At 66.4% G+C, this 56,565-nt stretch carries 53 protein-coding genes and 2 pseudogenes (1 of these 55 only partly in view); 13 read left to right on the forward strand and 42 right to left on the reverse strand.

Going from position 1 to position 56,565, the window contains the following annotated elements:
* A pseudogene (locus CG51_RS19560) lies at positions 1-197 on the reverse strand (transposase); the annotation flags it as partial.
* Positions 198-260: 63 nt separating this feature from the next.
* On the opposite strand from CG51_RS19560, the pseudogene CG51_RS12015 reads away from it, so the two are divergent.
* Positions 261-1,192: pseudogene (locus CG51_RS12015) on the forward strand (IS5 family transposase).
* A gap of 172 nt (positions 1,193-1,364) precedes the next feature.
* Here CG51_RS12015 and CG51_RS12025 read toward each other — a convergent pair.
* From CG51_RS12025 to mbhE, 8 genes are all read right to left on the reverse strand, one after another.
* Complete coding sequence (locus CG51_RS12025) at positions 1,365-1,808, reverse strand: hypothetical protein (protein WP_035745386.1); 444 nt, start codon at positions 1,806-1,808, stop codon at positions 1,365-1,367.
* A gap of 77 nt (positions 1,809-1,885) precedes the next feature.
* The gene (mnhG, locus tag CG51_RS12030; protein ID WP_035745388.1) at positions 1,886-2,179 is read right to left on the reverse strand and encodes a monovalent cation/H(+) antiporter subunit G; all 294 of its coding nucleotides are present in this window, start codon (positions 2,177-2,179) and stop codon (positions 1,886-1,888) included.
* The gene (locus CG51_RS12035; protein ID WP_233141235.1) at positions 2,172-2,480 is read right to left on the reverse strand and encodes an MrpF/PhaF family protein; all 309 of its coding nucleotides are present in this window, start codon (positions 2,478-2,480) and stop codon (positions 2,172-2,174) included. Before CG51_RS12035 ends, mnhG begins: the two co-directional genes overlap by 8 nt.
* Positions 2,477-2,959 carry a Na+/H+ antiporter subunit E gene (locus CG51_RS12040; RefSeq protein WP_035745389.1) on the reverse strand — a complete coding sequence of 161 codons (483 nt, stop codon included), beginning with the start codon at positions 2,957-2,959 and terminating at the stop codon, positions 2,477-2,479. The genes CG51_RS12035 and CG51_RS12040 overlap by 4 nt, the downstream gene beginning before the upstream one ends.
* The gene (locus CG51_RS12045; RefSeq protein ID WP_035745390.1) at positions 2,956-4,458 is read right to left on the reverse strand and encodes a Na+/H+ antiporter subunit D; all 1,503 of its coding nucleotides are present in this window, start codon (positions 4,456-4,458) and stop codon (positions 2,956-2,958) included. Before CG51_RS12045 ends, CG51_RS12040 begins: the two co-directional genes overlap by 4 nt.
* Positions 4,455-4,808 carry an NADH-quinone oxidoreductase subunit K gene (locus CG51_RS12050; protein ID WP_035745391.1) on the reverse strand — a complete coding sequence of 118 codons (354 nt, stop codon included), beginning with the start codon at positions 4,806-4,808 and terminating at the stop codon, positions 4,455-4,457. Before CG51_RS12050 ends, CG51_RS12045 begins: the two co-directional genes overlap by 4 nt.
* Positions 4,808-5,209, reverse strand: coding sequence for an MnhB domain-containing protein (locus CG51_RS12055; protein ID WP_035745392.1), 402 nt, complete (start codon positions 5,207-5,209; stop codon positions 4,808-4,810). The genes CG51_RS12050 and CG51_RS12055 overlap by 1 nt, the downstream gene beginning before the upstream one ends.
* Positions 5,206-7,446: a hydrogen gas-evolving membrane-bound hydrogenase subunit E gene (mbhE, locus tag CG51_RS12060; protein WP_084695164.1), complete on the reverse strand. Its 2,241-nt coding sequence runs from the start codon at positions 7,444-7,446 to the stop codon at positions 5,206-5,208. Before mbhE ends, CG51_RS12055 begins: the two co-directional genes overlap by 4 nt.
* 109 nt (positions 7,447-7,555) lie before the next feature.
* Here mbhE and CG51_RS12065 point away from each other — a divergent pair, with 109 nt between their 5' ends.
* Positions 7,556-8,470, forward strand: a complete 915-nt coding sequence (locus CG51_RS12065) for a hydrogen peroxide-inducible genes activator (protein ID WP_035745393.1) — start codon at positions 7,556-7,558, stop codon at positions 8,468-8,470.
* 2 nt (positions 8,471-8,472) lie between these two features.
* On the opposite strand, the gene CG51_RS12070 is transcribed toward CG51_RS12065, so the two are convergent.
* The 6 genes from CG51_RS12070 to efeU form a co-directional block, all read right to left on the reverse strand.
* Positions 8,473-9,444: a bile acid:sodium symporter family protein gene (locus CG51_RS12070; RefSeq protein ID WP_035745394.1), complete on the reverse strand. Its 972-nt coding sequence runs from the start codon at positions 9,442-9,444 to the stop codon at positions 8,473-8,475.
* Positions 9,445-9,467: 23 nt separating this feature from the next.
* Positions 9,468-11,054 carry a gamma-glutamyltransferase family protein gene (locus CG51_RS12075; protein ID WP_051930513.1) on the reverse strand — a complete coding sequence of 529 codons (1,587 nt, stop codon included), beginning with the start codon at positions 11,052-11,054 and terminating at the stop codon, positions 9,468-9,470.
* 1,108 nt (positions 11,055-12,162) lie between these two features.
* A complete protein-coding gene (gene efeO, locus CG51_RS12080) occupies positions 12,163-12,966 on the reverse strand; it encodes an iron uptake system protein EfeO (protein ID WP_035745395.1) in 804 nt (267 codons plus the stop codon).
* A gap of 65 nt (positions 12,967-13,031) precedes the next feature.
* Positions 13,032-14,285, reverse strand: coding sequence for an iron uptake transporter deferrochelatase/peroxidase subunit (gene efeB / locus CG51_RS12085; RefSeq protein WP_035745396.1), 1,254 nt, complete (start codon positions 14,283-14,285; stop codon positions 13,032-13,034).
* 4 nt (positions 14,286-14,289) lie between these two features.
* Complete coding sequence (gene efeO, locus CG51_RS12090) at positions 14,290-15,501, reverse strand: iron uptake system protein EfeO (protein WP_084695165.1); 1,212 nt, start codon at positions 15,499-15,501, stop codon at positions 14,290-14,292.
* 1 nt (position 15,502) lies between these two features.
* Positions 15,503-16,339: an iron uptake transporter permease EfeU gene (gene efeU, locus CG51_RS12095; protein ID WP_035745397.1), complete on the reverse strand. Its 837-nt coding sequence runs from the start codon at positions 16,337-16,339 to the stop codon at positions 15,503-15,505.
* Between the two features lie 316 nt (positions 16,340-16,655).
* Between efeU and phoA the strand changes: the two genes are divergently transcribed.
* Positions 16,656-18,113, forward strand: a complete 1,458-nt coding sequence (gene phoA / locus CG51_RS12100) for an alkaline phosphatase (protein ID WP_051930517.1) — start codon at positions 16,656-16,658, stop codon at positions 18,111-18,113.
* Between the two features lie 371 nt (positions 18,114-18,484).
* On the opposite strand, the gene CG51_RS12105 is transcribed toward phoA, so the two are convergent.
* The 4 genes from CG51_RS12105 to CG51_RS12120 are packed head-to-tail and all read right to left on the reverse strand — an operon-like array spanning position 18,485 to position 22,187.
* Entirely contained in the window at positions 18,485-19,222 is a 738-nt protein-coding gene (locus CG51_RS12105; protein WP_035745398.1) for an ATP-binding cassette domain-containing protein, read from the reverse strand.
* Positions 19,223-19,226: 4 nt separating this feature from the next.
* Positions 19,227-20,048 (reverse strand): ABC transporter permease subunit, encoded by an 822-nt coding sequence (locus CG51_RS12110; RefSeq protein WP_035745399.1) that lies wholly within the window; start codon positions 20,046-20,048, stop codon positions 19,227-19,229.
* Positions 20,045-21,223, reverse strand: a complete 1,179-nt coding sequence (gene ssuD / locus CG51_RS12115; protein WP_035745400.1) for an FMNH2-dependent alkanesulfonate monooxygenase — start codon at positions 21,221-21,223, stop codon at positions 20,045-20,047. Before ssuD ends, CG51_RS12110 begins: the two co-directional genes overlap by 4 nt.
* Positions 21,224-21,245: 22 nt before the next feature.
* Entirely contained in the window at positions 21,246-22,187 is a 942-nt protein-coding gene (locus CG51_RS12120) for a sulfonate ABC transporter substrate-binding protein (protein ID WP_035745401.1), read from the reverse strand.
* Between the two features lie 418 nt (positions 22,188-22,605).
* On the opposite strand from CG51_RS12120, the gene CG51_RS12125 reads away from it, so the two are divergent.
* On the forward strand, positions 22,606-23,841 hold the full coding sequence (locus CG51_RS12125; RefSeq protein ID WP_035745402.1) for a flavin-containing monooxygenase: 1,236 nt from the start codon (positions 22,606-22,608) through the stop codon (positions 23,839-23,841).
* 41 nt (positions 23,842-23,882) lie between these two features.
* The gene (locus CG51_RS12130) at positions 23,883-24,818 is read left to right on the forward strand and encodes a LysR family transcriptional regulator (protein WP_035745403.1); all 936 of its coding nucleotides are present in this window, start codon (positions 23,883-23,885) and stop codon (positions 24,816-24,818) included.
* A gap of 126 nt (positions 24,819-24,944) precedes the next feature.
* Here the strand turns inward: CG51_RS12130 and CG51_RS12135 are convergent, their stop codons facing one another.
* From CG51_RS12135 to CG51_RS12145, 3 genes are all read right to left on the reverse strand, one after another.
* The gene (locus CG51_RS12135) at positions 24,945-25,208 is read right to left on the reverse strand and encodes a hypothetical protein (protein WP_035745404.1); all 264 of its coding nucleotides are present in this window, start codon (positions 25,206-25,208) and stop codon (positions 24,945-24,947) included.
* Positions 25,209-25,343: 135 nt separating this feature from the next.
* A complete protein-coding gene (locus tag CG51_RS12140; protein WP_035745454.1) occupies positions 25,344-26,063 on the reverse strand; it encodes an SDR family NAD(P)-dependent oxidoreductase in 720 nt (239 codons plus the stop codon).
* A 30-nt stretch (positions 26,064-26,093) separates the two neighbouring features.
* Positions 26,094-26,819, reverse strand: coding sequence for a GntR family transcriptional regulator (locus tag CG51_RS12145; RefSeq protein ID WP_233141276.1), 726 nt, complete (start codon positions 26,817-26,819; stop codon positions 26,094-26,096).
* Positions 26,820-26,903: 84 nt separating this feature from the next.
* On the opposite strand from CG51_RS12145, the gene parS reads away from it, so the two are divergent.
* Both parS and CG51_RS12155 read left to right on the forward strand, forming a co-directional pair.
* Positions 26,904-27,374, forward strand: a complete 471-nt coding sequence (parS, locus tag CG51_RS12150; RefSeq protein ID WP_035745405.1) for a type II RES/Xre toxin-antitoxin system antitoxin — start codon at positions 26,904-26,906, stop codon at positions 27,372-27,374.
* Positions 27,371-27,868, forward strand: a complete 498-nt coding sequence (locus CG51_RS12155; protein ID WP_035745406.1) for an RES family NAD+ phosphorylase — start codon at positions 27,371-27,373, stop codon at positions 27,866-27,868. The genes parS and CG51_RS12155 overlap by 4 nt, the downstream gene beginning before the upstream one ends.
* On the opposite strand, the gene CG51_RS12160 is transcribed toward CG51_RS12155, so the two are convergent.
* Complete coding sequence (locus CG51_RS12160) at positions 27,859-29,142, reverse strand: solute carrier family 23 protein (RefSeq protein WP_035745407.1); 1,284 nt, start codon at positions 29,140-29,142, stop codon at positions 27,859-27,861. The two genes, CG51_RS12155 and CG51_RS12160, sit on opposite strands and share 10 nt — an antisense overlap.
* A 117-nt stretch (positions 29,143-29,259) precedes the next feature.
* On the opposite strand from CG51_RS12160, the gene CG51_RS12165 reads away from it, so the two are divergent.
* The 3 genes from CG51_RS12165 to CG51_RS12170 all read left to right on the forward strand — a co-directional run bounded on the left by CG51_RS12165 (position 29,260) and on the right by CG51_RS12170 (position 31,133).
* Positions 29,260-30,117, forward strand: coding sequence for an alanyl-tRNA editing protein (locus CG51_RS12165; RefSeq protein ID WP_051930519.1), 858 nt, complete (start codon positions 29,260-29,262; stop codon positions 30,115-30,117).
* Positions 30,118-30,250: 133 nt separating this feature from the next.
* The gene (locus CG51_RS20955; RefSeq protein WP_269845373.1) at positions 30,251-30,379 is read left to right on the forward strand and encodes a hypothetical protein; all 129 of its coding nucleotides are present in this window, start codon (positions 30,251-30,253) and stop codon (positions 30,377-30,379) included.
* Between the two features lie 67 nt (positions 30,380-30,446).
* Entirely contained in the window at positions 30,447-31,133 is a 687-nt protein-coding gene (locus CG51_RS12170; protein ID WP_233141277.1) for a nitroreductase, read from the forward strand.
* A 134-nt stretch (positions 31,134-31,267) separates the two neighbouring features.
* Here the strand turns inward: CG51_RS12170 and CG51_RS12175 are convergent, their stop codons facing one another.
* The 10 genes from CG51_RS12175 to CG51_RS12220 form a co-directional block, all read right to left on the reverse strand.
* Positions 31,268-32,716 (reverse strand): hypothetical protein, encoded by a 1,449-nt coding sequence (locus tag CG51_RS12175; RefSeq protein WP_051930521.1) that lies wholly within the window; start codon positions 32,714-32,716, stop codon positions 31,268-31,270.
* Positions 32,717-32,741: 25 nt separating this feature from the next.
* Complete coding sequence (locus CG51_RS12180; RefSeq protein ID WP_035745409.1) at positions 32,742-33,812, reverse strand: acyl-CoA dehydrogenase family protein; 1,071 nt, start codon at positions 33,810-33,812, stop codon at positions 32,742-32,744.
* Between the two features lie 3 nt (positions 33,813-33,815).
* A complete protein-coding gene (locus CG51_RS12185) occupies positions 33,816-35,003 on the reverse strand; it encodes an acyl-CoA dehydrogenase family protein (protein WP_035745411.1) in 1,188 nt (395 codons plus the stop codon).
* A gap of 12 nt (positions 35,004-35,015) precedes the next feature.
* Complete coding sequence (locus CG51_RS12190; RefSeq protein ID WP_035745412.1) at positions 35,016-36,218, reverse strand: acetyl-CoA C-acyltransferase; 1,203 nt, start codon at positions 36,216-36,218, stop codon at positions 35,016-35,018.
* Positions 36,219-36,247: 29 nt separating this feature from the next.
* Positions 36,248-37,027 carry an SDR family oxidoreductase gene (locus tag CG51_RS12195; protein WP_035745413.1) on the reverse strand — a complete coding sequence of 260 codons (780 nt, stop codon included), beginning with the start codon at positions 37,025-37,027 and terminating at the stop codon, positions 36,248-36,250.
* 2 nt (positions 37,028-37,029) lie between these two features.
* Positions 37,030-37,806, reverse strand: coding sequence for an SDR family NAD(P)-dependent oxidoreductase (locus CG51_RS12200; protein ID WP_035745462.1), 777 nt, complete (start codon positions 37,804-37,806; stop codon positions 37,030-37,032).
* 16 nt (positions 37,807-37,822) lie between these two features.
* Positions 37,823-39,091 carry an acyl-CoA dehydrogenase family protein gene (locus tag CG51_RS12205; protein WP_088239035.1) on the reverse strand — a complete coding sequence of 423 codons (1,269 nt, stop codon included), beginning with the start codon at positions 39,089-39,091 and terminating at the stop codon, positions 37,823-37,825.
* A gap of 65 nt (positions 39,092-39,156) precedes the next feature.
* Positions 39,157-39,933 (reverse strand): enoyl-CoA hydratase-related protein, encoded by a 777-nt coding sequence (locus CG51_RS12210; protein WP_035745414.1) that lies wholly within the window; start codon positions 39,931-39,933, stop codon positions 39,157-39,159.
* The gene (locus CG51_RS12215) at positions 39,933-41,237 is read right to left on the reverse strand and encodes a 3-hydroxyacyl-CoA dehydrogenase (protein ID WP_035745415.1); all 1,305 of its coding nucleotides are present in this window, start codon (positions 41,235-41,237) and stop codon (positions 39,933-39,935) included. Before CG51_RS12215 ends, CG51_RS12210 begins: the two co-directional genes overlap by 1 nt.
* 13 nt (positions 41,238-41,250) lie before the next feature.
* A complete protein-coding gene (locus CG51_RS12220; protein ID WP_158212546.1) occupies positions 41,251-42,936 on the reverse strand; it encodes a class I adenylate-forming enzyme family protein in 1,686 nt (561 codons plus the stop codon).
* A 458-nt stretch (positions 42,937-43,394) separates the two neighbouring features.
* Between CG51_RS12220 and CG51_RS12225 the strand changes: the two genes are divergently transcribed.
* Positions 43,395-44,546, forward strand: a complete 1,152-nt coding sequence (locus CG51_RS12225; RefSeq protein ID WP_233141278.1) for a phosphotransferase family protein — start codon at positions 43,395-43,397, stop codon at positions 44,544-44,546.
* Between the two features lie 39 nt (positions 44,547-44,585).
* Here CG51_RS12225 and CG51_RS12230 read toward each other — a convergent pair whose 3' ends face one another.
* Complete coding sequence (locus tag CG51_RS12230) at positions 44,586-45,302, reverse strand: TetR/AcrR family transcriptional regulator (RefSeq protein ID WP_051930525.1); 717 nt, start codon at positions 45,300-45,302, stop codon at positions 44,586-44,588.
* 171 nt (positions 45,303-45,473) lie between these two features.
* On the opposite strand from CG51_RS12230, the gene CG51_RS12235 reads away from it, so the two are divergent.
* Positions 45,474-46,268 (forward strand): enoyl-CoA hydratase, encoded by a 795-nt coding sequence (locus CG51_RS12235; RefSeq protein ID WP_035745416.1) that lies wholly within the window; start codon positions 45,474-45,476, stop codon positions 46,266-46,268.
* A 348-nt stretch (positions 46,269-46,616) separates the two neighbouring features.
* On the opposite strand, the gene CG51_RS12240 is transcribed toward CG51_RS12235, so the two are convergent.
* The 6 genes from CG51_RS12240 to CG51_RS12265 all read right to left on the reverse strand — a co-directional run bounded on the left by CG51_RS12240 (position 46,617) and on the right by CG51_RS12265 (position 52,616).
* Entirely contained in the window at positions 46,617-48,284 is a 1,668-nt protein-coding gene (locus tag CG51_RS12240) for a long-chain-fatty-acid--CoA ligase (RefSeq protein ID WP_035745417.1), read from the reverse strand.
* A complete protein-coding gene (locus CG51_RS12245; protein WP_051930527.1) occupies positions 48,277-49,845 on the reverse strand; it encodes a class I adenylate-forming enzyme family protein in 1,569 nt (522 codons plus the stop codon). Before CG51_RS12245 ends, CG51_RS12240 begins: the two co-directional genes overlap by 8 nt.
* A 200-nt stretch (positions 49,846-50,045) precedes the next feature.
* Positions 50,046-50,465: a PaaI family thioesterase gene (locus tag CG51_RS12250; RefSeq protein ID WP_035745418.1), complete on the reverse strand. Its 420-nt coding sequence runs from the start codon at positions 50,463-50,465 to the stop codon at positions 50,046-50,048.
* Between the two features lie 12 nt (positions 50,466-50,477).
* Positions 50,478-51,143 (reverse strand): histidine phosphatase family protein, encoded by a 666-nt coding sequence (locus tag CG51_RS12255; RefSeq protein WP_035745420.1) that lies wholly within the window; start codon positions 51,141-51,143, stop codon positions 50,478-50,480.
* 1 nt (position 51,144) lies between these two features.
* A complete protein-coding gene (locus CG51_RS12260) occupies positions 51,145-52,146 on the reverse strand; it encodes an NAD(P)H-dependent flavin oxidoreductase (RefSeq protein ID WP_035745422.1) in 1,002 nt (333 codons plus the stop codon).
* Positions 52,146-52,616: a MaoC family dehydratase gene (locus CG51_RS12265; protein WP_035745423.1), complete on the reverse strand. Its 471-nt coding sequence runs from the start codon at positions 52,614-52,616 to the stop codon at positions 52,146-52,148. The genes CG51_RS12260 and CG51_RS12265 overlap by 1 nt, the downstream gene beginning before the upstream one ends.
* 300 nt (positions 52,617-52,916) lie before the next feature.
* On the opposite strand from CG51_RS12265, the gene CG51_RS12270 reads away from it, so the two are divergent.
* Positions 52,917-54,503, forward strand: a complete 1,587-nt coding sequence (locus CG51_RS12270) for an ABC transporter substrate-binding protein (RefSeq protein WP_198947734.1) — start codon at positions 52,917-52,919, stop codon at positions 54,501-54,503.
* 428 nt (positions 54,504-54,931) lie between these two features.
* On the opposite strand, the gene CG51_RS12275 is transcribed toward CG51_RS12270, so the two are convergent.
* Positions 54,932-55,468, reverse strand: coding sequence for a hypothetical protein (locus tag CG51_RS12275; RefSeq protein WP_051930529.1), 537 nt, complete (start codon positions 55,466-55,468; stop codon positions 54,932-54,934).
* 86 nt (positions 55,469-55,554) lie between these two features.
* A protein-coding gene (gene hisC, locus CG51_RS12280) for a histidinol-phosphate transaminase (RefSeq protein WP_035745425.1) crosses the window boundary here: on the reverse strand, positions 55,555-56,565 show its 3' portion. Its footprint extends 51 nt past the window's final position; only the last 1,011 of its 1,062 coding nucleotides appear in the window; its start codon lies beyond the right edge, outside the window; the stop codon is at positions 55,555-55,557.

Raw genomic sequence — 56,565 nt, forward strand, 5'->3', positions numbered from 1 at the left:
AGTGCCATCGACCGAGACGTGATCGTCGGGCAGCCGTGGTGCCACCTCCCGATGCGCCAGGATGGCAGCCATGATCTTGCGGGACATGTCCGGGGTCAGCAGCCGGTCGCGGTTCTTCGTGAACACGTAGGCACCCAAACCGCGTCATCCATTCCGAGGCCCACGAACCACCGGAACAGCAGGTTGTCGTCCATCTGGGCTGTGTTGCGCAAATTCCGTGAGGGATTCATCTCGTGAATCCAGCATGGTAGCTCGGGTGCATGAGTAGACCCACATCCCCGACCTACAGGACAGGAACTGGCCAGCCTACAATGAAGCGCTCAAGCGCCGGGGATCGCTGACCATCTGGTTCGATCCCACGATGAGCTGGGATGCCGCGCCGACAGGCAGGCGTGGCCGCCAGCAGCCCTACAGCGATGCTGCCATTCAGACCTGCCTGACGATGAAGGTGCTGTTTGGGATTGCGCTCCGGCAGACGACCGGCTCCGTCGAGAGCCTGCTGCGGTTCGCTGGTCTGAACTGGCAGGTCCCAGACTTCAGCACGCTGTCGCGCCGCCAGAAGACGCTGGCCGTGAACATCCCATATCGCGGTTCCGACGGGCCACTGCACCTGCTGATCGATGGCACGGGCATCAAGGCCGAGGGCGAAGGCGAATGGCATGCCCGCAAGCACGGTGACCCCAAACGGCGGGTCTGGCGCAAGATCCATCTCGGGATTGATGAGGAAACACTGGAGATCCGCGCGGTCGAGATCACCGGGAGCCATATCGGTGACGCACCGGTGCTGCCCGACCTGCTCGGCCAGATCCAGGCGAACGAGCAGATCGGGAGCGTCACCGCAGACGGTGCCTACGACACCCGCAAATGCCACGATGCCATCGCTAACCGTGGCGCCCACGCTGTCATTCCGCCCCGCAAGAACGCCAAGCCGTGGAAGGCTGTCACCGTTGGCGCGGTCGCACGAAACGAAGCACTGCGGACATCGAAATACCTCGGCCGCGCGATCTGGCGACGATAAAGCGGATATCACCGCCGAAGCCGTGTCGAAACGAAGATGCATTGCGTGAAACTGCTGGGCCAGCGGCTCACGGCTCGGGACTTCGACCGTCAGGTCGCCGAGCTCCAGGTCCGCATCGCCGTCCTGAACGGCTACACCGCGCTCGTCATCCCTTTCACGGAAGCGGTGGCATAAGTCTGTCCGGGGAAAGGGGAACCTCCGCCATCAGGCGATTTGCGCAACAGAGCCAATATGCTGACCCCTTGGCAGGGAGTGCCAGAAAGACGCTCCCCGGTAAGTGAGGACTGCACGCGGAGTTTTCCCGTATGGAAGCGGGGAGAGGTGCGGACCCCCTCCCCGGACCGGATCAACGGTTCTCTATCTTGCGCAGCTCGCCGGTGGGCAGGAACTCCGCCTCGAAGCGGCGTCCATCATGGTGCGTGCCTTCCAGTTCGATCTCCCGGTCGTCGAACTCCACCTTGTGGAATGTGCCGTTACCAGGGTAGCTCGGGTTGGCGCGCACGGCCTCGGGGATCAGGCTCTCCACCCCGCTGGCGGGAAAGCCCTGCCGATCTAACGCCTCGATCTCCTCCACCCTGTCGTTGCGATCCAGCTCGATCTCTATCCGGGCACCGCCGGGAAGCGTGCCGAGGATATCCCGGCCCCTGTCACCATGCTTGGGCCGGATTTCCACATCGGTGAGGCCGAGCGGTTTGAGGATTGCGGGAAGATCCTGCGCCGCGGTCTGGGCCACGGCGGGTGACGAGACAAGGACAGCACCAAGAAGTCCGGCGACAAGAAGGCGTTTCATAATGTCTTTCCGTGACAGATACATCGCCAGCAGAACCATTCCGGGTGGCTCTGGTTCCCTTCAGTCGGACCGACGGATCAGCGCCTGGCATCCTGACCGGACCGCCAAGCCGCGGCGCGGCCCAGCAGATGTGCCCCGATCGGAGCCGTCAGGAAAAGGAAGAGGATGGCGATGACGGCCCGTGTCAGCGCACTGACACTGCCGATATCGACCGCCGCGCAGATTAGCGCCAGCGAGCCTGCGAAGGCGCCGACCTTCGACGAGGCATGCATCCGCGTCAGCGCATCCGGAAAGCGCACGACGCCGACGGCCGCCACCAGCGCAAAGCCGCCGGCCAGCAGCGCGAGGATGCCGGTGATGACCTCAATCATCGCGATCCTCCCGCCGAGCCTGACGTGCGGCATAACGGGCCAGCGCCACGACGGAGACAAAGCTCACAAGCGCCAGCGCCACCGCGATATCCAGATAGGCCTCTGCCCCCGCCTTCACCGCGAAAAGCCCGCAGAAGACGATGATCGCGGCGGTCATCATGTCCAATGCCACCACCCGGTCAGCCAGCGAAGGACCTCGCCGGAGTCGGATGAACCCGACCAGCACCGCCAGAATGACGAGGCCGAGACCGATGGTCACGCAGGCGTTCATGAAGCCCGTCGCGCTGAATGCTGCGGTCATTTGCGAAAGACCTCCCTCACGAGGTGTTCCATGCCGGACTTCAGCTCCGCGACCAGCGCGTCCGGGTCTTCGGCATAGATGGAATGGATGACGAGGAAGCTGCGATCCTCCGCCACGTCGAGCGTGAGCGTGCCGGGGGTGAGCGAGATCAGGTTGGCGACAAGGAAAATCTCGATGTCGCTCGTCACGTCGAGCGGCATACGCACGATGGCGGGATGCAGCCGCGGCTTGGGCGAGATGCAGTCCCGGGCCACGTTGACGCAGGATTTCACCAGTTCCTTCACGAAATACACTGCAAGGATCACGCTCTGGGGCAGCGCGCGGAAGTAGTGCTTCTCCCCGCGCCCGATCAGGTCGCGTGCAAACCACAGCCCGGCATAGCCCAGCAGAAAACCGGCGAGCAGATTTATCGGAGACAGGCTGCCCCAAAGCGCCCCCCATGCGATGGCGAGCAGCACGTTCATGGCAAGGAGCGTCATGGCCGTGCCTCCCCGAGAACCGCCGCGACATAGGGCGTGGCATCCAGAAGCTGCTCCGCGCTGATGGTGGCGAACTGCAGGAATGGTTCGGGGAACAGCCCGATGAAGACGGTCATCGCCGCCAGCCCCGCGATCGGGGTGAGCATGATCCAGCGTTCGCGGGCCGGGATGGCGGACAGGCGCGGCTCGCGGCCGTCCGGGGCGGCTTTCCAGAACGCCTCTGCCCAGATTTTCGTCATGGAGAAGATGGTGAGCAGTCCGACCAGCAGCGCCACCCCCGCGACAATGGCGTCCTGCACCTCCAGCGCGGCGCGGACCAGCACGAACTTGGCCCAGAAGCCGGAGAGCGGCGGAAAGCCTGCGAGCGAGAAGGCCGGGATCAGGAACAGCACGGCGAGAAGCGGCGCAGCTCGGTAAAGCCCCCCGATGGCATAAAGATCCGACGACCCGGTAAGCCTGCGGGAAACCCCGGCGACAAGGAACAGGTTCGCCTTCACGATGATATGGTGCACCAGATAGAACACGGCCCCCATCAGCGCCAGCGGCGTCATCAGCGCCAGCCCCAGCACCATGTAGCCGATCTGGCTCACGATATGGAACGACAGGATACGGCGGAAATCGCTCTGCGCTGCCGCGCCCAGAACGCCTGTCAGCATGGTCAGGCAGGCGATCCACAGCAGGATCCCATGGGTATAGGACTGGTCCCCGGTGAAGATCAGCGTGAACACCCGGATCAACGCATAGACCCCCACCTTCGTCAGCAATCCCGCGAACACGGCAGAAACGGCGTAATGCGGCGTGTGGTAGGAGGCGGGCAGCCAGTAGAACAGTGGAAAGACCGCCGCCTTCAGCCCGAACGCCACCATGAACATCATCGCGATGACGGTCATCAGCCGCTGATCGGGATGGGCGGCCACGGCGGCATGCAGATCGGCCATGTTGAGCGTGCCCGTCGCCCCGTACAGCAGACCCGCCGCGCCAAGGAACAGCACCGTTGAGATGAGGTTCAGCGTGACGTACTTGATCGCGCCGTCGATCGCCTCCTTCCGCCCGCCGATGACGAGCAATCCGAACGAGGAGATCAGCAGCACCTCGAACCAGACATAGAGGTTGAACAGGTCCCCCGTCAGGAACGCGCCGGTCACGCCGCCGATCAGCGTCTGGAACAGGCCGTGCCAACCCAGGCGCCGCGATGTCTGCCCCACCTCGGCCAGCGACCACAGCCCGACGGCGAGCGAGATGATCGCGGTGATGAGCACCATCGCAGCCGCAAGGTAATCGGCGGCCAGCGTGATGCCGAAGGGGGCCGCCCAGCCGCTCATCTGCCCGGCGATCACGCCGTGGTCCAGCACAAGCATCACCAGATGGATCGCCAGCGCCAGCGACACGACGGACCCGGCAACGGAAATCCAGCCGCTGCCCCGCCGGTTGCGGGCAAGGAAAGCCGCCGCCGCCGTGGCAAAGGGCACGAGAATGGGAAGAGTAAGGCTCCAGATCATTCTTCAGGCTCCGCCAGGCGCATCCGGTCCACCTCGAGATGGCCGAAGCTGCGGTAGGCGCGGATGGCAAGGGCAAGGGCAAAGGCGAACAGGCCGAAACCGATGACGATGGCAGTGAGCAGCAGCGCCTGCGGCAGCGCGTTGGCCATGGCCTGCTCCGGCACGCCGCCGCCATTGGTCAGCAGTGGCGCGGCGGCCTCCGTCAGTCGTCCGGCCGCAAAGATCGCCACGTTGACCCCGTTGGACAACAGCAGCAGCCCGAACAGGAAGCGAAGAAGGTTGCCCGACAGCATGAGCCAGACCGCCGACGACACCAGAACGCCCGCAACGAGCGCGAGAACGGTTTCCATCAGTGCGTCTCCTCAAGCGCGAAGATCAGCGTGAGGATGCCGCCCACCACTGCGAGATAGACGCCGATGTCGAACAGCAGCACGCTCGAGATCGCGAAGCCGCCCACTTCCGCCCAGATGCCAGTGAAAGGCGCAAGGCCGAAGGGTGCGGCCATGACACCGGCGACCAGCGCGGATACCAGCCCCGCAAGTCCGATGGTCCGGGGATCGACGCGGAGCGCGCGCCGCGCCTCCTCCACCCCCGCCGCAAAGGCCAGCAGCGCAAAGCCCGAAGCCGCGATCAGGCCGCCGATGAACCCACCCCCCGGTGCGTTATGGCCGCGCAGCAGGATATAGAGCGAGAACACGAGGAACAGCGCCGTCAGCAGCCGCGCGCCGGTTGTCAGGATCAGGGAATTCACTTGGACATCCTCCGCTTCAGCAGCGCATAGGCGCCGATGGAGGCGAGCAGGATCACCGTCAGTTCACCGAACGTATCGAAGGCACGGAAATCGACGAGGATCACGTTGACGATATTGAGGCCATGCGCCAGCGCGTAGGAAGAGGCCTCGAAATAACTGGTGATGCGGCGGTCGAGCGGATGGCTGGTCACAGCCAGAATGATGAGCGTCACCGTCAGCCCCGCCGCACCCGCGATGACGCCGTGTACCACCTTGCGGGCGCGCGGGCGACGCTCCACCATGCCGGGCAGCCGCAGCATCGCGATGCCGAAGAGCACGGCGGAGAGGGTTTCCACCATGAGCTGCGTCGTCGCGACATCCGGCGCGCCGAAGCTGATGAAGATCAGCGCCACACCGATCCCGACCGTGCCCACAGCCGAGATCGCGGTGATGCGCGACATGGCGACGGAGGCAAGCGCCGCCCCCGCCACGACGATCCCGGCGATCAGCCACAGCAGCAGCGGTGCGGAAAGGTCCGGCGCGATCACCGGGCCCTTGAGGATCAGCGTCCCGCCAAGCGCCAGCACCGCCACCGCGAAAGTCGCAGAGAGATAGCCCGAGAGCCGCCCCGGCTGGATGACCCGCGTCTGCCATGCCGCGAAGGCACGGAAGCCGTCAAGGAAGGCATCCCACCCGCGGTCGAACACCGGAAGCCGGGCGAGCAGCGCGGCGAACGCGGTCCGATACCGCTCCCGCCCTGCGTAGAGCAGGAAGCCGAGGGCGAATGTCGCGAGGCTCAGAAGGAAGGGCAGGTTCACCCCGGCCCAGAGATGCAGCTCCGCGGTGCGGGGAAGCTGGAGGCTTCCTTCCACCGCCCGGTCGATCAGCGGCTGCAGCAGCCCCGCGCCCAGCCCGAGCACCAGCCCCAGACAGCCCAGCAGCAGCGGACCGATCAGCATCTGCCAGCCGGCCTCATGCGGGGTATGGGGTGGATCGCCGGGCGCGCCCCAGAAGGGACGGAGCGCGACCACGCCCGCCACCGCCACCATCAGCGCATTCGCGACGAGCGCTCCCGCCACCGCCAGCCCCCAGGGTGCGATGGACGGCGTGCCGGCATAGATCAGTTCCTTGCCGATCCAGCCAAGGAGCGGCGGGAACCCGGCCATGGATGCCGCCGCGAGCGCCGCCGCCGCCGCCGTCATCGGCATGACGCGGGCAAGGCCGCCGAGACGCCCCGCTTCCCGCGTGCCGGTGCCGTGGTCTATGGCCCCGACGACCATGAACAGAGCGGCCTTGTAAAGCGAATGGACGACAAGGAAGGTCACCGCCGCCGTCAGTGCATAGGGGGATCCGCCCGCCAGCAGCACGGTGATCGTGCCGAGCGCCATCAGCGTCGTATAGGCCAGCGCCTGTTTCAGATCGGTCTGCCTGAGCGCGAGGAGCGAGGCCATGACCGCCGTGACCAGCCCCGCCGTGGTGAGCGTCGCGACCCATGCCGTCGTGCCGCCCAGTGCCGGATGCAGGCGGGCCAGAAGGTAGATCCCCGCCTTCACCATCGTGGCGGAGTGCAGATAGGCGGAGACGGGCGTGGGCGCAGCCATGGCGTTCGGCAGCCAGAAATGGAAGGGGAACTGCGCCGATTTGGTAAAGGCGCCGAGCAGCACGAGGATCAGGATCGGAGTATAAAGCGGATGGGACTGCAGCCCTTCCCCCGCAAGCAGCGCGCCGATGTCATAGCTGCCGCTCGCCATGCCGATCAGGATGAACCCCGCCAGTAGCGCCAGCCCGCCCGCCCCTGTCACCAGCATCGCCTGAAGTGCATTCCGGCGAGCCACGCTGTCCTCATGGTTGAAGCCGATGAGGAGATAGGAGGTGACGCTCGTCAGCTCCCAGAACACGAAAAGCGTGATGAGGTCGGAGGCCAGCACCAGTCCCAGCATCGACAGCATGAAGGAGAACAGGTAAAGCACGAACCGCCCGAACTGCGGGTGATCGCCCATGTAGCCGGTCGCGTAGAGCAGGATCAGCGCCCCGATGCCGCTGATGAGCAGGGCGAAGATCAGCGACAGCCCATCCAGCATGAACGCCAGTGATACCCCGAGGCTCGGCGCCCAGCTCCAGCCGGCGCGCAGCGTCTCTCCCGCCAGAACGGCGGGCATGCAGAGTGCGAAACAGATGGCGAAGACCAAAGCCGCCGCCGCGCCCAGATATCCCCAGAGCCTTCCGCCGGAGGCGGCGCCCCGCTGTATTCCTGCCATCAAGTCGTTCCGTTCCGCCCTGTCTCCGTCCTACGTAACCGCAGAGGCGACATGAGGGAAATTGAAAATTCACTGGCTTCTTATAGAGGCTGACTATAAGAAGCCCTTCATGCCGACCCTTCAGCAACTTCGCTATCTCGTCGCCATTGCCGACACCCTGAGTTTCAGCCGGGCGGCGGAGATGTGTCGGGTCACCCAGCCCACGCTCAGCATGCAGTTGCGGGAACTGGAGGCGCGGCTTGGGACGCGGCTGGTGGAGCGGACACGCGCGCGCGTGCTCATGACCCCGGTGGGAGAGGCGGTGGCCCGCCGCGCCCGCGCCGTGATGGCCGAGATCGACGACATGCGGGAGATCGCGCGCCGCGACGACCCGGAAGCGCCGCAGGCCGCGCTGCGCCTCGGTGTCGTGCAGACGGTCGGAGCCTATGTGCTCTCCGTCGCGATGCCCGCGCTTCGCCGGTCCTTTCCCAGATTGCGACTACAAGTGCGGGAGGAGCGGTTCGACATGCTCCTCCGACAACTTCTGGACGGGGCGCATGACGCGATCCTCCTGCCCGAAGCGGTGGAGCGCCCGGATCTGGAAAGCCGGTTGCTGGCGGTGGAGCCGTTGCAGGTGGTGCTGCCCGCGGATCACCGGCTGTCGGCGCGCGCCCTGCTACGGCCCGCGGACCTGGCGGGGGAGACACTGCTCACCATGGAAGGCAGCCCGGACCTTCAGGCGCAGGTGACGCGCTTCTGCATGCTGGCGGGCGCGGCGCAAGCCCGGGATTACGAGGGCACGACGCTCGACACGCTGCGCCAGATGGTGGCCGCCGGGATGGGCCTGTCGCTTCTCCCCACGCTCTACATCCGATCGGAGGTGATGCGGGAGCAGCTCGTCGTGGCGCGCCCTCTTGCCAGCGACGCGCCCACGCGGGCGCTCACCATGGCCTGGCGGCGCGATACGCCGCGCGCCCGGACCCATGCTGCCCTGGCCGCGCTGCTCAGCGAGAACCTCGCCCCCATCCCCGGCATAGGTGGCTGACCTCAGGCCGTGGCCGCCTGCTCCCTTGCGAGCCTCTGCGAGACGATGGCGCAGACAAGAAGCTGCGAGATGTGGAAGAGCATGACGGGGAGCACGATGGCACCGACGCTTGCAGGCGGAAAGATGGCCGTAGCGATGGGGAGGCCGCTCGCGAGGCTCTTGGTGGAGCCGCAGAAGAAGAGCGCCGTCCGGTCCGGCCCGTCGAGCGAGAAGACGCGCCCCGCAAAGACCATCGCCGCCATGACAAGGGCAAGGAACACCCCGATGGTCACGAAAAGAGCGGCGAAGGTCGGCAGCGGGATGGCCGACCAGATACCCGCCACCGTCCCGGCGCTGAACGCCGAATAGACAATGAGCAGGATGGAGCCGCGATCGACCACCATGCTCAACAGTTTCTGCCGCCGGATGAAGGCGCCGATCCAGGGCCGCAGGCACTGACCCAGCACGAAGGGGATCAGGATCTGGACCGCGATCTTGATCACGGCATCGCCGCTGATCCCGCCGCTCTGGTGCAGGATCACCGCCATCAGCCCAGGTGTCAGCACCACGGCCACGAGGTTGGAGAGGGAAGCCGAACAGATCGCCCCCGCCACATTGCCCCCCGCCATCGCCGTGAAGGCGACGGACGACTGCACCGTGGAAGGCAGAACGGAGAGGAACAGCAGCCCCAGCGTGAGTTCGGGCCCGAGCGATCCCCCCGCCGTCCAGGCCAGCGTGACGCCGATCAGCGGGAACAGTACATAGGTCGCCGCGAAGGACAGTCCCTGCAGCTTGAGGTTCAGAAGGCCCGCCCGCACCGAGGCCATGTCCAGCTTCGCGCCGTAGAGGAAGAACAGCAGCGCCACGGCCCAGAAGGTCACCTGCCCCAGCAGAAACGCCGCCTCGCCCCGCGCAGGCAGGATCGCGCCCGCCGCCACCATGACAACCAGCAGCAGCATGTAGGTGTCGATGCCGATACGTCTCAGGAACTGCATGTCTTGTCCTCTCTCCGGCGTACTCAGTAACCGAGCGCCATTCCGTCCTTGCGGCTGTCCGAACCGCCTTCGAGCAGACCTCCGTCGATCCGTATGGCCTGAGCGCCGCCGATCGGGCTGCTCACCACCTTCAGCACATGCCCGCGCGCCGCCAGCGCATCACGCGTCGCGGCGGGGATCGTCGGCTCCACTTCCAGAACGCCGTTGAAGGCGAAACTCCGTGGCGCATCAATGGCCGCCTGCACCGTCAGCCCGCGGTCGATCACGCCGGACAGGAAGGCCGCATGGCCCGCCGCCTGATAATGGCCGCCCATCACGCCGAAGGGCATGACCACGCGCCCCGCCTGCGTCACCATGCCGGGGATGATCGTGTGCATCGGCCGCTTCCGCGGAGCGATGGCGTTGGGATGGTCCGCCGCCAGCCGGAAGGAGGCGCCGCGGCTGTGGAACAGTACCCCCGTCGCCGGATCGAGGCGCCCGGAACCGAAACCGTGGAAGATCGAGTTGATGAAGGAGATGGCATTGCCCGCCTCGTCCACCACGCAGAGATAGATCGTGTCCTTGTGCTCCGGCTCGTCCCAGAGCACGGGCGGCCGGGCGCGGCTCATGTCGATCCGCGCGCGCAAGGTCGCCACCACCTCCTCCGACAGCAGCCGCTCCGCCACATCCGGGCAGGAGGCCGGATCGGCGATCAGCGCGTCGCGGTGGTGATAGGCGAGCTTCGTCGCCTCCGCCTGCAGATGGATGCGGTCCACTTCGTCCAGCGCGGCCACGTCGAAACCTTCAAGGATCCTGAGGATCAGAAGCGCCGCCAGACCCTGCCCGTTGGGCGGGCATTCATGCACCTCATAGCCGCGGTAGGTGGCGCTGATCGGCGTCACCCACTCCGCTCCGTCCATGCCTTCGGCGAAATCCTCCAGCGTATGCAGCCCGCCGAGCGACCGCAGATATCCGACCATGCTCTCCGCCGTGGCTCCCCGGTAGAAGGCCTGCGGTCCGCTCTCCGCGATTTCCCGGTAGCGGGCGGCAAGCAGGGGCTGTGCGCGGCGCTCGCCCGCCACGGGCGCCCTGCCCTCCGGCAGAAACAGCGCCGCCGCGCCCGCATCGCCTGCGACCGTGGCCTGAGCCGCCGCCCAGTCCATCGCCACGCGCGGCGTCACGCGGAAACCCTCCTCCGCATAGCGGATGGCCCGGGCGAACAGCCGGGAAAGCGGGAGCGTGCCGTGATCCGCATGCAATCTGCACCAGGCTGAAATCGCGCCCGGAACCGTCACTGCATGAGGCGAGGTCTGGGGGATTTCCGTCTGTCCTGCGGAAATGCCCGCGGTACCCGCGGCGGCATTGACCCCGGTCGGAAGCGCGCTCGCCAGCGCCGCCGTTACCGCCTCCACCGTCGCCGCCGCAGGCGACCGTCCCGAACCGTTCAGCGCCCTGACTGCGCCGCCCGCCGGTGCATAAAGCGCAAAGCAATCGCCCCCGATGCCCGTCATCAGCGGATCGACCACCGCGTGAACCGCTACCGCGGCAATCGCCGCATCCACAGCGGTTCCGCCTGCGGACAGAACCTCAAGCCCCGCCGCCGTCGCCAGCGGATGCGCTGTTGCAACCATGGCGCCCCCCGTCAATGTCGATGGACGGCACCCGGAAAAGAAATCAAACGTCAAGATTGGAGGCTCCGCGTTCGGTTTTCGGGAAGCGCCTGTTCGCAAGGGCGGCGCATGCTTCGATGCCCTAGCACCGCTGCCGCGCGGCGGCAATCCGCCGCATGCCGGGGCGGGAATCGCGATCTGCGCAGGATCTGGGCAGGCAGGCGAGCACGCCTGAAGGCGGCAGGCTTGCCCGCATGGACGGCACGGCGTTCCCTCACCGCACCGATCTCCGGCAGCTCACGGCGGCGCCCGCAGGCGGCTGAAAAGCATCCCGGATTTACAGTGAGGCAAAGCTCTTTGCGCATATTGTTGAGATCGCCCGGAACCGCGAGTTTTGGCTTGGGACCGGACCGATTTTCCGGTTTAAACGCAAGCCCGGGTAGATGCGCGACTTCTTCCAGCTGCTAAGGTATCCTGCCTGATACTGACATGCTGGCGGTCAGCCTCGGAATGTCTCGAAATGGATTTCCGGGCGTATTTTGGCGGAGTGCAAGCGATCTCCGCGCCCACGCGGGCCGGAAAGCCGTTTTGGCCGCCATGGGAGAAGGCACCGCTTTTACACGGCGCCGTCAGGCAATCCGGTTCGGGACCACTCCCGCCCACACCCGCAGGAGTGGGATCCGCGAGGGAATTGGCGGGCAAAACCACGCGGCAGCACCTGGCGTCCGGGCGGATTGGATTGGTCGATGTGCAGGAACTGGGGAACTGCTGCCGTCAGGGTGCATGCTCCGGCACCTCCACCAGACCGGCAGGCAGCGCAGCCCGCCTGGTTGGAGGATGCCGGGCAAAGGGCGCCCGACCCCACAACCGGTCGATAGGCAAACCGCGGGCGACGGGAATGCTTAACAGGAAACGGCTTTTCGGCCCGCGTAGGCGCGGAAATCGTTCGCAATCTGACCAAATCCAGCCGAAATCTATATATTTCGGGGCATTTCCGGGCCGATTTTCCGATTTCCCGCACATAGGCATCACAGTTCAGGACTTTTCAGCGGCCTGTTATGGGCGCTTATTCAGAGGGGCCAACCCGCAGACCCGCAGACCCGCAGACCCGCAAGCACCCTTTGCGGTCTCAGTCCAGCCCGAGTTTCGCGCGCAGGGTGGAAAGGTCTTCCGCCAGCACGTTCACGGCGGCTGCCATCGTCACGCGGTCGGCTTCCGTGAGCTTGTCGTAGCTGACATAGCCGTCGCCCTGCCGGTATTTCTCCAGCGTCGTGTCGATGGTGGCGAAATTGGCGTCCACCTTCGCCATGAACTCCTTGTCGGTGACCAGTGGACGCACCAGATCGACGATCTTCTTCGCACCGTCAAAGTTGCCGCGGAAATCCCACAGGTCGGTGTGGGAATAACGGTCCTCCTCGCCGGAGATCTTGGTGGCGGCGACCTCCTCCATCAGCGCGGCGGCACCCCCTACGACCACTTCCGGCGGGAAGGTCAGCCCGTCGATCCGGGTGCGCAATTCCTTCACATCCGCGAGCAGCTTGTCAGCCACGGGCGCCAGCCCCTCGGTGGAGTTCTTTTCCCACAGGCCGTATTCGATGCGGTGAAAGCCCGGAAAGTCAGGGTCGGCCTCAGCCTTTTCATAATCGTCCGCGCGGCTGTCGATGGAGCCGTCGAGGTCCGAGAACAATTCCGCGATCGGTTCGATCGCCTCATAATTCATGCGTGTCGGCGCATAGAGGGCCTTGGCCTTCTCCACGTCGCCCGCCTTCACGGCATCCACGAAGGTCTGTGTGTTCTTGAGAAGGATATCCGTCTGCTCGGAGACGTAGATCTTGTAGTCGCTGATCGGGCCGACAAGGTCGAGCGGCGCCGCGGCATGGGCCACCTGCCCAGCCATGAGCGCGCCAACGAAGGCGAGGGTGACAAGACGCATGGAACTTCCTTTCTTGATGCCCCTTCAGGGCAGGACAGTCCGACTGGCTGCTGGCGTGTCGGGTTTCAAATGGCGTCGATCAGCGAACGGCCGAGATAATCGCCCTCGCCGAAGCCCGGAAGCGCGAAGAAATAGCCGCCCCCCACGGGTTTGATATATTCTTCGAGCGGCTCCCCATCGAGCCGGCGCTGCACGGCAACGAAGGCCCGTTCGAGATCCGCCTGCCATGCGATGAACAGAAGCCCCTGATCGAGCTGCCCGTTCTTCAGCACACCGTTGACGTAGTTGAACGGACGGCGGAGCATGAGCTGGTCCGCCGAGGCCGCGTCGCGCGGATTGGCAAGGCGGATATGGCTGTTCAGCGCGGTTCTGGCTCCTTCCGCATCCGCCGCGTAATCGGGCAGGTCCGTTTCCGTTCCCTCCGGGCGGTCGAGCGGCGCCCCGGTCATCTTGGCACGACCGATGATCCGCTCCTGCTCGCCAAGGGGGGTCCTGTCCCAGCGTTCCACAAGGGTCCGCACGATGCGGACGGCCTGGTAGCTGCCGCCGCGCGCCCAGCCGGGCTCCCCCTCATCCGCCCAGACGACCCGCCGCATCAGCCCGCTGTCGCCACTGTCGGGATTGGCGGATCCGTCGCGAAAGCCCAGGAGGTTCCGCGCGCTTTCGGCGGTGCCCCCCGGCTTCGGCGGGATCACGGGCACGCTGCCAGCCTGCGCCCATTTCAGCACGAGCTGATCGGGGATGGATTTCACGATGTCGCGGAGCGCGTGAATCACGGTGTCCTGCGCATTGGCGCAGATCTGGAGCGTGATATCCCCGTGGCAGAGGTCCGGCTGAAGCGCGTCGTTGCGGAACTGCACCATCCTGCTCAACACGCGGGGCTTGTGGGAAGCGAGCCACTCCCGATCGTCGAAGAGCGACGCGCCCAGCGATACCGTGATCGTCGTGGCGTCCGGGCGGACCACCGGGCCGAGCAGGCCACTGTCGGCGGGGGGGAGCTTCGGATCCAGCTCCGGCACGGGACCGCCGTGGGTGAGAAAGACGATCCGCTCCGTGAGCCGCCGGAAAAGCCGCTCCAAATCGCCCGGCGTCGCGGCGATCACATGGAAGGCGGCGACCATGCCATTCGCGGGCCGGGGCGTCACGATGCCCGCCTGATGCACGCCATAGGGAGAGACGCGATCCGCCTCCGCGGCCACGCCCGCGACCGGTGCGGTCGCCACGTTCGAGGTTTCCGCGCGAAGGGCGAGCGGCAGCCCCGCCGCGAGCGCCGCCGCGCCGGTCAGAAGCCCCCGCCTGCTAGCACAGAACTCTGCCATATTGCTACTCCAACCCGATCGCCGGGTTCAGCGCCCCGGCCGCGTCGGCGATACGGCGAAGGGCCGCCGCCACCCTCTCCCGGCCTGCGGGATCGGGGGTATAGCTGCCGATGGACGCCCCCGCGCCATCGAGTGCGGCGTGAAGGGTGGCGGAAGCCTCCGGCTGCGCGACAGCGACCAGCGGATCGACGAGCAGTGCGGATTTGCGGATCCCGTCCAGAGCCGCCGCGAACTCCGCCCCTTCGTCTCCCGCATAGGGGGTCTGCGACCCCGCCTGATCCGCAAGGCGGCTTGCGAAGGCTGCCGCATTCGCGGCCAGATCGGCCGGAGCCACGTCGAGGTTGCGGAGCCGATCCTTCAGGGTCAGGGCATCTGCGGCAAGCCGATCCGCAACTGGGGCAAGCCCCTCCGTGGTGTTCTGCGACCACAGGCCGTATTCGATGCGGTGGAAGCCGGTGAACGCCGCGTCCTGCTCCCGCTCCGCCAGATATTCGGCCAACGGATCCATGCTGTTGGCCAGATCGGCGATCCGGGCGGAGACTGGGCCCATCTGCCGCCACGGCTCACGCGCCGCACGCCAGGCGCTCCGCGCGCCCTCCAGATCGCCCGCGGCGATCCTGTCCCGCAGCGCCTCGGTCGCCTCCACCAGCAGAGAGGCGCGGCGGCTCAGATAGACACGGTATTCGGAAAGCGGTCCGATGAAGGCACGTGTCTCCGGCTGCACCCGCGCGGCTTCGGACGCCTCCGTGGGCACGACCGTCAACGTTCCCCGCGGATTGGAGAGCAGCCCGCAGGTGATGGCATAGGTGCCCGGGACGAGCCGTTCGGTCAGCGTTGCATTGAGGCCGGGCGCTATGTTCTCCCGCTCCGCCACGACCATCACGCCGTCGAGGATCTCCCACTCCAGCGCCCGATCAGAGGCGTTGTGGATACGGAAGGTCCGCCGGCCCGCAGGAACGGTGATGTCGGCCGGATCGCAGGTGCCGTCCGTCACCGTCACGGTGATTTCGTCGGCTGCACCCTCGGGCACCGCACTCCGCGCCGCGAGCCAGAAGGCGCCGACGCCCAGCAGCACGAGCACCCCCGCCCCGGCCATCGCCAGCTTCAGCCCCCGACCGGAGGGCGGCGTGGCGCCGGGTTGCAGGGCCGCGGGGCTTGCTCCCACCGGCTGCCGAGGATCCGACTTCCCACCCTTCCGCTGTATCTTCTGCGCCATCTCAGGCCCCCCGCCGCACGGCGTGGCCCGGCGTTTCTGCGTGCGGGCGCAGGAAGAACCACAGACCCCCCGCAAGAACCATCGCCCAGGCGATGCCTTCCCCCAGGACCGGCGCATCGTGATAGCCGAAAAGCCCGCTCAACACCGTGCCCAGCACCGACTGCACCGGCAGGGTGCGCGTCATGTCCCAGATCGGCTGCTGCAGGTGGTTCCAAAGCCCCGCCTCGTGCAGATTGCGCAGCACCGAAGCCGCCAGTCCCGCCGCGACGAGGATGATGAACACCCCTGTCCAGCGGAAAAACCGCCCGAGGTTGATCCTGACCCCGCCGCGATAGATGCCGTAGCCGATCATCACCGCCACCGCGACGCCCAGAAGCGCGCCAAGCGGCGCGGCAGTGCCCGGGCTTTGCTGAAACAGCGCCAGCAGGAAAAACACCGACTCCAGCCCCTCCCGCGCCACGGCGAAGAAGGTCATGCCGATCAGCGCCCATGTCGCGCCACGCCCATGCGAAAGCGCGATGTCGATGTCATGCTCCATGGTGCGGCTGAGGGACTTTGCCGCCTTGCGCATCCACAACACCATGGAGAGCAGCACGACGACGGCGAGCAGCCCCACCAGCGCCTCGAACAGCTCCTGTGTCTTCTGCGGAAACTGAGCGCCAAGCGCGAGCACCCCCGCGCCGACGAAAAGCGACAGCGCCACCGCGAGCAGTACCCCCACCCAGACGGCCGGAAGCCATTCCGCACGGCCAGTCCGGCCGAGGTAGCCCGCGATGATGCCAACGATGAGCGCGGCTTCCAGCCCCTCCCGCAGCATGATCAGAAATGTTGGCAGCATGGTGCACTCCTGCCGAAGCAAAATGGGCTTCCGACGAATCCTGTCGGAATTAGCGCTACACCCGCCGACCGGCTTAAGACAAGCGGTAAGGTTGCCTTGCCGCCCTGAAGAATATCCAATCAAACAAGGGAATCCGTGTGGGCGTCGCTCACATCTTCGGGAAGTGACCGTGGTTGGAATGCGGCATATCGTCTCCGGGGGTAAAAGTCGCAGAAGTCGCCCGCCTGTCATGCTTCCGTCACGTCCCCACCCTAGAAGCAGCGCTACCCGTCGCGCCACACGGCGGGGAAGGACGCCATAGCCACGGGAATACCTCATGACCCCTCACCACCCGCTCCTGCTTTCCACCGCACTCGTGCTTGCCACCGGGCTGTTGGCGGGGCCTCTTGCCGCCCAGCAGACCCCTCCGGCCACCGCGAACGCAGCATCCGCTGACCTCTTCGACCGCGGCCACCGGGGGGATGTCAGCCAGCACGGCGGCGCACGGCGGCTGAACGGTGATATGACCGAACCGCTGGCCTCCGTGATGAAGCCGGGGCCGGCACGGAACGTGATCCTGCTGATCGGCGATGGCATGGGAGATTCCGAGATCACCATCGCGCGGAACGTGGCGCGGGGTGCGGGCGGCTTCTTTGCAGGGATCGACGCGCTGCCCGTCACGGGGCAGTACACGCACTATTCTCTGGGCAAAGACGGCAAGCCGACCTACGTGACGGATTCCGCCGCCTCCGGCTCCGCCTGGGCGACGGGAACCAAGACCTATAACGGCGCGATCTCCGTCGATATTCACGGCAAGCCGCAGGCCACGCTCCTTGAGATGGCGAAGGCCGCGGGGCTGGCCACCGGCAACGTCTCCACCGCCGAGCTGCAGGACGCGACCCCCGCCGTGCAGATTGCGCATGTCACCGGCCGGAAGTGCTACACACCCGATTCCACCGCCGAGAAATGCGCCTCCGACGCGCTGGAGAATGGCGGCCTCGGCTCCATCACCGAACAGCTCATCAACGCGCGGGCCGATGTGACGCTGGGCGGCGGGCGCAAATACTTCGACGAGACCGCCCATGCCGGCGAGTGGAAGGACAAGACCCTTCTGGACCAGGCCAAGACCCGCGGCTACCGGATCGTCGAGACGCTGGCCGACATGAACGGCGTCAACACGGCCGATGACAGCGCGCCGCTGCTGGGCCTTTTCGCTCCGGGCAACATGCCCGTCCGCTGGCAGGGACCGAAGGCCACACGTCACGGCAATACCGAACAGCCGCCCGTGACCTGCGAGACCAATGCGGCGCGCGGTGCGGAAGTGCCGACCCTTGCCCAGATGACGGAGAAGGCCATCCAACTGCTCGACGCCCGGAACACCGGTTTCTTCCTTCAGGTGGAGGGCGCCTCCATCGACAAGCAGGATCACGCGGCCAACCCCTGCGGCCAGATCGGCGAGACGGTGGACCTGGACGAGGCGGTTCAGGTCGCGCTCGACTTCGCGCGCAAGCAGGGCGATACGCTCGTCATCGTGACCGCCGATCATGCCCATGCGAGCCAGATCATCGGCAATGACGTCACGGCGCCCGGACTGTCGCAGGCGGTGACAACGGCGGACGGCGCGGTGATGTCCGTCACCTATGGCAACTCCGAGGATGAGAACGATCAGGAACACACCGGCGCCCAGGTCAGAATCGCGGCCTTCGGTCCGGGATCGGCGAATGTCTCGGGCCTGACCGACCAGACGGACCTTTTCTTCACCATCGGCAGCGCCCTCGGCCTGCTCACGCACTGAGGCCGGGCGGCGTCGGCCGCGCAGGTCAGACGGCAGATGCCGCAATGGGCCGGAGAGCCGGCGCGATGGATGCCGGACAACGGACGCTATGGATCAGGCGGCACAGGCCGCGCGGTGAACCATACGACGGCTGCCGCGCAATCGGCCACGCGGCACATGCCGTAATCGGCGGGACGGCGCGCGCCGTAATGGGCCGAACGGCAGATGCCGCACGATGGGCCGCGCCACAAGCCGCGCGATGAACCGGAGGGCGGATCCCGCGCAAAGACATACGGCCCCGCCTGGTTGGCGGGGCCGTTCTCGTTGCATAGACTGCGACTATACTTGTTCTGAATGAATGAATTACGCAGTGATGCTGACAGACGACATCATCAGGCGGCCTCAACTGAACCAAGCAGGCGGGACAGGACACGGCGCTCCACCTCCGCCACCTCGGCCGCGCCGTGGCGGCGGGGGCGCGGCAGCGTGACGGGGAGGTCGAGCGTGATCCGCCCCTCCTCCAGCACCACGATCCGGTCGGCAAGCAGAACGGCCTCCGCCACGTCATGGGTGACGAGGACGGCGGTGAACCCCTGCCGCCGCCATATCCGCTCCAGCAGCCGCTGCATGTCGATCCGGGTCAGCGCATCCAGCGCGCCCAGCGGTTCGTCCAGCGCGAGGATCCGCGGCTGTCCGATCAGCGCGCGGGCCAGAGCCACCCGCTGCCGCTGCCCGCCGGAGAGAACGGAGGGCCAGTCCGCGCCCCGGTCGGCAAGACCCACCTCCTCCAGCAGCTGCGCACTTCTGACACGGGTCGTCACCCCGCCGGCGATGCCGGTCAGGCCGACGGCCACGTTCTCCTCCACCCGCGCCCAGGGGAGCAGGCGCGGCTCCTGAAACATGATGCGGGTGTCGGTCTGCCCCTCGCCCACGGCCCCATGTTCGATCCGGCCCGCGTCGGGCGTCTCCAGCCCCGCCAGCAGCCGCAGCAGGGTTGACTTCCCACAACCGGACTTGCCGACGATGGCCACGAACTGCCCTTCGGGCACGTCGAGGTCCAGCCCGTCCAGTACGCGCTTTGCACCGAACCGCTTGCTCACGCCGCGAAAGCGGACTGCCATTCCGGTCATCGGATCATCCTTTCGTCTGGAAGGCGGGGTGCCATTGCAGCGTCAGCCGCTCCAGCCCCCGGGCCAGCGTATCGGCCAGCTTGCCCAGCACCGCGTAGATCAGGATGGACAGTACCACCACGTCGATCTGCAGGAACTCCCGCGCCTGCATCGCCATGTAGCCGATGCCGGAGGAGGCGGCGATCGTCTCCGCCACGATCAGCGTCAGCCACATGATGCCGAGCGCATAGCGCAGCCCGGCAAAGATGGAGGGCAGCGCGCCGGGCAGGATGACCTTGCGGAACAGCTCGCTCCGATCCATCCCGTAGGTGCGCCCCATTTCCACCAGTTGCGGATCCACGCCCTGAATTCCCAGCAGGGTATTGACATAGATCGGGAAGAACACGCCAAGCGCGACGAGGAACAACTTGGCCTCCTCCCCGATGCCGAACCACAGGATGACAAGGGGAATGAGCGCGAGATGCGGGATATTGCGCACCATCTGGAGCGTCGTATCCGTCACGTCCCGCGACAGGCGTGACAGCCCGTTCGCCAGCCCGAAGGCAAAGCCGATGGAACCGCCGATGACAAAGCCCGCCAGCGCGCGGTAGGTGCTGGCCCAGATGTTCTGCAGAAGCTCCCCGGAAAGCAGCAGCTTCCAGAAGGCTGTGATCACGTCGGAAGGCGCGGGCAGCACCGTTCCGTCGATCAGGCCAAGACGCGCAGACCCCTCCCACACCAGCAGGATCGCGAGCGGCAGCAGCCAGCCCACCCAGGCGCGGAGTATCCGCAGCGGGGGGGCGGGGCGGCGCGCCTCCTCCGCCGGGAGATCGGCGACCGCGCTCATGACACGGCCCCGGCAAGGCGGCGCCCATGATCGCCCACGGAGAATTCGTTGGCGATGGCGCGGGAGACGCGGGAGCCGCCACGGTCGATGCCCAGTTCCGGGAACAGCAGTTCGGCCACGCGGTAGGCTTCCTCAAGATGCGGATAGCCCGAGCCGATCACCGTATCGACACCGACCGCCTGATATTCCCGCAGCCGTTCGGCCACCTGCGCGGGCGTGCCAACCAGCGCTGTGCCGGCACCGCCCCGGACAAGCCCCACCCCCGCCCAGAGGTTCGGCGCGACGACGAGTCTGTCCCGCCGTCCGCCATGCAGCTCCGACATGCGGCGCTGGCCCACACTGTCCATTTCCTTCAGAAAGCGGGCCTGTGCCTTTTCGATCTGCTCATCCGTCACGCGGCTGATGAGCTTGTCGGCAGCAGCCCACGCCTCCTCCTCCGTCTCCCGCACGATGAAGTGCAGACGGATCCCGAAGCGGAGCCTGCGGCCATGACGGGCGGCCTTCGCACGGGCGGCGGCGACCTTTTCTGCCACCTGCGCGGGCGGCTCGCCCCAGGTGAGATAGGTCTCCACCAGTTCCCCGGCGAGGTCCTGCCCCGCCTCCGAAGATCCGCCGAACCACAGCGGCGGAGCCTTGCCCTCCACCGTCGGCAGGTCCAGACGCCCTGCCTCCATCCGGTAGTATTTGCCGTCGAAATCAACCGTTCGTCCGTCCAGCAGGTCGCGCCAGATGGTCAGGAATTCCCGCGCCTGATCGTAGCGCTCGTCATGGGCAAGGAACACGCCATCGCCCGCCAGCTCCACCGGGTTGCCGCCCACCACGACGTTGAGCAGCAGCCGCCCGCCCGAAAGCCGGTCCAGCGCCGCCGTCTGCCGCGCGGCAAAGCTCGGCAGCGTGACACCGGGGCGCAGCGCCACGAGGAACTTCAACCGCTCCGTCGCCGTCGCAAGCCCGGCCGCGGTAATCCAGCTGTCCTCGCAGTTCTGGCCCGTGGGCAGCAGCACACCCTGATAGCCCAGCCGGTCGGCGGCCTGCGCCACCTGCCGGAAATAGCCGGGATCCTGCGGCCTCTGCTGGCTTTCGGAGCCGAGATAGCTGCCATCGCCATGCGTCGGGATGAACCAGAAGAAATTCAGCGGGTCCGCGCTGTCGCGGAGGGGGGCGATGAGGGTCATGGCTGCCGTCCTTGAATGGGGTTCAGCTTCTCGGGGCGGTCCAGACCGCCTCGGAAACCGTGATCTTGTTGGGGATGAGACCGAGCGTGTAGAAGCGGTCCGCCGTTTCCTGCTGATGAGCAATGATCTCGGGTGTGATCGGGAACACCCCGAAAACGGCCCGGTTGGCGGCAAGCGTCTGTGCCTCCATCGGCACGCCCGTCACTTCGTGAAGTGCCTCCGCCACCTTGTCGCGGTTCTGGTCCGCCCATGCGGCCGCCTTTTCCAGCGCGCCGATCACTCCGGAGATCTCCGAACCATGCGTGGCCGCAAAATCCCGGTTGGCGAGGAAGTAGGTATTGACGCTCAGCACATCGCTCGATTTCGCCAGCACAACCGGCTTCTGCCGCGTCTCTGCAATGGCAAGGAAGGGATCCCAGATCGACCATGCATCGACCTTGCCGGAGGCAAACGCGGCGGCTGCATCCGCGGGGCTGAGATAGACCGGATCGATATCGGCAAGGGAGAGGCCCGCCTTCTCCAGCGCGACGACGAGCAGGTTGTGCGCGCTGGTTCCCTTGCCCACCGCCACGCGCTTGCCCTTCAGATCGGCGAGCGTCGCGATACCGGAATCGGCCCGCGCGATGATCGCCTCACCCTTGCCGTTGGAGGGAAGCGCGGCGACGTAAACGATGGCCGCGCCTGCCGACTGCCCGAAGATCGGCGGCGCATCGCCCGTCCAGCCCACCTGAATAGCACCGGTATTGAGCGCCTCCACCAGTGGCGGCCCCGCGGAAAACTCCACCCACTGCACATCGACGCCCGCTGGCTTCAACGCATCCTCGATCAGATGCTGCTGCCGGGCGATGACCGGAAGGCCCGCCTTCTGATAGCCGATCTTCAGCACGTCCGCCTGCGCCGCCATGGCCAGCGTGGCGCCGAGCAGCGCCGTGCCAAGGCCGAGGGTCCGTTTCATGATCTTCATTTCCTGCTCCTGCCCGGTCTGCGGGTTTGGGATATGAGGAGAAGAAACGACAGTAAAAATCCTCTACGTCAATAGACGGAGCAGGCATGTGTCGGGCCGAGGCACCCTGCACAAATTCACGCTAACTTGTCACCATAATACATTGTTTATTAATGTATATCATACATAGTTTAAAACGGTTCCACGCGTCGACGGCGAGAAATGCTTCGCTTTTCATCCTGCCCGCGAGAGAAGGATTCTCTCCCGACGTGGGAAAGAAAGCGACGCGCGTTTCTGCCTGTTTTTACCGCGAAGCTGCCCGAAGCGACGCTGATTAGTCCCGCCCTAAGCAGAGGTGAGCGAAACGATCATATCCGGCCCCGAGGCGCTGCGGTAGATCTGGACTCACAGTCATCTCCCCCGTGAAAGGAATGCCGCTATGGCCATCGAGAAAGTCGATACGCTCGTGATCGGGGCCGGGCAGGCCGGGGTCGCGATGAGCGAACACCTTGGCCGGCAAGGCATCCCGCATCTCGTGCTCGAAAGAAGCCGCATTGCGGAAAGCTGGCGCACGGCACGCTGGGATTCGCTCGTCGCCAACGGTCCCGCCTGGCATGACCGGTTTCCGGGACTGGAGTTTGCAGGTAGCCCCGATGCCTTCGCCGCGAAGGAGACGGTCGCCGATTACTTCGTGAGCTACGCCGACCGGATCAACGCACCGATCCGTACCGGGGTGGCGGTGACCGATCTTGCGGCCGCGCCGGGCGGTGGTTTTCGGGCCACGACTTCGGAAGGCGTGGTTGAGGCGCGCAACGTGGTCGTGGCAACAGGTGCTTTCCAGCGGCCGGTGATCCCGGCCCTTGTTCCTGAAAGCGCGGGTCTGCACCAGCTCCACTCCCACAGTTACCGCAACCCGGCGCAACTGCCGGAGGGGGCGGTGCTGGTCGTCGGCGCGGGATCCTCGGGCACGCAGATTGCCGAGGAGCTTCTGGCCTCCGGGCGGCAGGTCTATCTTTCCGTCGGACCACATGACCGGCCGTTCCGCAGTTACCGCGGGAAGGATTTCGTTTGGTGGCTCGGAGTGCTCGGCATATGGGACAAGAAGGTGCCCGCCCCCGGAACGGAACATGTGACCATCGCCGTCAGCGGCGCAAACGGCGGGCGCACGGTGGATTTCCGCCGCCTTGCTGCCGAGGGGATGACCCTGGTCGGCCGCGCGGAGGCGTTCGAGGGCGGCGTGCTGCGTTTCGCCCCCGATCTGGCGGACAACATCGCGCTTGGCGATGCCAACCACTTCTCGCTCATGGATCAGGCGGATGCGCATGTGGCAAGGGAGGGGCTCGACCTTCCCGAAGAGCCGGAGGCCCGCCGCCTGCTGCCGGACCCGGAGTGCGTAACCCATCCGCTCACCCAGCTTGATCTGGCGCAAGCGGGTGTGACGACAATCCTGTGGGCCACGGGCTATGTGCCCGATTACGGGTGGGTCGGCTTCGACATCTTCGATGACAAGGGCCGTCCCCGGCATGACCGGGGCGTGTCCGAAGTGCCGGGGCTCTACTTCCTCGGTCTGCCGTGGCTCTCCCGCCGCGCATCCTCCTTCATCTGGGGGGTGTGGCACGACGCGTCCTATCTGGCCGATCATATCGCGGAAGAACGGGCGGAAAGCGCGGCCTGACCCGCTTTTCGCCCTCCGCCCGGGGCAGCGGGCAGGGAGGGATGCCGGTGCTCAGGTTCACGCTCCGCCAGCTCGAATACCTCGTCGCCGTCGGCGAGCTCGGCTCCGTCACGGAGGCGGCGGAGCGGGTGAATGTATCCGCTCCGTCCGTCTCCACCGCCATTTCCCAGCTCGAGCGGGAGTTCGGGCTGACGCTTTTTGTGCGCCGTCATGCACAGGGGCTGGCGATGACGGAGGCCGGGCGGCGCTTCGTGGAACAGGCGCGGCACATTCTGGCAGAGGCTGGCAAGCTCAACGCCTTGTCCAACGCGCTCACCGGGCAGGTCAGGGGGCCGCTCAACGTCGGCTGTCTCGTCACTTTCGCGCAGATCGTGATCCCGGCCCTCCGCCGCGCCTTCTGCGACGCCTATCCGGAGGTGGAGTTCGCCCAGTTCGAGCGGGACCATGCCGAACTTCTGGAAGGGCTGCGCTCCGGCCGGTTCGACGTGGCGCTCAGCTACGACATGGACATCCCGCCCGACGTGGCCTTTCAGTCGCTCGCCACGCTCCCGCCGCATGCCGTCCTGCCGGAGGCGCATCCACTTGCCTCCCGTGCGGGGATCAGCGTGGCGGAGCTTGCGGGCGAACCGATGATCCTGCTCGACCTGCCGCACAGCACGGGCTACTTCCTCTCGCTCTTTCGGGAGCGCGGCCTTGCCCCCCGGATCGCGGAGCGGACGCGGGACATGTCTGTCATGCGGGCGATGGTGGCCAATGGATTTGGCTACTCCATCGCGAATATCCGGCCCGATTCCAACCTGGCGCTGGATGGCGGGCGGCTGGCCTTCGTGCCCATCACCGATGAGAGCCGCCCCATCCGTATCGGCATCCTGACGATGCGGGGCCTGAACCCGCCGCTGGTGATCGAGCGGTTTGCCGCGTTCTGCGACGACCTCACTCAACGGGGCGGGGTGGCGGGGCTGCGGCCACCTGGCTGACGGTCAGGATGGCGGGCGGCCAGATGCACGGGCAGTCAGATGCACGGGCAGCCAGGCATGGAGGCAGATGCACGGATGGTTAGACGGTCTCCGCAACCTCCCCCACTCAGCGGTGGAGCGCGGGTGTCACCGCTGCCGGCATCTGACGGGAAGACAGGTCAGCAGGACCGCCACGGCCTGTCCTCCTATTTCCGCCACCACCTCTTTCCCCCGAAGTGTGGGGATCAGGCGGCGTGTGGGCAGCCCCTCGGCCGCAAGATGGCGGAGAGTGCGGGTGCTCGCCTCGTCCGCCGGGTTGTGGAATTTCCGCGCCGCTCCACCCAGACGGAAGTTCCGGTCCCGTTCACCGTTGACCGCCTGTGCCTCCGCCGTCACGTCTCCGTTGACCATCCGCTGCAGTCCGGCCTTCCCGCGCGGCCATCCCACGCGGTGGGGTCATAGTGCCGGGGCGCAAAAGCTCCCGCCTCCGCTTGCGATGAGCTGAGGGGCGGGACCAGCAGCGGCCGGGCCGCCTCCTGCAGCCGCTCAGACATGCTGGCCGCCGTTGATATGGATTTCCGCGCCGTTGATATAGGAGGAGGCGTCCGAGCACAGGAAGTAGATGGTGGACGCGACCTCCGCCGGGTTGCCCAGCCGCCCCATCGGCACCTCTGCCGCGACGAGGGCATCGGTTCCGGGCGAGAGGATGGATGTCTCGATCTCACCCGGCGCGATGGCGTTCGCGCGCACGCCGCGCCCGCCGAATTCATGCGCCATCTCGCGCGTCAACGCCGCCAGCCCGGCCTTGGATGCCGCATAGGCCACCCCGGCAAAGGGATGCACCCGTGATCCGGCGATGGAGGTGACGTTGACAATGGAGCCGTTGGCCCGTTCCATCTCCGGTAGGAGCGCGCGCGCCAGAAGCGCGGTGGAGACGAGGTTGACGTTGAGCACCTGCGTCCAGGCATGAGCATCCGTGCCGATCACGCCGAGCCGAGTCCGCTCCGGGCCCTTGGGCGATATACCGGCGTTGTTGACCAGCGCATGGAGCTTGCCATCCGGCAGACGCGCGCGGACCTCCTCCGCCAGCCGTTCGATACCGTCCAGATCGGCGAGGTCGGCCTGAATATGGCTCTCCCGCGCCTCAGGCCAGGCGCATTCCGCCGAAAAAGCCTGCCGCGAGACGGTGAGGATGCGCCATCCCCGCTGCTGGAAAAGCTTGACGGTTGCATGGCCGATCCCCCGGCTCGCACCGGTCAGCAGCATGATGGGGCGTTCAGCGGTCACGGTGGCACCTCAGGTATTTTGATGCATCATATTGGTGGCACTCGGCGGGAGCAATGATTCCGTCGCCTGCCCCACACGCGCGGCGATGGCTGCGCCGCCAAGAGTGATGTCGCTCATGATAGCGACCGCCGCCCCCGCCGGATCCCGCCGCCGGATCGCATCGACGACGGGATAGTGGTGGTCGATCATCGCGCGCCCGCCCGCGTCATAGCTATCGGCGATCAGCGGTCCCATCTGGAGCCAGAGGCGGCGCAGCACGCCCTGCAGAACCGGCATTCCCGCGATCTGCGGCAACAGGAAATGGAAGGACTGGTTGAGCGTGGTGGCCGCTCTTCTATCATGGGACAGGAGCGCGCTTTCATTGTCCCGCAAGTTTTTTTCGAGATGACGGATGTCGTCCGGCGTCGCCGCCAGCGCTGCGGCTTCCGCTGCCAATGCCTCCAGCCGCAGCCGCATGTCACGGATTTCCCGGTAGCGGGCCGCGGTGATGGCCGGGATGCGGATGTCACGGGGCGAACGGAACACCACTGCATCGTCATGCGCAAGCCGAAGGATCGCGTCCCGCACCGGGGTGACGGAGGTGCCAAGCTGCTCCGCCAGCTCCCGGATGCGAAGACGATCACCTGGCTGGAACTGGCCCTTCATCAGCCCGTCGCAGAGCATTGCGTATACCGCGCCGCCAAGGCTCTCGTGATCGGGAATGGGAAGGGGTGCCATCGGATCATGATGCATCATAATGCCACCCCTGTCGAGAGACTTGAAACAAGGTCCGTCAACTGTCATATTATTTGCGACACATGTCGTCCCGGGGAGACTCACATGAATGAACTGGCCCCCATCGAACACGACATCGAGCGGACCTATGCCCTGCTCGGCGGGCAGCGCACCATACGCCGACCGGTCCGTACGAGCCTTGAGGCCCATGACCTGCTGATGCGGGGACTGCCCTCCTCCGCCCTCGTCCACCTGACACGGGAGGTCAGTTTCCTCGGCTCCGATGCAGCGCTGGAGAAGGCCATCGGCATCAGCACGCGCACGCTCCAGCGCCGCAAGCGGGAGGAAGGCGAACGCGTCCTGAACACGGAGCAAAGCAGCCGGACGTGGAAATTCGCCGAAATCCTCGGCCGTGCAGGGGAGATCTTCGGCTCCCGTGAAGCGGCGGAGGAATGGATAAGCGCCCCCGCTCTTGGGCTGGACAACCGCCGCCCCATAGACCTGCTGGCCACGTCCGTGGGCGTGGAGGCGGTCGAGGACTACCTGACCCGCATTGACTACGGGGTCTATACGTGACGCCACTGCCCCCGCCGCTCGGGACGGGGGAAATACGGCTCTGGCGGCTGGACCGTGCCATCCATGCGCCCGGCTGGGCGACGGGGGAGGGTAGTTTCCGCGTGGGCGGACGATGGAACTCTCCCGGCGTAAGGGCGGTCTATGCCTCGCTCGACCCGGCCACTGCGGTGCTGGAAGTGGCAGTTCACAAGGGGTTCCGCGTCCTCGACACGGAACCGCACATGCTCACCTCCGCCCGGATCGACCCGACCGCGGTTCATGTGGTCCTGCCGCAGGATGTGCCGAACCCCAACTGGCTTTCTCCCGTCACGCCGAACCGCAATCAGCAGACCTTTGGTGACGCCCTGCTGGCCGCGCATCGCCTCATCCTGATCCCGAGCGCGGTCTCCCGCCACAGCTGGAACGTGATCTTCACCGCCGGAGCGGTGACGGCGGACATGATGACGGACATCACGCAGGAACGCTTTGCGCTGGATCCGCGGCTTCAGTCCTGATCGCGCCTGCCGATGCCCAGAAGCTGATACATGATGAGCGCCGCCAGGGTCGCGGTGCCGATCCCACCGACCGTGAAGGAGCCAATGGAGAAGGAGAAATCCCCCGCTCCGAAGATCAGTGTGATCCCCACCGTGAACAGGTTGCGCGGGTCCGAGAAATCGACACGGTTGTCCACCCAGAGCCGGATCATCGCGGCCGCGATCAGCCCGAACACCGCGACACCCAGCCCCGCCAGCACCGGCGCGGGAATGGTCCGCAGAAGCGCTCCGAACTTCGGTGAGAAGCCGAGCGCGATGGCCACCACCGCCGCCACGACGAAGATCAGCGTGGAGAACACCTTGGTCACCGCCATGACGCCCATGTTCTCCACATAGGTGGTGACACCCGTTCCGCCGCCGGAGCCGGAAACCATCGTGGCGATCCCGTCGCCCAGAAAGCCGCGCCCGATGTAGCGGTCCATGTTCTGCCCCGTCATCGCCGCGATCGCCTTGATATGGCCGAGGTTCTCCGCGACGAGGATCAGCGCGACCGGCGCGATGAGGCTCATGGCGGAGAGGCTGAACGTCGGGCTGTGGAAGGTCGGGATGCCCACCCAGGGCGCGGCGGCCAGCTCGGAAAAATCGACCGGCGGCAGCCAGCCGAAGCCGTTCCCCATGATGAGCACCGCGAGATAACCCACCGCGATTCCAAGCAGGATGGAGACCCGGCGCGTCACGATGGACCCATAGGTTGAGAACAGCGCCACGGAGACCAGCGTCAGCAGCGCTGCGATCATGTGAGGCCCGCTGCCCTGAAGGCTGCTCACCCCCACGGGTGCGAGGTTCAGGCCGATGGCGGCGCCGATGGCCCCCGTCACCGCGGGCGGCATCAACCGCTCGATCCAGCCGGTGCCCACCGCCATGACGATCAGCCCGATCAGCGCATAGAGCGCGCCTGCCGCGATGATCCCGCCCAGGGCCGGGCCGACATTCGGGTTCGGCCCCGTCCCGGCATAGCCCGTCACCGCGATCACCACCGCGATGAAGGCGAAGGAGGAGCCAAGATAGCTCGGCAGCCGGCCCGCCGTCAGCACGAAGAAGATCAGCGTGCCGATGCCCGAGAACAGCACCGCGAGGTTCGGGTCGAACCCCATCAGCAGGGGCGCGAGGATGGTGGAGCCGGACATCGCTAGCAGATGCTGGACCCCCATGGGCACCGTCGCACCCCAGGACAGACGCTCGTCCGGCAGGACGACGGTATTGCGGGTCAGGGGCCATTTCGGGAAGTAGCTCATCGCGGACTCCGTTCGGGCGAGGGTCGCGCGGCGGCCCCGGCGATTCTGATCACATCGGCGCGATGCAGATAAAGAGCCTGGTGTCGGGTGCAAAGAGGGGTGGGGGGCTGACGCCTCATGACGCTGCGCTATATCGGCGGCATGGACACACATGTCACCTTTCCCGCAGGCAGGCTGGAGGAGACCGCGACCGTCCTCCGCATCCTGCCGCTGGCCGATGGCCGGAGCGCGGTCGTCACCGACCGCACCCCCTTCCACCCCGTCGATCCGTGGTGGTCCGATCAGCCGTCGGACCGCGGCATGATGCTTGCGGGAGGCGTGACGCTGGAGGTGCCCGAGGCGATCGTGCTGGCCGACGGCGCTGTCGTCGATCCCGCCTCCACACCGCGCGGAGCGGAAGGTGTGGCGCTTGAGGTCGGCCATGTCGTCGGCGACGCATCGGCGTTGGTGGAGGGGATGGAAGTCACTCTCCGTGTCGATCCGGCAAGCCGCGACGCGCTGGCCACCGGCCATACTGCGGCGCACATAGCCGCCCTAGCCCTCAACCGGGTGCTCGCCCCCTATTGGAAAAAGACGATTGCGGAGGATGGGCAGGGTCACCCCAACACCGACCAGAAGCTCATCGCCGCTTCACGCATCTCGCCATACGGCAGTCGGGAGACCTACCGGATCGGCAAGAGCGCGCGGAAGGCCGGGTTTGACGCCGAGCGTTTCCGGGAGGACAGCGCCGGCCTCGCAAATGCCATTGCGACGGAGGCCAATGCCATGCTGGGCAGGATTCGGCGGCTCGAGGTGCTTCCGGGTGAGGACGCGCTCTCCGGCCGGCGGACGTGGCGGGCGACTCTCGATGACGGTACGATCGATATCCCCTGCGGCGGTGTCCACACGCTTGATCCGCGGGCGATCGGACCGATCTCCATCGACCTGACCCCGTCTGACGACGGCTTCATCATGGATGTGAAGGTCGGGCCCTAGGCGGCTTTTTCAGACGCAGGGCTTCCGGTTTGGCCGCCGCCCCGGACCACAGGAAACCGTTATCGCTAGCATTAAATGTTTGCGCTAACGGAAAAATGGGCGTAGGGTTGTGGTGAGCAATGGAGGAATCGCCATGACAGTTGTCTTGAAGAAGTCCCTCAAAGGTAAGCCTGTTACCCCGAAACTCGTAAAATCCCACCGCAAGGTCGTCCCGGATGAGCCGGAAATGGCCTGCATCGGCGATCTGGATTATGAAATCTGAAGCGATTGCCTGACGGGCTTGCGATGAGTTAGCCTTCCCTCGATTGGGTGGGCAACGGATGCACGAAGTGAATGACACCGTTCTTGAGGCAGTCGAAGGCAGGCGTTCGATTCGCGCCTTCTGCCCGACGGAAATTACCGATGAGACGATCGAGCGCATCCTGACCGCTGCCGCCCGCGCGCCATCGGGTTCGAATATTCAACCTTGGCAGGTAATCGTGCTGAAGGGCGAAGCGCTCCAGACGTTCGGTGCGACGCTTGAGGCGCATGAGCTTTCGGGCGGCGCTGGTGATCCCGAGTACCACTACTATCCCCGCACATGGAGAGAACCCTATCTGGCGCGGCGGCGCGAGGTAGGGTGGGCACTCTACACTTCGCTGGGCATAGAGCGAGGCGAGAAGCTGGCAATGGCGCGACAGAACGCCCGCAACCTACGCTTCTTCGGCGCTCCCGTCGGGCTTATCTTTACGCTTGATCGCGACATGGAGATCGGGAGTTGGCTCGATCTTGGGATGTTCCTGCAAAACATCATGATCGCGGCAAGGGCCTTTGGACTTGATACCTGCCCTCAGGCAGCATTCGCGCGCTATCCGGGCCTCATCTCGGACCTGTTGTCGATCCCGGCGGAGCGGCAGGTGATCTGCGGCATGGCGCTCGGCGTCGCCGATGCCGCCGCACCGGAAAACCGTTTTCCGGTGTCCCGTGTGCCTGCCTCGTCCTTCACCCGCTTCGTCAATTCCTTGGCAGAACGCTGAGAAAGTCCTGAAGCATCCTGTCTCCGGAAATCGGCTGGGAACGACCGGCAATGCAGATTTCCGGTCGAATTTGGTCCAGATACGAAGAAATTTCCGCTCAGGCGGCCTGAAAGGCTTTTTCAGAAGTCCTCAGATCAGCCAAGAAAAACCGTCAGCCCCGCCAGCCAGACCGCCATCAGCAGGAGTGCCCGCCTCACGTAGCGCCCATTCCAATCCCGCGTCACCTCCCGCGCGGTGCGGTCCACCATATCAGCGATGATCATGGCGGAGGCGGTGAGTGGTGAGGCATTCACCCCGAGCGCCCAGCCCGCCATCAGCGCGAGCGCCAGCACGGCGGCGGGAATCCCCGCATCCGGCACGCCCTGAAAGGCGGAGGCGAAGATCGTCACGCTCACGATCGGGTTCACCCCGATCAGGGACAGCCCCACGACCAGCACGGTGAGCAGTCCCGGCAGGAACATCAGCGGCACCGGCAGGTGCAGAAGAAGCACCGCAAGCCGCCCCTGCGGGATGAGGAGAGAGAACAGCGTCCCGATGAAGCCGGCAGAAGAGAGCACCGCGATTTCAGTGCGGTAACGGGGAAAAAGCCGCGCTCCTTCGCGCACCAGCCGGCGAGAAACAAGCCGCACCCCCCGCACCGGGCCGAAACGGCGATGCTGCCAGCCGAGCCAGATCAGCCCCGCGAGCGGCACGGCAACCAGCACGGCACGGGCCAGCGGGATGTCGGCGGCGAATTCGATACCCACCGCCAGCACGAAGACGCCCAGTACGATGCCGACGATGCCCAGCAGCGCCATCGGATCCCGCGCGCCGCTGGTGACGACGACCGGCACGGTCTGGCGCGGAGCCTCCAGCCGATCCTGCACGCAACCGAGCGTGAGGAGCAGCGCCGCCGTCATTAGCCCGAGCGGAAAGACCGTGGTCCACGACAGCCCTGGCATGACGGAAAGCACCACGGCCATTACCATGGAAATGGGGGAGCCGAGCGGCGCCACGGCAAAGCCGCGCAGCACGGCCAGCACCATCCGCCGCTCCCTCACCGCGCGGATCGCAGCACTTCCGCCCGCCGCCGAAAGCCAGCGGCGGATCATCAGTCCCAGCAGGCTTAGCACCCCGATGTTCAGGATGATGCCGAACAGGAACCCGCCCAGCGTCAGAAGGCCGTAGCGCCGCGCGGGCGGCTGGTCGATGAAGAAGGAAGCGGAGCGGCGGACGAGCGGCGAGGTGCGCGCCGGCTCCCGCAGGAAGAACTGGTTGGCAAAGAAGGTCGCGAAGAAGGCCGCCTGGTCCAGCGCCCGCCCGATGGCCGCTCCGGGATCGGCGGTGAGCACGCCCCCCGCGACGGTAAGCGCCCCGGCGACGGCGATCATCGCCCGTCCGGTGCGCTGAATGCCCCGCCATTCGAGCGCGAGATAGGCAATCAGCAGCACCCGCGCGGCCTGCCGCAGCAAGTCTGATCGGAACACCGCCTCTCCCAGCACGGCAAAGATCAGCGCGATGAGGACAATCGCGCTGATCCTGCCGGGGTCGAGCGATATCGGCCTGCTGGCCGGGCCCGCAAAGAGCCTGCTTGCGACCGCCATCTCTCTCCCCCGACAGGAACCGCCCTCAGGCGGCGTAGGACTGCATCACGATCTCAAGGCAGTGATCGGTATCGCCAAGCTGATGGTCCAGCATGACGAGCCGCTTGGCGTAATGGGAGGCGGCATATTCCCAGGTCATGGCGATGCCGCCGTGCATCTGCACGGTCTCCTCCGCCACCAGCCTTGCCGCGCGCCCGATCAGGTTCTTGGCCATGGCGGATTTCAGCCGCGCCTCCGCGCCGTCCAGCGCCGCGGCTGCAGCGATGGTGATGGAGCGCGCCTGTTCGATCTCCGCCAGCAGGTCCACGGTGCGGTGTTGAAGCACCTGGAAGCTGCCGATGGTGGTGCCGAACTGGCGGCGGGTCTTGAGATAGTCGAGCAGCAGGTCATAGGCGGCGGTCATCGCGCCCACCGCCTCCGCGCAAAGCGCGACCTGCCCCGCGGCCACAGCCGATGTCAGCGCGGCCCCGGCATCCGCGAGCAGAAGCGTGGCCGGGGTATCGTCGAGCAGCAGTTCCGCCGCACCGCCGCCATCCATCATCCCGTAAGAGATGACGTTCACGTCCGCCGCCGCGGCGCTGAACACCGCAGGCTTTCCATCAAGCAGGGCGACGATCAGGAACACGTCCGCCACCTGCCCGCCGTAGACGGCGGACTTGCGGCCCGAAAGGCGATACCCCTCCCCCTGCTTCCGCGCCGTGGCGGCGGTCCCGGCAAGGCCATAGGGCGCGTCGATCTCGGACAGGCCCACGGCGTAGCGGATGGAACCGTCCACCAGCCCGGACTGATCCGCTCCGGCAGCCGAGAGCAGGAGGCTCGCCAGCAGCGTGCCGAGGAGCGGCTCGGGGCAGAGGTGGCGGCCGAGCGCCTCGAACACCACGGTGATGTCGAAGCCCGCGCCGCCGAAGCCGCCGTCCTTCTCCGTCGCGAGCGCGCCGGGGATGCCCAGCTCTGCCATCTCTCCCCAGCGTTCGGGGTCACTGAACGGCGCCTCATGGGCGATGCGGTTGCGGTCCTTCAGGCTGTAGCGGTCAGCCAGATAGCGGTTCAGGCTTTCCGACAGCATCTGCCTGTCTTCGGTCAGATCGAAATTCATCGCTCAAACCCCCAGCATGGTCTTGGTCAGGATGTTCCGCTGGATCTCGTTCGATCCACCGAAGATGGAAGTCTTGCGGTTGTTGAAGTAGATTGCCGCATTGTGTTCCGTGTCCGCCGGGCCGAAGAGCAGGTTCGTCTCCGTCATCTGGCCCGGGAAGGGCGCTGCCACCGGACCGAGCGCACGGCGCGCAAGGTCGCGCAGCTCCTGGTTCACCTGCGTCCCCTTGATCTTGAGGATGGAGGTCTCCGGCCCCGGATGGCCCTGCTTCTGGGCTTGGAAGAGCATGCGGAGGTTGGTGATCTTCATCGCCTCCAGATCGACCTCCACCCGCGCGATACGGGCGGCGAACAGCGGATCCTCGATCAGGGGGCGCCCGTTGCGCTTCATCTGCCGGGCAAGATCCTTCACTTCCGCCAGCGCCTGCATGGAGGTGCCGACGCCCGCGATATTGGTCCGCTCATGGGTCAGCAGGAACTTGGCGATGGTCCAGCCCTTGTTCTCCTCGCCGACGAGGTTTTCCACAGGCACGCGGACGTTTTCGAAGAACACCTCGTTGACCTCATGGCCCCCTTCGATCAGCCGGATCGGGCGCACCTCGATGCCGGGGGTGTCGATGTCCATGAGCAGGAAGCTGATCCCCTGCTGGGGCTTGCCCTCCGTAGAGGTGCGCACGAGGCAGAAGATCCTGTCGGCATGCTGGCCGAGCGTGGTCCAGGTCTTCTGGCCGTTGACGACGTAATGGTCCCCGTCCCTGACCGCGCGGGTCTTGAGGCTGGCAAGGTCCGACCCGGCACCGGGTTCGGAATATCCCTGCGCCCACCAGACCTCGCCCGAGGCGATGGGGGGCAGGATCTCCGCCTTCTGCCGGTCGTTGCCGAATTCCTGGATCACCGGGCCGAGCATGTGCGGGCCGAAGGCGACGATCCGCGGCGTATGGGCGCGGCTGCATTCCACGTCGAACAGGTAGCGCTCGACAGGCGTCCAGCCGGGGCCGCCGTATTCCTTGGGCCAGCTCGTGCAGAGCCAGCCCTTGCGGCCGAGAATCTCGTGCCACTCCTGATAGATCTCGCGCGGCAGTTCCACGCCCGAGCGGACGGCGGCGGAGATATGCTCCGGCAGATGGGAGGCAAGGAAATCGCGCACTTCCTGCTGGAAGGCGAGCTCCTCGGGGCTGAAAGACAGGTCCATGCGATCGCTCCCCTAGAGCACTTCAAAGAGGCCGGCCGCGCCCATGCCGCCCCCGACGCACATGGTGCAGACGACGTATTTCGCGCCGCGCCGCTTGCCCTCGATCAGCGCATGGCCGACCATCCGCGCGCCCGACATGCCATAGGGATGGCCGATGGAGATCGCGCCGCCGTTGACGTTGAGCAGGTCCTCCGGGATGCCGAGCTTCCGGGCGGAGTAGAGCACCTGGCAGGCAAAGGCCTCGTTCAGCTCCCAAAGGCCGATATCGTCCATGGTCAGGCCATGCGCTTCCAGCAGCCGCGGCACGGCATAGACCGGGCCGATGCCCATCTCGTCGGGGTCCAGCCCGGCGGCCATCACGCCGACATAGCGGCCCAGCGGTTGCGCGCCGCGTTTCTCGGCTTCCTTGCCCTCCATGATGACGACGGCGGAGGCCCCGTCCGAGAGCTGCGAGGCGTTGCCCGCGGTGATGTTGTGGCCTTCCTTGACCTTCAGCCCGTCCTTGAACACCGGTTTAAGCGAGGTGAGGTCGTCCAGCGTTGTGGAGGGGCGGTTGCCTTCGTCCCGCTCCAGCGTCACCTCGCGGTAGGAAACTTCCTTCGTCTCCTTGTCCACCACGGCCATGGTGGAGGTCAGGGGCACGATCTCGTCGTCGAACAGGCCGGCCTGCTGCGCCGCCGCCGTGCGCTGCTGGGAGCGGAGCGCGTAGGCGTCCTGATCGTCGCGGCTGATGCCGTAACGGTCGGCGACGATCTCCGCCGTCTCCAGCATGGACATGTAGAGGTCCGGCACATGTTCCACGATCCACGGATCGGTGCGCCGGTCCTGCCGCATGTTCTGGTTCTGCACGAGGCTGATGGATTCGACGCCCCCGCCGATGACGATCTCCATCCCGTCATGGACGACCTGCTTGGCGGCGGTGGCAATAGCCATCATGCCGCTCGCGCATTGCCGGTCCATCGACATCCCCGCGACGGAGGTCGGAAGTCCGGCACGGATCACCGCCTGACGGCCTATGTTGCCGCCGGTGGAGCCCTGCTGGATGGCACAGCCGATCACGCTGTCCTGAATCTCGCCGCCTTCCAGCCCGGCACGGGAGACCGCGTTCTTGACCGCATGGCCGATCAGCTCCTGCGCCTGAGTGTTGTTGAACGCGCCCCGGAAGGCCTTGCCGATCGGCGTGCGTGCCGTGGAAACGATGAGCGCCTCGCGCATTGTCTTCTCCCCTGTATCCTGTGATGCCGTCAGGCGCTTTTCGCGCGCGGACTGAACTGACGGTTGAGTTTGCGCATACCGCCGATCCAGCGGTCGTAATCTTCGGTCTTGCGGCGCATGTAGCCCAGCACCTCCGGGTGCGGCAGGGCAAGGAAATGCCCCTCCGCCACAGCCTTGAGCGCGACTGCAGCAGCCTCCGCAGGCTCCAGCATGCCGTCGATGCTGGCCACGCCCATTTCCCGCCCAGCCGTCATCGCCGTGCGAACGGCCTGCGGGCACAGGATGGTGACGCCGATCCCATCGTCGCCATAGGTGAGCGCCAGCCATTCGGCGAGGCCGACCGCCGCGTGTTTCGTCACCCCGTAGGGCATCGAACCCACCTGGTTGAGCAGCCCCGCAGCGGAAGCGGTGATGAGGAAATGCCCCGCCCCCCGCTCCCGCATCAGCGGTAGAAGAACGCGGGCGGTGCGGACATGGGCCATGACATTCACGTCCCACATGCGCTGCCAGACCTCGTCGGGCAGTTCCTCGCCGCCGCGCGCCATGATGCCTGCGTTGCCGCAGAACAGCGCGATGGGGCCGAGGTCGCGCTCCGTCTCCGTGACGAGGCGGCGGATATCGGCATCGCTGGCCATGTCCACCGCCATCGCGGTTCCGCCGATGGCCTGCGCCGTCTGGCGAGCGCCCTCCGCGTCGATATCGGCGCAGACGACATGGGCCGCCCCGGCCTCGGCGAGTGCGAGGGCCAGCGCCCGGCCGATCCCCCCCGCCGCGCCGGTGACGACGACGACCTTACCCTGAACGTCCATGCTCAACTCCACATGTTGGTGCCGCCGCAGAGCGTCAGCGCCTGCCCGGTCATGTAGCTGCTGGCGTCGGAGGCGAGGAACACCGCCACACCCGCGAAGTCCTCCGGCTGGCCGAAGCGGCGGAGCGGCACCTGTGTCCGCGCGCGCTCCTCCCCCGCCTCGCTGTCCCAGAGGGCGCGGGCGAACTCCGTCTTGACCACGCCGGGGCAGATCGCGTTCGCGCGGATGCCCTGCGGCCCGTATTCGAGCGCGAGGTTCCGCACCAGACCGATCAGCGCAAGCTTGGACATCCCGTAGGTGCCAAGCGTGGGCGACGGCTTCAACGCTCCCACACTCGCCGTGAAGATCATGGAGCCAGACCCCTTGGCGGCCATATCGGGCGCCACGAGCCGTGCCAGCCACAGGTTCGACTGGACGTTGGTCTGCATGATCTTGTTGTAGGTCTCATCGGGGATTTCCCCGATCGGGCCGTAATGCGGGTTCACCCCGGCATTGCCGATCACGATGTCGATCGGCCCGGCGAGCCGGTGGGTTTCTTCCACCAGCCGCTCCAGATCCTCCTTGCGCCCGGCATTGGCGGCGACGGCGTAAACCCGCGTCTCGCCGATGGCGGCGTTGATCTCCGCCGCCGCCGCATCCAGTTGCTCCTGCTTGCGGGCGGAGATGACAACCGTCGCCCCCTGCCGCGCCAGCGCTTCCGCCATCTGCCGCCCCATCCCGCGCGAGGCGCCGGTCAGCAGCGCCACCTTGCCGGTCAGGTCGAACAAGCCCCGTTCCATCTGCTGGTCCTTCATCTCACGGCCCTTCGAACATGCCGCCGGCGCGGCGGCTGGCTGCGGCGGCGCGGCGCGCATTGGACTCCTCGAACGCCTTGCGCTCGGCGCGGGCGACGACGGCGTGGTGCACCTCGTCCGGCCCATCCGCGAGGCGGAGCGTGCGCTGCTTCATGTACATCTCCGGCAGGTCGGTCCACTGGCTCACGCCGGTCGCGCCATGAACCTGCATCGCATCGTCGATGATCTTGCAGCAGCGCTCCGGCACCATCGCCTTGGCCATGGAGACCCAGATGCGCGCCTCCTTGTTGCCCAGCACATCCATCGCGCGCGCCGCCTTCAGCACCATGAGCCGCATGGCCTCGATCTCGATGCGGGAGCGGCTGATCGTCTCCATGTTCTTGCCGAGGTCGATGATCCGCTTGCCGAACGCCTCGCGCGAGAGGCCGCGCGCGATCATCAGGTCGAGCGCCTTCTCGGCGGCACCGATGGAGCGCATGCAGTGGTGGATACGGCCCGGCCCGAGGCGGAGCTGGCTGATCTCGAAGCCGCGCCCCTCACCCCAGAGGATGTTCTCCTCCGGCACCCGCACATCGGTGAAGCGCAGATGCATGTGCCCATGCGGCGCGTCATCGTGACCAAAGACATTCATCGGCCCGAGGATTTCCACGCCGGGCGTGTCCATGGGAACGAGGATCTGGCTCTGCTGGCGGAAGGTTTCGGCGTCGGGAGAGGTCTTGACCATGACGATCATGATCTTGCACCGCGGATCGCCGGCGCCGGAGATATAGTACTTCTCGCCGTTCATCACCCATTCGCCGTTTTCCAGCACGGCGCGCATGGACACGTTGCGGGCGTCCGATGAGGCGACATCGGGCTCGGTCATGGCAAAGGCGGAGCGGATCTCGCCGGCCAGAAGCGGCTTCAGCCAGCGTTCCTTCTGCGCGGGCGTGCCGACGCGCTCCAGCACCTCCATGTTGCCGGTATCGGGCGCCGAGCAGTTCAGCGACTGGGAGGCGAGCGGGTTCTTGCCCAGTTCGAAGGCAATATAGGCGTAGTCGAGGTTCGACAGACCTTCTCCCGTCTCGGCATCCGGCAGGAAGAAGTTCCACAGGCCCGCGGCCTTGGCCTTCGCCTTCAGATCGGCGAGGATCTCGAGCTGCCCCGGCGCGTAGGAGAACCGCTCCGCGCGGGTCCGGCCCAGACGCTCGTATTCCTCATAGGCCGGATCGCAGTGGGTGCGGATATGCTCCACCACGCGAGCCAGCAGGGGGCGCGCGCCTTCCGACATGCCGAGGTTGTTCAGCATGTCTTCCGATGCGGCACTGTCAGCCTTTTTTTTCGTGTCGATCGCGTTCATCTGTTCACCCAGTTCGGTTTGCGTTTCTCGACGAAGGCGGTGACGCCTTCACGGAAGTCTTCGGTCTCGCGCAGGTCGGACATCACCTGACGACTGTAACGGAGGCTTGTCTGAAGGTTGTCCATGTCGTCCATCGCCCGGAGCACGCGGAGCGAGGCCCGGATGGACGAGGGGGAAACGGCGGCGATCTCTCCCGCCACTTCCATCGCCCGCTCCATCAGGCTTTCGTGGGCCACGACTTCGTTGACGAAACCCATGCGCGCACCTTCGTCGGCGCCGACCTGACGGCCGGTCAGGAACATCTCCACCGCTTGCTTGCGCGGGATCTCACGGCTCAACCGCTGGATGCCGCCCGCTGCGGCGAAGAAGCCCACCTTCACCTCCGGCAGCGCGAAACGGGCCTTCTCGGACGCGATGATCACATCGCAGGCCAGCGCCGTTTCGAACCCGCCGCCCATGGCAAAGCCGTTCACCGCCGCGACGATGGGTTTCAGCCGATCGATGCGGGAGGAGAGGCCCGAGAAACCAGTGTCCGGCCCCTTCATGTTGCCGCCCTGCGCCGTGTATTTCAGGTCATTGCCCGCGCAGAAGGCCTTGTCGCCCGCCCCTGTCAGCACGGCGACCCAGAGCTCCGGGTCCGCCTCGAACGCATCCCAGATGCGCGACATTTCATGGTGCATCGGCGCATGGACGGCATTGTACACGTCGGGTCGGTTCATCGTGACGACGAGGATATTCCCTTCCCGCCGCGTTGTCGTGAATTCGAGGTCCATCAACCCCTCCCCCCCGTTTTGAGACCGCCGAGGTCGAGGTCCAGAAAACGACCGCCCTCCGCCGCCAGCTGCCGCAGCGATTCGGCCGGGGCAAAGACCGGATCCTCGGCGCCCAGTGCCTCCATCCGGGCAAGGATGCGCGCCGCACCCACCTGATCGGCCCAGTACATCGGCCCGCCCTTCGACGCCGGGAAGCCATAGCCGTTCAGCCAGACCACATCGACGTCGGACGAGCGTTGCGCCTTGTTTTCCTCAAGGATCTTCACCGCCTCGTTGACCATAGGGGCCATGAGCATCTCCACGATCTCCTCCGCGGCAAGCGTGGCCGGCGCGGCGCCGGTGATCTCGTGGATGATGGCCGCGGCCTCCTCCGACGGGCTGCGGTTGCGCGCGGCGTCATAATCGTAGAAGCCGCCCCCCGTCTTCTGCCCGCGCCGCCCCTTTTCGCACAGCGCGTCGCGGATGGGGTTCGCAGTCTTGGCACCCTTGGACCAGCCGATGTCCAACCCGGCAAGGTCCGACATCTGATAGGGCCCCATCTTGAAGCCGAAGCCTGTGATGGCCGCGTCGATGTCCCAGGGCATCAGGCCCCGGTAGAGCAGCTTGTTGGCCTGCTCCCGCCGCGCCGCCAGCATCCGGTTCCCGACGAAGCCGTAGCACACGCCGACAAGCACCGGCACCTTCCCGATCCGGCCCGCCAGATCCATGGAGGTCGCGACCACATCGTCCGCCGTCTGATCCGCCCGGACGATCTCCAGAAGCTTCATGACGTTGGCCGGGGAGAAGAAGTGCAGTCCGATCACATCCCGGGGCCGGGAGGTGGCGGAGGCGATCTCATCGACATCCAGCGCGGAGGTATTGGTGGCGAGAATCGCGCCCGGTCTGGCGATGGCATCCAGACGGGCGAAGATCTGCTTCTTCAGGTCCATGTTCTCGAACACCGCCTCAATGATGAGGTCGCAGTCGGCCAGCTCCTCAAGGGCGAGCGCCGGGGTGATGCGCGCCATGCGCGCCTCGACCTCCGCTTGCGGGAAGCGGCCCTTGTCGGCGCTGTTCTGATAGTTCTTGCGGACCAGCGCGATGCCGCGGTCAAGCGCCTCCTGCGCCGTTTCCACGATGGTGACGGGGATACCGGCGGTGGCGAAGTTCATCGCGATGCCGCCGCCCATCGTTCCTGCCCCGATGATGCCCACGCGGCGGATCGGGCGGAGAGGGGTTGCCGGGTCCAGCCCTTCGACCACCGCTGCCTCGCGGGTGGCACGGGCCACGTAGCTTTCGACATCCGTCAGGGAGGGTCTGTCCATTGTCCTGCCTTTCTCAGCGAGCGCCGTCGGCCTGCAACGACAGGCAGTGGCGCTGGATTACCTTGCGATCGATCTTTTCCGTGGCTCCGCGCGGCAGGGGCGCATCCAGCACCCAGAGCCGCTCGGGCTGTTTGAAACGCGCGACGAGGGGGGCGAGAAACCCCGCCAGCTCCTCCACCGTCAGCGAGGTGCCAGGCAGCAGATGCACCGCTGCGCCCACCGTCTCTCCCAGCCGGGGATGGGGGACGGCAAAGACGCAGGCATCCTCCACCGCGGGGTGTTCATAGATCGCGTTTTCCACCTCGGCGCAGGCGATATTCTCGCCGCCCCGCACGATCATGCTCTTCTTGCGGCCGCAGAACTGGATGAACCCCTCCGGCCCCATGCGCGCGAGGTCGCCGGTCAGCAGCCATCCGTCGCGGAGCACGGCTGCAGTGGCAGCGGCATCGTTCAGATAACCGGGGGTCACGGCGGGGCTGCGGATCAGTAGCTCCCCCATCTCGCCCGGCGCCACGTCCCGGCCGGCGTCATCGACGATCCGCATCTCCTGAACGGGAGGAGCCAGCCGCCCTGCCGCATCCGGGTGTTCAAGATATTCCGGGCCGGAAAGGTTGATCCCCAGCGCACAGGTTTCCGTCATGCCCCAGCCGATGGCGATGGTCGTTGCCGGAAAGACGCGGTGCAGATCCTCCACCTGTGCGGCGGGCCGCTTGTCGCCGCCACCGGTGATGTTTTCCAGCGACGGCAGCGTCAGCCCGCGCCGCTCCACCGTCTCGACCAAATCGGCGGATTGCGTCGGAACGCCGCTGATGCGGGTGACGCCCTCGGCGCGGATCAGATCCACGGCCTCATCGGCATTCCAGCGAGGCATGAGCACGATCTTCGCCCCCGTCTGCAACCCCTGGAAGAAATTTGCGTAAAGCGCGGTGACATGGAACAGCGGCGAGATGATGAGCCAGGCAGGCATCGCCGGGGCACGGACGGGAACAGCAAGCTCCGGCGCCATGACCCGAAGCAGATACCAGCTCCAGATTGCCGAGATGACATTGCGATGCGTCTGTATGACGCCCTTCGGCACACCCGAGGAGCCGGAGGAATACATCACCGCGAACTCCGCCTCCGGCGCGATATCCACCTCTGGCCAGACCGGCGCGCAGGCGCGCATGCTCTCATAGCGGGAGGTGTCGGGCGCATCATGGATGCCGATGAGCGTCAGCCCCTCCGGCAGCACCGGGGCGAGCCGCGCGAAACGTTCGGCATCCGCAAAGACAAGCCGCGCTCCGCAATCGTTGAGGGCGCGGAGCAGTTCCGCCCCGCTTCCCCAGGCATTCAGCGGAACGACGCTGGCCCCCGTCGCGGTGATCGCAAGGACCAGCAGAATCATCTCTGCATGGTTGCGCGAACCTATGGCAACCCGGTCGCCCGGCCCTATCCCGTGGTGGCTGATGAGAGCATGGGCGAGAGCTGCCACCTCCCGGCGGACTTCTCCATAAGTCCAGCGGTGGTCGCCCGCGACCAGCATCTCGCGCCCCGCATAGGCCTCCTCCGCCTGTTCGAACAGCGCGCGGACATTCGGGGGGGCGTTGGCAAAGACCGTGTAATCCGTGCCGTTGATCTGTTTCCGCTCCACCGCGAAACGGCTGTCCTCGCGGATCAGACGCGCGGCGACAGAGGCATGGCTCGGCAAGGCTTCGGTCATCTCATCCTCCCAGGCAGTGGGCTCAGGAACCCGACCCGGCATCCGCTCCCTCCCCAGAGCGCAGGGATGCGGGCGACGTTCCTGACACATGTCAGGGTTACGACAGCCACCCCGTACCGGACAAGAGAAAACTTTGCCTCACCGTAATTTCGGCAAAAAGGCCTTGTTGCGAGAAGCGGATTGACGGCTGTCAACCGGTCCCCTAAAGTGATTCCTGACATTTGTCAGTCGCGGCATGAGCCGCCGGAACAGGCGCGTGGCCGCCGCATACACTGCGCGGCGAAGAGGAGGGAGCAACATGTCACCGACAGCACGCAAGGCTGCCGCGCGGGCCTCGACCCCGGCCACATCCCGGCAAAGGTCATGACGACCGGCTCATTCACACACACACCGCTCTCAGGGCGATCCGACTCCCACTCACAGGTCCGACAGCGGGCCTGCCATCAGAGGCACAGGACATGACGGCGCAGGACAGCACAGCACGCGCGACGCCATTGCGCGACACCACGGACCGGCTCGCGGCCCAGGCACCGCAGCCTTCGGGCATCATGCTCATCGAGCCGCTCGCGAAGCATCGTTTTGACGAAGCGGCACTTTCCGCATGGATCGCGCAGACGCTGAACGAACCGGAGAGACCCATCCGCCTGCTGCAGTTCCAGGGCGGCATGTCCAACCCGACCTTCCTAGTCCGGCTGGCGGACGGGCGGCGATTCGTGCTGCGCAAGAAGCCGCCTGGAGAACTGCTGCCGAAGGCGCACGCGGTGGACCGGGAATACCGGATCATGAAAGCACTCGGCCCGACAGCCGTGCCCACGCCTCGCATGATCGCCTATTGCGACGACCCCGCCGTGATCGGAGTGGAGTTCTTTCTGATGGAATTCGTCGAGGGGCGGATCATCCCCGATCCGGCCATGGCGCCGATCGTGCGGGAGGACAGGCGGGAGGTCGCATTTTCACTGGTCGATACGCTGGCGGAATTGCACAAGCTCGACTGGCGGGCCTGCGGGCTGCAGGATTACGGCCGCCCGGAGGGCTATCTCGCGCGGCAGACCGCCCGGTGGTCGGGGCAGTATGAGGCCTCCAAATCGGCGCTGCCCGCGGATTTCGACTATCAGGGCATGGACTGGCTGCGGGACTGGCTGCTCGCCCACTCCTCCGTGCAGGAGGAAAGCGCCATCACCCATGGCGACTTCCGCGTCGGCAACACCGTTCTCCACCCGGAGAAACCGCAGGTGGTTGCCATTCTGGACTGGGAGCTTTCCACCATCGGCCATCCGCTTTCCGATCTGGCCTATCTCTGCCTGCCCTACCGGTTGACGGGCGCGCTGGCGGGGGCGCCCGATCTGCCCGCGGCGGGCTTGCCGCAGGAGGCGGAGATGCTCGCCCGCTATGTCGAGCGGACGGGGCGGAAGGACATTCCCGACTGGCCGGTGTTCCTTGCCTTCAACTGCTTCCGCTATGCGGCCATCGTGCAGGGTGTCGCGGCGCGGGCAGCGCAGGGCACGGCCAGCAGCGCCAGTGCCGATCCGGTCAGGGATGGCGAGCGTGCCCGCCTGGTGGCCGAGCGCGGCGCGGAAATCGCGCGGGCTTATGAGGCAGGCAAGGCCTGACCGTAGCGCGGGCGCCGGCTGTCGCCCGCGCCCCCCAGCTCAACCGGCGGGATCCTCGGTGACCTCCGGCTCATCCAGGATCATCTCCGGCCCTTCCAGAATGGCCGTTACCATCACCGCCGAGCCACGCGCCACCGCGGCGACGAGAGGATCTCCCCGGGTGGCGCGTGGTTGCAGCCAGTCCCGCATCGGTGCGAAAGCGGACAGGAACACCAGCAGGTTCGCCGCCGTGATCCCGCGCGGATCATCGGGCGACAGCCCGGCCCGGCGCGACAGCAGCGCCCCCCCTTCGGCCATCAGCTTCTCCTCCCGCTCCCGCATGGCGGCCCGGTCCTCGGGCAGCATATGCGGGATGGAGCGGTAGATGAGCAGCGTGCCCTTGCGCTTCTTGTCCCACGTCTCCCGCAGATATTCCGACAGCACATCCTCCAGCGACCGGTCCTCCTGTGACAGAAGGTCCGTCAGCAGCGGCACGTCGGTGCGGAACCAAAGCTGGTTCAGCAACCGGCGGAGCGCATCGTTCTTGTTGGCCACATAGTCATAGATGCTGGCGTGATTGACACCGGAGCGCGCGCAGATATCGCGGATCGTTGTGGAGGCGAAGCCCTTCTCAAGAAACAAGTCAAGCGCGGCGTCGCAGATCTGCTCCCGCCGGCGCCGGACGAGGTCCTCGTTGCGCACGACATCCACATCGGCTTCGTCGAGGAAGCCCGTCTTGGGCTTTTGCGGTTTTCCGGTCGGGGGGGTCGATGTCAAGCTAGGGCTCCGTCACTCAGGGTGGCGCCAATCTATGTGGTAGCGGGCAGCGCCTCAACCTTTCCGCGCGGAAACCGCGCCTGCGTCGAAGGCCCAGGTTGCCTCGGGCATGCGGCACCGTTAACCTGCATAAACTGACGATTGTCAGGATAATATATAGGGGGAGAAGCCATGACCGATCAAGTTCTTCTGAACCGGCAGAACGGACTGCTGACGATCACCTTGAACCGGCCCGAGCGGCGCAACGCCATGTCGCCCGCGATGACGGCGGCTCTGACCGAGGCTCTCGCCGCTGCGGCGGAGGATGATGCGGTCCGGGCAGTCCTGCTGACGGGAGCGGGCGGGCATTTCTGCGTGGGCGGCGACGTGAAGGCGATGAACGAAGGCGCAGGCGCGGACAGGCCCGTGGGCCAGCGCCTCCACACGCTCCGCGACCGCATGAGTGCAGCTTTGTACCTCCACACCATGCCGAAGCCCACCATTGCCGCCATCGAAGGCTCCGCCGCGGGGGCCGGCCTGTCGCTGGCGATGGCCTGTGACCTGCGGATCTGTGCGGATGACGCGAAACTCACCACCGCCTTTGCCAAGGTGGCGCTGTCAGGGGATTTCGGCGGCAGCTACTTCCTCACCCACATCCTTGGCGGGGCGAAGGCGCGGGAGCTTTACCTGCTGTCGCCGCTGCTGTCGGGGGCGGAGGCTGCGGAGATCGGCCTTGTCACCCGTGCCCTTCCGGCGGGCGCCGTCATGGAAACGGCGCGCGGCCTTGCCGCCGATCTCGCCGCCGGGCCGACGCTCACCTACGGGCGGATGAAACAGAACCTGACACTCGCGGCCACGGGCGGCAGCCTTGCGGACTGTCTGGATCAGGAGGCGCGGAACCACACGCTTTCCATGCTGACCGCGGATCACCGGGAGGCGGCGGCAGCCTTTGTGGAAAAGCGCAAGGCAGCCTTCGCGGGGGCTTAGGCGGTCACTCCGGCATCCGGCGGACCGGGTTCCGAAAGAAGCGATACCGCTTCTTTCGCCCTTGTCAGAACCAGAGCGCGGGGCTGCTGTGGCCCCGCTTCGTCGACCGTCGTTCGCTTCCACCGCTTCGCGACCGTCTGGGGCTATGCCCGGCAGAGGCGGCCCAAGCGAAACTTGCGGTTGAGCAGCCTCTGCCAACACCGCGCAAGCCCTTCATCATCGCTGATCGGTCAGCCCACGGCGTTCTGGCGCTGCCGCAGCCTGCCCCATCGCCCATCCTGCCGGGAAAGGGTCGCGCCCTCAAACTGCGGGAGCAAGCAAGCGGGGGGCGCTGTGGGGCGCCGTCCCTCATTCGGCGGCAGACACCGCCCCGAAGTCCCGCGCCGCGCGTTCCTGCAATTCCAGCCACTGGACCTTGCCGCTGCCGGAGCGAGGCAGAGCCTCCACATAGACCACGCGGCGCGGCACCTTGTAGGCGGCCATCTGCTCCCGGCACCAGGCGATCAGATCGGCCTCCGGCAGTTCGCCCCTCGGCACGACATAGGCCAGCACAGCCTCTCCCCGGCGCGGATCGGGATAGCCAACGATACACGCCTCCACAATGCCGGGATGGGCATGCATCAGCGCCTCCACCTCCGTCGGCCACACCTTGAAGCCTGAGGCGTTCACCATCCGCTTCACCCGGTCGACGATGTAGAAATAACCGTCCCGGTCATACCGCGCGATGTCGCCCGTGCGCAGGAACCGCTTGCCGTCGCGTTCCAGAAAGGCGGCGCGGGTCGCTTCCTCGTTGTTCCAGTAGCCATGGAACACCTGCGGCGCGCTGACGATGATCTCTCCCGGCTCCTCGGGGCCGAGTTCCCGGCCGGTATCCGGGTCGATGATCCGTGCGTCCACGTCGAACACCGGGATGCCAAGACATTGCGGGCGGGGCGCGTCATGCGGGTTGATGAGGACGCCTGCAATCGTCTCCGTCATACCGTAGCCTTCGATATAGTCGAGCCCGGTCAGCGCCTTCAGCCGCGCGGCGACGGCCGCAGGCATGGCCGCACCGCCGCCGCCCAGCGTCTGGAGGCTCGCAAGATCCTCGGCCCGGATATCGGGGTCGCTGACCAGATCGACGATCATGGTGGAGATGCTGCGCCATCGTGCGATGCGGTAGCGGCGGATCAGCTCCACCGCCACGCGCCGGTCCCAACGGGACATGAGCACGATCGTCTCCCCCGCATGGATCGGGCCGTTCATGGAGTTCTGCATCCCCGTGACATGGAACAGCGGCAGGACGGAAAGCGTGGCGCCCCCCTCCCCCAGCGGGTTCCACACCACGCTGCCGACAAGCGTCGTCTGAAGCGTCGCGTGACTATGCATGCAGCCCTTCTGGCGCCCCGTCGTCCCGGAGGTATACGGGATCGCGGCAAGATCATCGCCGTCGGTGGTGACGAGGCCGGGGGTCAGGCCCGCCGCTTCCATCGCGCGCCATCCGGTAACGCCCGCCGGATAGTCATCCCGCTCACCGGCTTCGAGGCCCGACGGAAGGGGGATATCGCATGTCGGATCGGCCATGTCCGCATAGGCCGCCGCCAGCACATGCGCCAACGGCCTGCCGATCAGCGGCGCGATATGGTCCAGAAGCTCCTGCCCCACGATCGCCACGCGCGCGCCGCTGTCGGCGACGACATGTTCCATCTCGCGCAGTCGGTTCATCGGGTTCACCGGCACGGCGACCGCATTCGCCCGCAGGATGGCATGGAAGGCGATGATGAACTGCGGGCTGTTCTGCATGTAAAGGACGACGCGGTCGCCCCGCCGTACGCCAGCGCGCTCCTGAAGCCAGCCCGCGAGCCGTATCACCCGCGCCTGAAGCGCGGCATAGGTGATCTCCGTCCCGTGGTAGATGATCGCGACAGCCTCCGGCACCCGCTCCGCCGACAGGCGCAGGTTCTCGGCCACGTTGTGCCGGGGGGCGTCGAGCCGTTCGGGAACCCCTGCGGGCCAGGGGCGGACAGGATCAGACATCGGCACCCTCCTTCCGGGACGGATCGGCCCGGGAAGGATCAGGCCGGGCGGAAAGCTCGGGCCAGCGGTCCCGCAGCTCCCGCTTCAGCACCTTGCCGATCACGCTGCGGGGCAGTTCGGGCAGAACGGCGACCCCGGCGAGCCGCTGGAACCGGCCGACGCGGGCGTTGGTCCACTCCCGCACCGCCTCCGGCTCCCCACCGGGGGCGAGCACGACGCAGGCCACCGGCGTCTCCCCCCACTCGCGGCTGGGCACACCGATCACCGCGCAGTCCGTCACGTCGGTATGGGTGGAAAGGACCGCCTCGATATCCGCGGCGAAAATGTTGAACCCGCCGGAGATGATCATGTCCTTCCGCCGGTCGAGCAACGTCAGGAAGCCATCCTCGTCCAGCCGGCCCATGTCGCCCGACCGGATATAGGGCACACCCTCCGGGCTGTTCCATGTCAGATCGCGCGTGGCTTCGGGCGCATTGCGATAGCCGCGCATCATCGTGGTGGACCGGCCCACCACCTCCCCCGTCTCACCCTGCGGCAGAGGGCGGCCGGCTTCGTCGAGGATCAGGATTTCCGCCCCCGCCCCCGGCCTGCCGACAGTGTGAAGCTTTTCGGGCCAGGCGGAACAGTCGAGCACCGCGCTCACCCCGCCCTCCGTCATGCCGTAGATGTTGATCATCCGTCCCGGCCAGCGGGCCAGCACCTGCTCCACCACCGCAGGGTTCAAGGGCGCGCTGGTGGAAAGCTTCGCCTGATAGGAGGACAGGTCGAACCGGTCAAACTCCGGATGCTCGATGACCCGCCGGATCTGGACCGGGACCATCATGCTGTGGGTGACGCGATGCGCCTCCGCGAGCGCGAGGAACCCCCGCGCGTCGAACTTGCGCATCAGGATCACCCGCCCGCCCATCGCCAGCACCGGGATCAGCGTGGCAAGCGTGGTGTTGGAATAGAGGGGTGTCGAGAACAGGACCGTCGACTCCTCGCTCAACCCGAACCGGCGGAACCGGTCCACCTGATTGTCCCGGAACCGGACGTCGTGCTCTATCCCCTTGGGAGCGCCGGTCGTGCCGGAGCTGTAGATGATGTCGAACAGGGTATCGGGCTGGATGCGGCGGGGCGGCAAGGGGGCGAGCGCCCGAGCTTCTGCCACGAAACCTTCCAGTTCCCGGGCGCCGGGCGTCTCTGGCGCAGCGGCATCGGCAAAGACCTGCGCCGCGCCCGCATTCTCCCGCATCCGGGCCAGCGCCTCGGGATGGCCGGAGGTCGGCAGCGGCGCCACGCAGACGCCAAGCGCAGCAGCACCCAGATAAAGCGTGAGGTGGTCGGCGGTCAGCCCGCCCACGGTCGCGATCACATCGCCCTCGGTCAGACCGAGCGCGGCCAGCGCCGCCGCCACCCTGTCCATCCGGTCCACCAATGCGGCAGCCGTGATCTCCTGCGGGCCGTCGATCAGGGCGATATGCTCCGGCCGCTTTGCGGCCTCGGCGCGGATGCGGTGCGGAATGTCCAGCACCTCCTCCTCCACCGGGATAGGCCAGAGGCGCATTTCCGCCGCGGTCATGTCGGCCACCCGTGCGGCATCTGCGATCCGGACATGCCGGACATCAGGGCGATCACAGCCATTCTCTCCTCCCTCTCGTGCAGTGCAGCGCGGGTCTCTCCTCTCCCACGCCGTACCGGTTGTCTTGCGACATCAATCTCCGTGGCCGCACCTTGCGCCCGCGCCTGACATCGAGGCGCGATCGCATTCTGCCAATGTCGTCATTTCCCGGCGCCGGTGTAGCGGAAGGCGCCGCTGCCGGTGGCCACGATCGTCCCATCGGCATCGGTGATCCGGCCCTCGGCGAAGAAGGTCTTCTGCCCGCCACCGACGCGCCAGCCCTCCGCCACGATCACCGAGCCGGCGGGCCGCGAGAGAAAGTTGGTCGTCAGCGACAGGGTCATCGCCTTGCGGCGGTTCTCGGCGTCGCCGGTATAGCTGCCGCTGTAGCCCATCACCGTGTCCAAGAGCGCCGCATAGACCCCGCCGTGCGGAATGCCGTAGCGGTTCTGAAGATGCTCCCCGAGCGGCAGTTCGAACCGGGCGCGGTCCTGGGCCCAGTCGAGCATGCGGAAACCCAGCAGCTTCTGAAACGGATAGGGGTCTTCGGTCAGGAACGTGCCGGACACGGGTTGATCCATCGGTAGTCTCCTTCAGGCATAGGTCAGCAGCCGGTCGTCCTCTTCCGTCCGCAGATGTGGCACTTCGTTGAACGCATGCAGGAACAGCCCCTGCCCCCCGCCGACAAGACGCGACACGGCGCAGTTCTTCATCTGAAGCTGGAGCAGGATCATCTGGGCGGGCGGCGCGCCCAGCACTTCCACCAGCATCCGGCTGATCGCGCCCCCCGAACTGACCGCGATCACATCGCCCCCCGCCGCACGCATTGCCGCCAGCGCGTCGGACACGCGGGCGGAGAAGTCGCGCCAGCGTTCTGGCGGGGCGTCCACCTCGTCCCGCTGCCAGGCCAGCACCGTCTCCCGCAGCGTGCGGAAGTAGAGACGCCTGTCACGCCGGACATCCTCGGGCAGTGCGCCGCCGAACCGGCAGGCGAGCAACGCGCCACCGTCGAATTCGTTCAGGCCCTCGTGGACAACGGCGGCATCCGGATCCAGCCCGAGCGCAGGAGCCAGCCCCTCCAGCGTCTCGCGATGGCGGCGCATGTTCCCCAGGAACACCCCTGACGGACGCACCCCGCCCCGCAGGGCCAGACTTTCGCCCAAGAGGCTGGCCTGTTCGTGGCCGAGCGGCGAGAGACGGTCGTAATCCGCCGCCCCGAAAGATGCCTGCCCGTGACGGACGAGGGTGATCTCCACCATCTCAGCCGGGCACGCGTTCGTCGAGCGCCACGACACCCTCCACGGCGTGCCGGTATTCCCGCTCCAGCCGCGCGACCAGATCGGCGGCAGGCACCACGCCCTTCACCGCGCCGATCCCCTGACCCGCACCCCAGATCTCCTTCCAGGCCTTGGGCTTGGAGGCGCCATCCTTGAAGTTCATCGTGGTGACATCGCCCTGCGGCAGCGAGTCCGGGTCCAGCCCCGCGCGGCGGATCGAGGGCTTGAGATAATTTCCGGAGACACCTGTGAAAAGCGAGGAGGTAACGATGTCCTCCGCCCCGGAGTTCACGATCATCTCCTTGTACTCCTCAGGCGCCTGGGCTTCCTTGGTGGCGATGAAGGCGGAGCCCATATAACCCAGGTCCGCGCCCATCACCTGCGCCGCCAGCAGCGCCTGCCCGGTGGCGAGGCTTCCCGACAGCAGCAAAGGGCCGGAGAACCACGACCGGATTTCCTGCACCAGCGCAAAGGGTGACTGCATCCCCGCATGGCCGCCCGCGCCGGCAGCAACGGCGATCAGCCCGTCCGCACCCTTCTCCACCGCCTTGCGGGCGAAGGTATTGTTGATGACATCGTGCAGCACGATCGCGCCGGAGTCATGGGCCGCCGCGTTCACTTCGGGTCTTGCGCCGAGCGATGTGATCCAGATCGGCACCTTCCAGCGGGCGCAAATCTCCACGTCCCTGTCCAGCCGCGCGTTGGAGCGGTGAACGATCTGGTTCACGGCAAAGGGCGCAGCGGGCCGGTCGGGGTTGGCCTGATTGTGGCGGTCCAGCTCCTCCGTGATGCGGCGGAGCCATGCTTCCAGAAGGGGCGGCTCGCCCGCGCCCTCACGCGCGTTGAGCGCGGGGAAGCTGCCGACGATGCCCGCCTTGCACTGAGCGATGACCAGGTCGGGGCCGGAGAGGATGAACATGGGCGACGCGACGAGCGGCAGGCGGAGCCTGCGGAACGGGGCGGGGAGATCCTTGAGTGTCCGCATCACGCGGCCTCCTTTCCAACATAGCGCAATCCGAGCCAGTCAGCGAGGAGCGCGGGCCGGTCGGCCCCCTCAATTTCCACAGTAACCCCCCAGACGGCAAGCAGAGCGTCGGGTGACCTCCAGTCAGCCCGGGTCAGCCGGAACCGCCCCCGGATGCGCGCGCCGACCGGGACAGGCGCCACGAAGCGCACCCGGTCGAAGCCGTAGTTCACGCTGGAGCGCACATTGGTGAGCTTCGGCAGCGCGCTTCTCGCCAGCGCGGGCAGGAGCGACAGCGTGAGCAGCCCATGTGCCACCGTCGTCCCGTAGGGCCCTTCAGCGGCAGCGCGGCCCGGATCGACGTGGATGAACTGATGATCGTCCGTGACCTTGGCGAAGGCGTCGATCAGCGGCTGGTCGATGACCTTCCAGTCGGACAGACCGATCTCCTCCCCCACGCGCTCCGCAAGCTCTGCTGGCGACATCTCCATTCCACCTGCCTCCCCGTTTCCTGACAAATGTAAGGCGACCGTAGATCCAAATCCTGCGACAGACAACGCCGATAATTCTCTTGCGTCCGTTTTGACGCATCGCCTTGTTCCCTTGGGGTTTCGCAGAGTGGAACGGGGCCGGTCAGGTTTCCTGACATTTGTAAGGAATCCGTTGACACGCAAGTCGGCGAATGCTGTCGTCAGGCCGCATCCCCTTCGGAGGAGGAGGGGCTGCACAGACCAGACGGGGCCTTGCCCGCCCAGCGGTACATGGCCACCGATATGACAGGGAGGAACAGGGTGAATTTTAACGACCTCGGGTCCGTTTCGCGCGGGCTTTTTCCCGCCCTCAGCCGCAGGAAGCTGCTGATCGGCATGACGGCGGCAGGCGCGGTGGCAAGCCTTGGCCTGCCGATTCGCGCCTTTGCGGGGGCAACGGGTCGGCTGCGGATCGCTGGCATCGCCAATCCGTCCAGCCTTGACCCTGCGACGAGCGGGTCTGGGTCCGACCACGTCTATCTGTTCAATTTCTACGATACGCTGGTGGACTGGGATCCCGAAACGCTCGCCCCCCGCCCCGGCCTTGCGAAAAGCTATACTTTCAGCGATCCGCAGACGCTCGTGCTCGACCTTCGGGAGGGCGTCTCCTTCCACGACGGCACGCCGATGGATGCGGAGGCGGTCAAGTTCAACCTCGACCGGATGCGCGGCTCGCCGTTGTCCAACCACAAGGCAGAGATGTCCACCATCGACACGGTCGAGATCACCGGCCCGCTTCAGGTGACGCTGCGCCTGAAGGTGCCTGACAGCGCCATGCCGCTCATCCTCGCGGACCGGCCGGGCATGGTCGTCTCGCCCGCAGCGCTGAAGGCCAGCGAGCAGGGCCGGATCGACCGTAGTCCGGTGGGCACCGGCGCGTGGAAATACGTCAGCTGGACCGATGCGGAGCGGTTGATCGGGGAAGCCAACCCCGCCTACTGGCGGCAGGATCGCCCCGGTGCGGCGGAGATCGAGTTCTTCATCATCCCCGACGCGGCTACGCGGCTTCGCGCGGTGCAGTCCGGGCAGGTGGACATCGCCTATCTGGTCTCAGAACGCTTCATGCCGGTGGTGGAGCGCAACCCGAAGCTCACGGGTATCGCCCGGCCCACCGCCTATATCTACCAGCTCTACCTCAACGGCTCCAAAGGTCCGCTGGCCGATGTACGGGTGCGGCAGGCGATCAACCACGCCATCGACCGGAACGCCTTCATTCAAGCCGTGCAGCAGGGCCTGGGCGAGGCCGCGGCAATGAACCTGCCCAAATCCCACTGGGCCTATGCGCCTGAGGTCGAGGAGTACACCCGCTACGATCCCGATCTTGCCCGACGCCTGCTGGCGGAGGCGGGCCATGCCGACGGGTTGCAGCTCGACTTCCGCAGCTATCCCGATCAGGCGGCGGTGCAGCGGCAGGAGGTGATCCTCAACCAGTTGTCAAAGGTGGGGATCCGGGGGCGTTTCCTGAACGCACCCATCGCGGAGGCCGACAGCCGCGTCTTCGGAGGGGGCGAGGGGGATGTGTATCTCTCCGCATGGACGGGGCGGGCCGATCCGACGGTGACCTACGTCACGCTTTATGACGAGAAGTCCTACTACAATCCGGGCCGCGTCGCGCCGTTGCCGGGCTTCAACGAAGCCATCGCCGAAAGCCGTGCCACGGACGATCAGGCAGCCCGTGCGACCGCTCTTGCCAAGGTGCAAAAGCTGGCCATGCAGAACGCGCTCACCGCACCGATCTCTTTCCGCTATGAGACGGACGCCGCGACGAAACAGGTCGCGAATTTCGCGCCGAACCTGCTGGGCAAGCCGAAGTTTCAGGACGTGACCCTACGCGGCAACGACGGCTGAAGACGCTATCGGCCCCCGGTGGCGGGGGCCGGAGCACTCCGACACACCGGTCCCAGCCAACCTGGATCCAGCCAATCTGGGTCCAGACATTCCGCAGACAGAGAAGCCGGCGGCAGACAATTCGTCCCACACCTGTCGAACTCCGATAAAGGCACAAAAGCCTTCATCGGGATCATGTTCCACAGGTCCTCCGGCTGAAACGGCTTCCCTCAGAGTACGTCGGGCACCAGCCAACCGGCGGTCGCAAGTCCGGGAGATGGGCGAGGACAAACCGCGCCCAATGCTCCCTCTGCAGGGCCACAAGGGGGACGCCCGCGCCGCAAGGCACGGGCTCCTCTTTCGGAGGCGGGCCGACGCCGATGGTGCGGATCGGCGGTTCACGCCGGAGGCTAGACCGGCGATCCAGACTGGCAGTCCAGACCAGAGGATCACGCCACCGGCGGCGGGGTCTGGGTCGTCGCGGCGGGGGCAGCGGTGCCGGACAGGGCGGCTTTCAGCCGCTCGATCGTCGCCGTCTCCTCCGGGCTCACCTTCACACCGCCGAAGCCGAGAAACTCGCCCTCCTTCGAGGCCTCCGCCACGCTCTGCGCAATGTCGATGAGCCAGTTGTTGAAGCCCGGCGCGGCCTCGGGCGCCTTCTGCGCGATGATACCGGAAATCTGGCTAATCTCACCGATCAGATTGTCCACGATTCCTTTCGGATCCTTCCCCTTCACCCCTTCCTTGAGGAGTGTAGTCACGGCCGAACGTCCCTCGGAAGAGGAAAAACTCTCCACCGCCGCGGCGATCAATGGGTTATCCTTCGTGTCGCGCGCCTTGTTGAGCGCTTGCGCCATGGCCGCACTTTCCTTTATGGCCCCGAACAGGCCACTCGGATCAGCGGCGGTCACCGCCATGCCGGCGAACATCGGCATCGCGGCGATACGGTCCCGGTCAGCGGGATCAAAGGCATCGAGTCCAGTCATGGGTGTTCTCCCTTACGCATCGGAATCATGCGCAAGAGAATGTAGCACGACATTCTCATTCGTCTTTGTTTCGATGTCCCTGCCGTTCAGCGGGAGAGGATCCCGTCCATCGCGGAGAGCAGCAGATCGCATTCCTCCGCCGTGCCGATGGAGATGCGAAGCCAGTCCGCGATCCGCTCCTGACCGAAGCGGCGGACAAGAATGCCCTGCGCGCGCAACCCCGCCAGCGCGGCCTCCCCGGACAGATCCGGGTGACGGGCGAAGACGAAATTCGCCTGCGAGGGCAGCACGTCGAAACCCCGCGCCGTCAGCCCCGCGGCTGTCCGTTCCCGGTCCGCCATCACGCGGGCGCGCGTCTGGTCGAACCAGCCACGGTCGCGCCATGCGGCCTCTGCCCCGGCGAGCGCCAGCCTGTCCAGCGGATAGGAATTGAAGCTGTCCCGGATCCGCCGCAGCGCCTCTATCAGCGGTTGCTGGCCAAGCGCGAAGCCCACCCGCAGCCCGGCAAGGCTTCGCGACTTGGAGAATGTCTGCACCACCAGAAGGTTGTCATGCTCTCCGATCAGGCCTGCCGCGCTTTCCGCGCCGAAATCGACATAGGCCTCATCGACCAGAACCACCACATCGCGGTTCCGCCGCAGGATATCCGCCAGCACGTCCAGCCCCACCGCGATCCCCGTCGGGGCATTGGGGTTGGCTATGACGATGCCGCCGCAGGGCCCGTGATACCGGGCCGCATCCAGCCGGAACTCCGCATCCAGAGGCAGCCGCCGGAACGGCAGGTCGTACAGGCCGCAATACGTGGGATAGAAGCTGTAGGTCACATCGGGAAACAGCACCGGCCCCTTGTCCCGGAAGAAGGCGTTGAAGGCATGGGCCAGCACCTCGTCAGAGCCGTTGCCGAGAAACACCTGATCGGGCGCAAGGCCCAGCGGCTCCGCGATCGCCGCCACGAGGGCGGAGGCCGTCGGATCGGGATAGAGCCGCAGGCCATCATCCGTCGCCGCCCGGATCGCCTCCAGCGCCAGAGGCGAGGGGCCGTAGGGGTTCTCGTTGGTGTTCAGCTTCACCACCCGTGCGCCCTTCGGCTGCTCGCC

Origin of the sequence: Haematobacter missouriensis (genome assembly GCF_000740775.1) — a bacterium.
Classification (GTDB): domain Bacteria; phylum Pseudomonadota; class Alphaproteobacteria; order Rhodobacterales; family Rhodobacteraceae; genus Haematobacter; species Haematobacter missouriensis.

Coding starts and splice junctions, on each gene's coding strand:
- CG51_RS12025 (WP_035745386.1), bottom strand. CDS start 1,808: ATGAAACGCCTTCTTGTCGCCGGACTTCTTGGTGCTGTCCTTGTCTCG.
- CG51_RS12065 (WP_035745393.1), top strand. CDS start 7,556: ATGCCGACCCTTCAGCAACTTCGCTATCTCGTCGCCATTGCCGACACC.
- CG51_RS20955 (WP_269845373.1), top strand. CDS start 30,251: ATGACAGTTGTCTTGAAGAAGTCCCTCAAAGGTAAGCCTGTTACCCCG.
- CG51_RS12160 (WP_035745407.1), bottom strand. CDS start 29,142: ATGAGCTACTTCCCGAAATGGCCCCTGACCCGCAATACCGTCGTCCTG.
- mbhE (WP_084695164.1), bottom strand. CDS start 7,446: ATGGCAGGAATACAGCGGGGCGCCGCCTCCGGCGGAAGGCTCTGGGGA.
- CG51_RS12135 (WP_035745404.1), bottom strand. CDS start 25,208: ATGGTCAACGGAGACGTGACGGCGGAGGCACAGGCGGTCAACGGTGAA.
- CG51_RS12225 (WP_233141278.1), top strand. CDS start 43,395: ATGACGGCGCAGGACAGCACAGCACGCGCGACGCCATTGCGCGACACC.
- CG51_RS12190 (WP_035745412.1), bottom strand. CDS start 36,218: ATGCGCGAGGCGCTCATCGTTTCCACGGCACGCACGCCGATCGGCAAG.
- CG51_RS12210 (WP_035745414.1), bottom strand. CDS start 39,933: ATGGACCTCGAATTCACGACAACGCGGCGGGAAGGGAATATCCTCGTC.
- CG51_RS12120 (WP_035745401.1), bottom strand. CDS start 22,187: ATGAAGATCATGAAACGGACCCTCGGCCTTGGCACGGCGCTGCTCGGC.
- CG51_RS12265 (WP_035745423.1), bottom strand. CDS start 52,616: ATGGAGATGTCGCCAGCAGAGCTTGCGGAGCGCGTGGGGGAGGAGATC.
- CG51_RS12075 (WP_051930513.1), bottom strand. CDS start 11,054: ATGGTTGCAACAGCGCATCCGCTGGCGACGGCGGCGGGGCTTGAGGTT.
- CG51_RS12175 (WP_051930521.1), bottom strand. CDS start 32,716: ATGGCGGTCGCAAGCAGGCTCTTTGCGGGCCCGGCCAGCAGGCCGATA.
- CG51_RS12140 (WP_035745454.1), bottom strand. CDS start 26,063: ATGCTGCTGACCGGTGCGAGCCGGGGGATCGGCCATGCAACCGTCAAG.
- CG51_RS12165 (WP_051930519.1), top strand. CDS start 29,260: ATGACGCTGCGCTATATCGGCGGCATGGACACACATGTCACCTTTCCC.
- efeB (WP_035745396.1), bottom strand. CDS start 14,285: ATGGCAGAGTTCTGTGCTAGCAGGCGGGGGCTTCTGACCGGCGCGGCG.
- parS (WP_035745405.1), top strand. CDS start 26,904: ATGAATGAACTGGCCCCCATCGAACACGACATCGAGCGGACCTATGCC.
- CG51_RS12260 (WP_035745422.1), bottom strand. CDS start 52,146: ATGCGGACACTCAAGGATCTCCCCGCCCCGTTCCGCAGGCTCCGCCTG.
- CG51_RS12215 (WP_035745415.1), bottom strand. CDS start 41,237: ATGGACAGACCCTCCCTGACGGATGTCGAAAGCTACGTGGCCCGTGCC.
- CG51_RS12130 (WP_035745403.1), top strand. CDS start 23,883: ATGCCGGTGCTCAGGTTCACGCTCCGCCAGCTCGAATACCTCGTCGCC.
- ssuD (WP_035745400.1), bottom strand. CDS start 21,223: ATGACCCTCATCGCCCCCCTCCGCGACAGCGCGGACCCGCTGAATTTC.
- CG51_RS12105 (WP_035745398.1), bottom strand. CDS start 19,222: ATGACCGGAATGGCAGTCCGCTTTCGCGGCGTGAGCAAGCGGTTCGGT.
- efeO (WP_035745395.1), bottom strand. CDS start 12,966: ATGCGTCTTGTCACCCTCGCCTTCGTTGGCGCGCTCATGGCTGGGCAG.
- CG51_RS12240 (WP_035745417.1), bottom strand. CDS start 48,284: ATGTCTGATCCTGTCCGCCCCTGGCCCGCAGGGGTTCCCGAACGGCTC.
- CG51_RS12050 (WP_035745391.1), bottom strand. CDS start 4,808: ATGGAAACCGTTCTCGCGCTCGTTGCGGGCGTTCTGGTGTCGTCGGCG.
- CG51_RS12180 (WP_035745409.1), bottom strand. CDS start 33,812: ATGAATTTCGATCTGACCGAAGACAGGCAGATGCTGTCGGAAAGCCTG.
- CG51_RS12245 (WP_051930527.1), bottom strand. CDS start 49,845: ATGACCGCGGCGGAAATGCGCCTCTGGCCTATCCCGGTGGAGGAGGAG.
- CG51_RS12220 (WP_158212546.1), bottom strand. CDS start 42,936: ATGACCGAAGCCTTGCCGAGCCATGCCTCTGTCGCCGCGCGTCTGATC.
- CG51_RS12045 (WP_035745390.1), bottom strand. CDS start 4,458: ATGATCTGGAGCCTTACTCTTCCCATTCTCGTGCCCTTTGCCACGGCG.
- phoA (WP_051930517.1), top strand. CDS start 16,656: ATGACCCCTCACCACCCGCTCCTGCTTTCCACCGCACTCGTGCTTGCC.
- CG51_RS12250 (WP_035745418.1), bottom strand. CDS start 50,465: ATGGATCAACCCGTGTCCGGCACGTTCCTGACCGAAGACCCCTATCCG.
- CG51_RS12235 (WP_035745416.1), top strand. CDS start 45,474: ATGACCGATCAAGTTCTTCTGAACCGGCAGAACGGACTGCTGACGATC.
- CG51_RS12110 (WP_035745399.1), bottom strand. CDS start 20,048: ATGAGCGCGGTCGCCGATCTCCCGGCGGAGGAGGCGCGCCGCCCCGCC.
- CG51_RS12040 (WP_035745389.1), bottom strand. CDS start 2,959: ATGACGCTCCTTGCCATGAACGTGCTGCTCGCCATCGCATGGGGGGCG.
- CG51_RS12070 (WP_035745394.1), bottom strand. CDS start 9,444: ATGCAGTTCCTGAGACGTATCGGCATCGACACCTACATGCTGCTGCTG.
- efeO (WP_084695165.1), bottom strand. CDS start 15,501: ATGGCGCAGAAGATACAGCGGAAGGGTGGGAAGTCGGATCCTCGGCAG.
- CG51_RS12035 (WP_233141235.1), bottom strand. CDS start 2,480: ATGACCGCAGCATTCAGCGCGACGGGCTTCATGAACGCCTGCGTGACC.
- CG51_RS12255 (WP_035745420.1), bottom strand. CDS start 51,143: ATGGTGGAGATCACCCTCGTCCGTCACGGGCAGGCATCTTTCGGGGCG.
- CG51_RS12185 (WP_035745411.1), bottom strand. CDS start 35,003: ATGGACCTGTCTTTCAGCCCCGAGGAGCTCGCCTTCCAGCAGGAAGTG.
- efeU (WP_035745397.1), bottom strand. CDS start 16,339: ATGCTGCCAACATTTCTGATCATGCTGCGGGAGGGGCTGGAAGCCGCG.
- CG51_RS12275 (WP_051930529.1), bottom strand. CDS start 55,468: ATGACTGGACTCGATGCCTTTGATCCCGCTGACCGGGACCGTATCGCC.
- CG51_RS12125 (WP_035745402.1), top strand. CDS start 22,606: ATGGCCATCGAGAAAGTCGATACGCTCGTGATCGGGGCCGGGCAGGCC.
- CG51_RS12205 (WP_088239035.1), bottom strand. CDS start 39,091: ATGTCGGAAGGCGCGCGCCCCCTGCTGGCTCGCGTGGTGGAGCATATC.
- CG51_RS12145 (WP_233141276.1), bottom strand. CDS start 26,819: ATGATGCATCATGATCCGATGGCACCCCTTCCCATTCCCGATCACGAG.
- CG51_RS12200 (WP_035745462.1), bottom strand. CDS start 37,806: ATGGAACGGGGCTTGTTCGACCTGACCGGCAAGGTGGCGCTGCTGACC.
- mnhG (WP_035745388.1), bottom strand. CDS start 2,179: ATGATTGAGGTCATCACCGGCATCCTCGCGCTGCTGGCCGGCGGCTTT.
- CG51_RS12195 (WP_035745413.1), bottom strand. CDS start 37,027: ATGGACGTTCAGGGTAAGGTCGTCGTCGTCACCGGCGCGGCGGGGGGG.